The sequence below is a fragment of the Streptomyces sp. NPDC043738 genome (genome assembly GCF_056436545.1).
Genome location: NZ_JBWKCJ010000028.1, coordinates 54579 through 111202, shown reverse-complemented (window position 1 = coordinate 111202; position 56624 = coordinate 54579). Strand labels below are relative to the sequence as shown.

The 56624-nt window shown below is 73.7% G+C and carries 52 protein-coding genes, 1 pseudogene and 1 riboswitch; of the genes and pseudogenes, 24 read left to right on the top strand and 29 right to left on the bottom strand.

Translation table 11 applies throughout. From position 1 onward, the window contains the following. Window positions 1-136: 136 nt before the first annotated feature. Both AC0680_RS29910 and AC0680_RS29905 read right to left on the bottom strand, forming a co-directional pair. Entirely contained in the window at window positions 137-277 is a 141-nt protein-coding gene (locus AC0680_RS29910; RefSeq protein WP_384442357.1) for a hypothetical protein, read from the bottom strand. Window positions 278-424: 147 nt separating this feature from the next. Further along, window positions 425-2263, bottom strand: a complete 1839-nt coding sequence (locus tag AC0680_RS29905; protein WP_478634812.1) for an endonuclease/exonuclease/phosphatase family protein — start codon at window positions 2261-2263, stop codon at window positions 425-427. Window positions 2264-2519: 256 nt separating this feature from the next. Here AC0680_RS29905 and AC0680_RS29900 point away from each other — a divergent pair, with 256 nt between their 5' ends. Continuing rightward, window positions 2520-4019, top strand: a complete 1500-nt coding sequence (locus tag AC0680_RS29900) for a hypothetical protein (protein ID WP_478634810.1) — start codon at window positions 2520-2522, stop codon at window positions 4017-4019. Between the two features lie 196 nt (window positions 4020-4215). After that, window positions 4216-5661, top strand: a complete 1446-nt coding sequence (locus tag AC0680_RS29895) for an alkaline phosphatase PhoX (RefSeq protein WP_478634809.1) — start codon at window positions 4216-4218, stop codon at window positions 5659-5661. 28 nt (window positions 5662-5689) lie between these two features. Here AC0680_RS29895 and AC0680_RS29890 read toward each other — a convergent pair whose 3' ends face one another. Beyond that, window positions 5690-6574, bottom strand: a complete 885-nt coding sequence (locus tag AC0680_RS29890; RefSeq protein ID WP_478634805.1) for a class I SAM-dependent methyltransferase — start codon at window positions 6572-6574, stop codon at window positions 5690-5692. Between the two features lie 71 nt (window positions 6575-6645). Here AC0680_RS29890 and AC0680_RS29885 point away from each other — a divergent pair, with 71 nt between their 5' ends. Beyond that, entirely contained in the window at window positions 6646-7701 is a 1056-nt protein-coding gene (locus AC0680_RS29885) for an MsnO8 family LLM class oxidoreductase (protein WP_478634804.1), read from the top strand. Here the strand turns inward: AC0680_RS29885 and AC0680_RS29880 are convergent. The 3 genes from AC0680_RS29880 to AC0680_RS29870 form a co-directional block, all read right to left on the bottom strand. Continuing rightward, window positions 7676-8890 (bottom strand): TerD family protein, encoded by a 1215-nt coding sequence (locus AC0680_RS29880; RefSeq protein ID WP_478634847.1) that lies wholly within the window; start codon window positions 8888-8890, stop codon window positions 7676-7678. The two genes, AC0680_RS29885 and AC0680_RS29880, sit on opposite strands and share 26 nt — an antisense overlap. Window positions 8891-8969: 79 nt before the next feature. Next, complete coding sequence (locus AC0680_RS29875) at window positions 8970-9239, bottom strand: GlsB/YeaQ/YmgE family stress response membrane protein (protein ID WP_384442342.1); 270 nt, start codon at window positions 9237-9239, stop codon at window positions 8970-8972. Window positions 9240-9371: 132 nt separating this feature from the next. Next, the gene (locus AC0680_RS29870; RefSeq protein WP_478634802.1) at window positions 9372-10190 is read right to left on the bottom strand and encodes an NAD-dependent epimerase/dehydratase family protein; all 819 of its coding nucleotides are present in this window, start codon (window positions 10188-10190) and stop codon (window positions 9372-9374) included. A 306-nt stretch (window positions 10191-10496) separates the two neighbouring features. Here AC0680_RS29870 and AC0680_RS29865 point away from each other — a divergent pair, with 306 nt between their 5' ends. Both AC0680_RS29865 and AC0680_RS29860 read left to right on the top strand, forming a co-directional pair. Beyond that, window positions 10497-11474, top strand: a complete 978-nt coding sequence (locus AC0680_RS29865) for a 5-dehydro-4-deoxyglucarate dehydratase (protein ID WP_478634799.1) — start codon at window positions 10497-10499, stop codon at window positions 11472-11474. Then, window positions 11474-12718, top strand: coding sequence for a hypothetical protein (locus AC0680_RS29860; RefSeq protein WP_478634797.1), 1245 nt, complete (start codon window positions 11474-11476; stop codon window positions 12716-12718). The genes AC0680_RS29865 and AC0680_RS29860 overlap by 1 nt, the downstream gene beginning before the upstream one ends. 12 nt (window positions 12719-12730) lie before the next feature. On the opposite strand, the gene AC0680_RS29855 is transcribed toward AC0680_RS29860, so the two are convergent. After that, a complete protein-coding gene (locus AC0680_RS29855; protein ID WP_478634794.1) occupies window positions 12731-12931 on the bottom strand; it encodes a DUF397 domain-containing protein in 201 nt (66 codons plus the stop codon). Further along, window positions 12928-13764: a helix-turn-helix domain-containing protein gene (locus tag AC0680_RS29850; RefSeq protein ID WP_478634844.1), complete on the bottom strand. Its 837-nt coding sequence runs from the start codon at window positions 13762-13764 to the stop codon at window positions 12928-12930. The genes AC0680_RS29855 and AC0680_RS29850 overlap by 4 nt, the downstream gene beginning before the upstream one ends. A gap of 107 nt (window positions 13765-13871) precedes the next feature. Here AC0680_RS29850 and AC0680_RS29845 point away from each other — a divergent pair, with 107 nt between their 5' ends. Both AC0680_RS29845 and AC0680_RS29840 read left to right on the top strand, forming a co-directional pair. After that, window positions 13872-14057: a hypothetical protein gene (locus AC0680_RS29845; protein ID WP_478634791.1), complete on the top strand. Its 186-nt coding sequence runs from the start codon at window positions 13872-13874 to the stop codon at window positions 14055-14057. 296 nt (window positions 14058-14353) lie between these two features. Next, window positions 14354-15469 (top strand): methyltransferase domain-containing protein, encoded by a 1116-nt coding sequence (locus tag AC0680_RS29840; RefSeq protein WP_478634790.1) that lies wholly within the window; start codon window positions 14354-14356, stop codon window positions 15467-15469. Between the two features lie 67 nt (window positions 15470-15536). Here AC0680_RS29840 and AC0680_RS29835 read toward each other — a convergent pair whose 3' ends face one another. The 3 genes from AC0680_RS29835 to AC0680_RS29825 all read right to left on the bottom strand — a co-directional run bounded on the left by AC0680_RS29835 (window position 15537) and on the right by AC0680_RS29825 (window position 18653). Continuing rightward, window positions 15537-16310 (bottom strand): response regulator transcription factor, encoded by a 774-nt coding sequence (locus AC0680_RS29835; RefSeq protein WP_478634787.1) that lies wholly within the window; start codon window positions 16308-16310, stop codon window positions 15537-15539. 86 nt (window positions 16311-16396) lie between these two features. Continuing rightward, window positions 16397-17611: a sensor histidine kinase gene (locus AC0680_RS29830; protein ID WP_478634842.1), complete on the bottom strand. Its 1215-nt coding sequence runs from the start codon at window positions 17609-17611 to the stop codon at window positions 16397-16399. Between the two features lie 271 nt (window positions 17612-17882). Next, window positions 17883-18653, bottom strand: coding sequence for an IclR family transcriptional regulator (locus tag AC0680_RS29825; protein WP_430979050.1), 771 nt, complete (start codon window positions 18651-18653; stop codon window positions 17883-17885). Window positions 18654-18866: 213 nt separating this feature from the next. On the opposite strand from AC0680_RS29825, the gene AC0680_RS29820 reads away from it, so the two are divergent. Together AC0680_RS29820 and AC0680_RS29815 are read left to right on the top strand one after the other, a co-directional pair. Beyond that, window positions 18867-20417: an aldehyde dehydrogenase (NADP(+)) gene (locus tag AC0680_RS29820; protein ID WP_478634783.1), complete on the top strand. Its 1551-nt coding sequence runs from the start codon at window positions 18867-18869 to the stop codon at window positions 20415-20417. A gap of 11 nt (window positions 20418-20428) precedes the next feature. Next, the gene (locus tag AC0680_RS29815; protein WP_478634780.1) at window positions 20429-20977 is read left to right on the top strand and encodes an N-acetyltransferase family protein; all 549 of its coding nucleotides are present in this window, start codon (window positions 20429-20431) and stop codon (window positions 20975-20977) included. Here AC0680_RS29815 and AC0680_RS29810 read toward each other — a convergent pair. Further along, window positions 20910-21608: a class I SAM-dependent methyltransferase gene (locus AC0680_RS29810; RefSeq protein WP_478634778.1), complete on the bottom strand. Its 699-nt coding sequence runs from the start codon at window positions 21606-21608 to the stop codon at window positions 20910-20912. The genes AC0680_RS29815 and AC0680_RS29810 overlap by 68 nt on opposite strands. A gap of 78 nt (window positions 21609-21686) precedes the next feature. Between AC0680_RS29810 and AC0680_RS29805 the strand changes: the two genes are divergently transcribed. Further along, on the top strand, window positions 21687-22391 hold the full coding sequence (locus AC0680_RS29805; RefSeq protein ID WP_478634775.1) for a DsbA family oxidoreductase: 705 nt from the start codon (window positions 21687-21689) through the stop codon (window positions 22389-22391). Between the two features lie 54 nt (window positions 22392-22445). After that, window positions 22446-23507, top strand: a complete 1062-nt coding sequence (locus AC0680_RS29800) for an aminotransferase class V-fold PLP-dependent enzyme (protein WP_478634773.1) — start codon at window positions 22446-22448, stop codon at window positions 23505-23507. A gap of 92 nt (window positions 23508-23599) precedes the next feature. Here AC0680_RS29800 and thpD read toward each other — a convergent pair whose 3' ends face one another. The 4 genes from thpD to ectA form a co-directional block, all read right to left on the bottom strand. Beyond that, complete coding sequence (gene thpD / locus AC0680_RS29795; RefSeq protein ID WP_468985359.1) at window positions 23600-24499, bottom strand: ectoine hydroxylase; 900 nt, start codon at window positions 24497-24499, stop codon at window positions 23600-23602. Window positions 24500-24593: 94 nt separating this feature from the next. Next, complete coding sequence (locus tag AC0680_RS29790; RefSeq protein ID WP_478634769.1) at window positions 24594-25010, bottom strand: ectoine synthase; 417 nt, start codon at window positions 25008-25010, stop codon at window positions 24594-24596. 46 nt (window positions 25011-25056) lie between these two features. Next, complete coding sequence (ectB, locus tag AC0680_RS29785; protein ID WP_478634767.1) at window positions 25057-26325, bottom strand: diaminobutyrate--2-oxoglutarate transaminase; 1269 nt, start codon at window positions 26323-26325, stop codon at window positions 25057-25059. 133 nt (window positions 26326-26458) lie between these two features. After that, a complete protein-coding gene (gene ectA / locus AC0680_RS29780) occupies window positions 26459-27022 on the bottom strand; it encodes a diaminobutyrate acetyltransferase (protein WP_478634765.1) in 564 nt (187 codons plus the stop codon). A 586-nt stretch (window positions 27023-27608) separates the two neighbouring features. On the opposite strand from ectA, the gene AC0680_RS29775 reads away from it, so the two are divergent. Continuing rightward, window positions 27609-28700 carry an amidohydrolase family protein gene (locus AC0680_RS29775; protein WP_478634839.1) on the top strand — a complete coding sequence of 364 codons (1092 nt, stop codon included), beginning with the start codon at window positions 27609-27611 and terminating at the stop codon, window positions 28698-28700. 396 nt (window positions 28701-29096) lie between these two features. After that, the gene (locus tag AC0680_RS29770) at window positions 29097-30083 is read left to right on the top strand and encodes an SCO1860 family LAETG-anchored protein (RefSeq protein ID WP_478634837.1); all 987 of its coding nucleotides are present in this window, start codon (window positions 29097-29099) and stop codon (window positions 30081-30083) included. Window positions 30084-30212: 129 nt separating this feature from the next. On the opposite strand, the gene AC0680_RS29765 is transcribed toward AC0680_RS29770, so the two are convergent. After that, a complete protein-coding gene (locus AC0680_RS29765; protein WP_478634762.1) occupies window positions 30213-30677 on the bottom strand; it encodes a tautomerase family protein in 465 nt (154 codons plus the stop codon). 69 nt (window positions 30678-30746) lie between these two features. Here AC0680_RS29765 and AC0680_RS29760 point away from each other — a divergent pair, with 69 nt between their 5' ends. Next, a complete protein-coding gene (locus AC0680_RS29760) occupies window positions 30747-31664 on the top strand; it encodes a LysR family transcriptional regulator (RefSeq protein ID WP_478634760.1) in 918 nt (305 codons plus the stop codon). Here AC0680_RS29760 and cobC read toward each other — a convergent pair. The 9 genes and pseudogenes from cobC to AC0680_RS29715 form a co-directional block, all read right to left on the bottom strand. After that, a complete protein-coding gene (gene cobC, locus AC0680_RS29755; RefSeq protein WP_478634757.1) occupies window positions 31661-32758 on the bottom strand; it encodes an Rv2231c family pyridoxal phosphate-dependent protein CobC in 1098 nt (365 codons plus the stop codon). The genes AC0680_RS29760 and cobC overlap by 4 nt on opposite strands. Window positions 32759-32760: 2 nt before the next feature. Continuing rightward, window positions 32761-33606 (bottom strand): sirohydrochlorin chelatase, encoded by an 846-nt coding sequence (locus AC0680_RS29750; protein WP_478634835.1) that lies wholly within the window; start codon window positions 33604-33606, stop codon window positions 32761-32763. A gap of 195 nt (window positions 33607-33801) precedes the next feature. After that, a pseudogene (locus AC0680_RS29745) lies at window positions 33802-34209 on the bottom strand (cobalamin biosynthesis protein); the annotation flags it as partial. Next, entirely contained in the window at window positions 34206-34877 is a 672-nt protein-coding gene (locus AC0680_RS29740) for a VOC family protein (RefSeq protein WP_478634754.1), read from the bottom strand. The pseudogene AC0680_RS29745 and the gene AC0680_RS29740, both read right to left, overlap by 4 nt. Next, window positions 34874-36280, bottom strand: a complete 1407-nt coding sequence (locus AC0680_RS29735; protein ID WP_478634751.1) for a cobyrinate a,c-diamide synthase — start codon at window positions 36278-36280, stop codon at window positions 34874-34876. Before AC0680_RS29735 ends, AC0680_RS29740 begins: the two co-directional genes overlap by 4 nt. 7 nt (window positions 36281-36287) lie before the next feature. Beyond that, window positions 36288-36884: a cob(I)yrinic acid a,c-diamide adenosyltransferase gene (gene cobO / locus AC0680_RS29730; RefSeq protein WP_384442647.1), complete on the bottom strand. Its 597-nt coding sequence runs from the start codon at window positions 36882-36884 to the stop codon at window positions 36288-36290. Beyond that, the gene (locus tag AC0680_RS29725) at window positions 36884-39007 is read right to left on the bottom strand and encodes a putative cobaltochelatase (RefSeq protein WP_478634746.1); all 2124 of its coding nucleotides are present in this window, start codon (window positions 39005-39007) and stop codon (window positions 36884-36886) included. The genes cobO and AC0680_RS29725 overlap by 1 nt, the downstream gene beginning before the upstream one ends. Window positions 39008-39056: 49 nt before the next feature. Continuing rightward, entirely contained in the window at window positions 39057-40619 is a 1563-nt protein-coding gene (locus AC0680_RS29720) for a cobyric acid synthase (RefSeq protein WP_478634744.1), read from the bottom strand. After that, on the bottom strand, window positions 40616-41602 hold the full coding sequence (locus AC0680_RS29715; protein WP_478634741.1) for a cobalamin biosynthesis protein: 987 nt from the start codon (window positions 41600-41602) through the stop codon (window positions 40616-40618). Before AC0680_RS29715 ends, AC0680_RS29720 begins: the two co-directional genes overlap by 4 nt. Window positions 41603-41731: 129 nt before the next feature. Beyond that, window positions 41732-41880, bottom strand: a riboswitch (cobalamin riboswitch). 204 nt (window positions 41881-42084) lie between these two features. Here AC0680_RS29715 and AC0680_RS29710 point away from each other — a divergent pair. The 3 genes from AC0680_RS29710 to AC0680_RS29700 are packed head-to-tail and all read left to right on the top strand — an operon-like array spanning window position 42085 to window position 46543. Then, a complete protein-coding gene (locus AC0680_RS29710; RefSeq protein WP_478634739.1) occupies window positions 42085-42522 on the top strand; it encodes a hypothetical protein in 438 nt (145 codons plus the stop codon). Between the two features lie 5 nt (window positions 42523-42527). Further along, window positions 42528-45179, top strand: a complete 2652-nt coding sequence (locus AC0680_RS29705) for a caspase family protein (protein ID WP_478634736.1) — start codon at window positions 42528-42530, stop codon at window positions 45177-45179. Then, window positions 45176-46543: an extracellular solute-binding protein gene (locus AC0680_RS29700; RefSeq protein WP_478634733.1), complete on the top strand. Its 1368-nt coding sequence runs from the start codon at window positions 45176-45178 to the stop codon at window positions 46541-46543. Before AC0680_RS29705 ends, AC0680_RS29700 begins: the two co-directional genes overlap by 4 nt. A gap of 128 nt (window positions 46544-46671) precedes the next feature. Here the strand turns inward: AC0680_RS29700 and AC0680_RS29695 are convergent, their stop codons facing one another. Next, window positions 46672-46908 (bottom strand): hypothetical protein, encoded by a 237-nt coding sequence (locus AC0680_RS29695; RefSeq protein ID WP_478634731.1) that lies wholly within the window; start codon window positions 46906-46908, stop codon window positions 46672-46674. Window positions 46909-46932: 24 nt separating this feature from the next. Beyond that, window positions 46933-48210 carry an inorganic phosphate transporter gene (locus tag AC0680_RS29690; protein WP_478634728.1) on the bottom strand — a complete coding sequence of 426 codons (1278 nt, stop codon included), beginning with the start codon at window positions 48208-48210 and terminating at the stop codon, window positions 46933-46935. Window positions 48211-48666: 456 nt separating this feature from the next. On the opposite strand from AC0680_RS29690, the gene AC0680_RS29685 reads away from it, so the two are divergent. The 3 genes from AC0680_RS29685 to AC0680_RS29675 all read left to right on the top strand — a co-directional run bounded on the left by AC0680_RS29685 (window position 48667) and on the right by AC0680_RS29675 (window position 52254). Next, window positions 48667-49326 (top strand): class II aldolase/adducin family protein, encoded by a 660-nt coding sequence (locus AC0680_RS29685; RefSeq protein ID WP_478634725.1) that lies wholly within the window; start codon window positions 48667-48669, stop codon window positions 49324-49326. A gap of 135 nt (window positions 49327-49461) precedes the next feature. Next, window positions 49462-50589, top strand: a complete 1128-nt coding sequence (locus AC0680_RS29680) for an alpha/beta hydrolase (protein ID WP_478634723.1) — start codon at window positions 49462-49464, stop codon at window positions 50587-50589. A 162-nt stretch (window positions 50590-50751) separates the two neighbouring features. Continuing rightward, on the top strand, window positions 50752-52254 hold the full coding sequence (locus tag AC0680_RS29675; protein WP_478634720.1) for a hypothetical protein: 1503 nt from the start codon (window positions 50752-50754) through the stop codon (window positions 52252-52254). A 31-nt stretch (window positions 52255-52285) separates the two neighbouring features. On the opposite strand, the gene AC0680_RS29670 is transcribed toward AC0680_RS29675, so the two are convergent. After that, entirely contained in the window at window positions 52286-52702 is a 417-nt protein-coding gene (locus tag AC0680_RS29670) for a VOC family protein (RefSeq protein WP_478634832.1), read from the bottom strand. Window positions 52703-52976: 274 nt separating this feature from the next. Here AC0680_RS29670 and AC0680_RS29665 point away from each other — a divergent pair, with 274 nt between their 5' ends. The 4 genes from AC0680_RS29665 to AC0680_RS29650 all read left to right on the top strand — a co-directional run bounded on the left by AC0680_RS29665 (window position 52977) and on the right by AC0680_RS29650 (window position 56485). After that, window positions 52977-53294 carry a hypothetical protein gene (locus tag AC0680_RS29665; protein ID WP_478634717.1) on the top strand — a complete coding sequence of 106 codons (318 nt, stop codon included), beginning with the start codon at window positions 52977-52979 and terminating at the stop codon, window positions 53292-53294. 102 nt (window positions 53295-53396) lie between these two features. Next, window positions 53397-54995 (top strand): ABC-F family ATP-binding cassette domain-containing protein, encoded by a 1599-nt coding sequence (locus AC0680_RS29660; protein WP_393491772.1) that lies wholly within the window; start codon window positions 53397-53399, stop codon window positions 54993-54995. Between the two features lie 375 nt (window positions 54996-55370). Beyond that, window positions 55371-55592: a helix-turn-helix domain-containing protein gene (locus tag AC0680_RS29655; protein ID WP_384441440.1), complete on the top strand. Its 222-nt coding sequence runs from the start codon at window positions 55371-55373 to the stop codon at window positions 55590-55592. A gap of 113 nt (window positions 55593-55705) precedes the next feature. Continuing rightward, complete coding sequence (locus AC0680_RS29650; protein ID WP_478634712.1) at window positions 55706-56485, top strand: enoyl-CoA hydratase/isomerase family protein; 780 nt, start codon at window positions 55706-55708, stop codon at window positions 56483-56485. Window positions 56486-56624 lie beyond the last annotated feature (139 nt).

Here is a 56624-nt window from a genome sequence, read left to right as displayed (position 1 = left end):
CCCCGGAGGACGCAGAGAAGAAAGGGGGACAGCCGAAACAAGAACCCCAGACGGTGGGGGAAACCCCGGCGAAACAAGATCGACCCCCCCCCCCTTCGGTCCCCCCCCCGCTCGGGCTTCACAGGCCCATCACACGTCAGTCGGCATTCCGCGAACGCCTCAGGTCCTGGGTCCGCTCGGCCGCGGACTCCTCCGACGACTTCGGCTTCCGCTGGTCGGAGCGCCGCTCCGCGGCACGGTCCTTGTTGCTCGACTTACGGTTCTGCGCCTTCGGCATGGTGACTCCCTTTGTCTCGCCGAATGTTGCTTACGCGTCCAGTACCGCACCGTCGGCGACGGTTGGCGCCCGGACGTGGGCCGGTCGAGTGACGGGAGTATCACCTGGGGTGATGCCGGGGCCCGGGATTCCGGCGGGGGCGGGCGCTCACGGCCGGATGCGCAGCACCTGCGGATCGTGGTCGCTGGCCTGGTCGGCGTACTCGGCGTTGAGGTGCACGATGTCGTAGTCGGCCTTGGCCAGATGCCGGCTGGTGAGCATGTGGTCCAGCACCTGCGAGTTGCCGTTGTAGACATAGCCGTAGCGCTCCGCGGCGGGCAGCCTGCCGACCAGGTCGGTGAGCACGCCGCCGTCGGTGAGCTTCTTCAGGGCCGGCGAGAACGGGTAGTCGTTGAGGTCGCCGGCGACCACCACATCGGCCCGGGGGTCCTTGGCCAGCAGGTCCTTGACGAAGGCGTTCACCAGCCCGGCCTGCGCCGTGCGCTGGGTCTCCGAGGGCCGGGCCGGCGGCTGGAAACGGCTGTCCAGGCCCTGGTCGCCGCCCTTGGAGTTGAAGTGGTTGGCGATCACGAACACCCGGCTTCCCGGGCGGCTGTTGAGCGAGAACTGGCCGACCAGCGGCTTGCGGCTGGCCTGCCACGCCGGGTCGGCGGGCGCGATCCGGCCCGGGGAGGCGGACAGCGCGGCCCTGCCGTGGTCGTCGACCACCTTCACCGGCGTGGTGGCGTCGCCGCCCTTGACGTCGGTGAAGGACACCCGCTCGGGGTTGAACAGGAACGCGACCCGGATGTTGCCCCCGGGCTGGCCGCCGTCCTGGTCGTCGACCGGGTCGATCTGCCGCCACTCGTACGCCGGGCCGCCGGCCGCCTTGACCGCTTCGGTCAGCTTCTTGAGGGTGGCCCCGGCGGTGACCACGCCGTCGTTCGTGGGGCCGTTGTCGTCCTGGACCTCTTCGAGGGCGACGACATCGGGTGCCGACAGGTTGCCGACCAGCGCCTTGGCGAGACGGTCGAACTTGGCCTGCGGGGTCTTGGGGGAGAGGTTCTCGACGTTGTACGTGGCCACCGACAGCTCGTCGGGCCGCTGCTTGCGGGTGGTCTCCGGCGCCGGGCCGTGGTCGGCCAGTTCGCCCAGCTCGGTGGCCTGGAGCGTGTAGCCGCCGAAGTTGTCGTAGTCCAGCGGCCCGGCGGTGGTGCCGGTCAGCTCGTCGCCGACGTCGGCCACCGGGAACGGCCGCTCGGCGAAGGGGATCAGGGAGGCCACCTTGACCCGGCCGCCGTTGGGGTCGGCGTACGAGCGGTAGAGGGTGCCGCCGCGCGCCGTGCGGTTGTGGCCCGGCTCGGCGGTCACCCACAGCTCGTGGTGGGAGTTGGTGGCGCCGACGACCCGGGCGCCCTTGACCGCGACGCGCATCCCCTCCAGCGACTCGTAGCGGTCCAGCGCGTACGAGGCGGGGCGCAGCTTGAGGGATTCGATGCTCTTGCCGCCCGCGTCGGGGGCGTAACGATTCGGCACGGAGGCCGGGTTGAGGGTGAAGGCGGCCGGCAGCGGCGCCTTCGCGGAGACGGTCTGCCAGGTCGCGTCGGTGATCTCGGTGACCGACTGCAGCCCGGCGTCCTTGCCGCCGGGGTAGTACTCGCTGACCGTGCCGGAGAAGGTGATCGCCTCGCCGACGGTCACCTTCGGCGTCTCCTTGCCCGTGAAGACGAAGACCGCCTCGCTGGTGGCCGGGTCGCGGTCCGGGTGCGGGTCCTGCACCCAGAAGCCGCGCGCCGAGCCGAACGAGCGGATCGCGGTGACCGTGCCGGGCACATCGCCGACCTGCGTGCCGGCCAGCGGGGATATTCGGGTGCTGCCCTGGATGTCGTGGATGCGGGTGCCCGCCGCGGAGGCGGACTGCGTGGCGGTCAGCAGCCCGCCGGCGAGGGCGGCGGCGGCCACCGCGCTGAGCGCGGCCGGCCTGCGGAGCGGACGACGGGACGGCATGCATGCCTCCGAAGGGAAGTGGGGGGTGAACAAGGGGGGCGCGGCACTGCGCGTGGACCGTGGCACGGTGCGCGCTACGCGCGTCAATCTCCGGTGTGCGCAAGGAAGTTGTCAAGGTACTCGCGGTTACCGACGGCCGGCGCGGGGGTGAACCGTCCGAGATACGGAGAATTCCGTCTACGCTGGGGCGGCGCACTCCCCAGCTACCGCTGGGAGGTACCCCCAGCCGCAGTCCGTACGAGGAGCTGAGCACCTGATGTCCGCAGACCGCCCGACCCTGCCGCCGGTGCGGCTGACCTCCGAAGCGGAGCTGGCCCGGGACGCGCTGAGCGCCCCGCTGATGGCCCGGGCCGCCAGGCTCGCCCGCTGGGCCGAGCGCGGTGTCCCGGTCGGCGCGGGCGGCGAGATCCTCCAGGAGTCGCTGGCGGCCGCCACCGAGCTGCTCGGTCTCGCCGGCGACGAGGACGGCCCCGCCTACACCGCCGAGGCCTGGCAGCTCGCGGTGGACACCGGGCTGGTCGAGATCGAGGAGACCGAAGAGACCGCGGCGGACCAGGACGGCACAGAGGGGCCCGGTGACGCCGCGGTCGGCATCGCCACCCCGGGCGAGGAGCTGAACCTGCTCACCTCGGGCAGCCCGCAGGACGTCCTGGACATCTGGCTCTGCGGCATGGAGACCGTACTCGCCGACGCCGCCGCCCCGGACCTCGCCGACATCGCCGAGCAGATCGCCGAGGGCGGCGAACTGGACCTGGACTCGATCGACTGGAACCCGGAGGAGGAGGCCGAGCTGCTCAACGGCATCCTCGGCAACCTCTACCTCCTCACCGCCGTCGCCGAGGGCGCCGACCAGGACGTTCCGCTGCCCGCACTGGCCGCCTCGATGATCGTCCCGGACGACATGGACGAGCCCACCGACGACATCCTCGAAGAGGTCTCCGAGGCGATGATGCGCCTGGACGACCAGTTCCGGGTGCTGGAGCCGATCGGGCTGGTCGCCTACCGGCCCGTCGACGAGGCCCTCATCGAGGAGCTGGACGAGGCCGGCGAAACCGTAAGCGCCGCCGAGCCGCTCACCGACGAGGACGTCTCCCGCTACGGCCTGGTCCGCCTCACCCCGCTCGGCGTCTACGCCGTACGCGCCCGGCTGCTGGACGCGGGCGCCCACGCGCCCGCGGTCGGCGACCTCACCGGCAAGGGCGCCGAGGTCCTCCTCGACGCGCTGCCCGACTACCCCGAGGCGCTCGCCCAGTCCGAGTCCGAGCTCTGGCTCGCCGCCCGAACCCCGCTGGACGCCGCCCGCGACCTGCTCGCGGCCGCCCGCGGCGACGACGAGCACGCCCCGCACCGCCGGCTCGCCGCCCAGCAGACCCTCTCCCTGGTCTCGCCGGACGCCGAGGAAGCGCTGCGCGAGGTGCTCGACGACCGGCAGCTGGGCGGGCTGGCCCGGGTCTGGCTCGCCGAGCGCGCCCTGCCCGACATCCCCGAGCCGTCCCAGGAGATGATCTTCTGGCTGACGGTGGACACCCTCGCGGCGCAGCTGGGCAGCGTCGGCGAGGGCGCCGAGGCCGAGCTGCGCGAGCTCGTCCAGGGCCTGACCGACCAGCACAGCGGGTTCTTCGACAGCGCCTGGCGGGTCGACCACCCGGCCACCGCCGAGGTCCTGGAGGCCATGGGCCGCCTGCACCCCGACAAGAAGGCCGCCAAGGAGGCCCGCAAGGCCGCTTTCAAGGCGCGCTCGCACCGGCCGGAGTAGCGCGGCGGGCGGCCGGTCCGCCCGCGCCCGCGCCGGGGCCCGCCGGGTGGTGATCCACCGGGCGGGCCCCGACCGCTTCCGGACAGGTAGCAACCGCTTCCTGGATGTCGCACCGCGTTCAGCTGGAGTTCGACGGCACACGAAAGCGTGTGCGCGCAGACACAGGGGAGCAGAACCGGCCATCTGGGAGATGACAATGCCGCTCACGCGCAGAGACTTCGCCAAACGTTCCGCCCTCACCGGCGCCGGGGTCGCGCTGGCCGGCAGCGTCGGCGTGCTGGCCACCGCGCCCGGCGCCATCGGCGAGGAGGCGCCCGACGGCGCACCGGACGGCAACGGCCACCGCGCCGGCTACGGACCGCTGGTCCCGGACCCCGACGGCATCCTCGCGCTGCCCGCCGGCTTCTCGTACCGGATCATCACCCGCTCCGGCGTCACCAAGCTCGACAGCGGTGAGTCCACCCCCTCCAACCACGACGGCACCGGCACCTTCGAGGGCCACCGCGGCACCACCCTCCTGGTCAACAACCACGAGCTGAAGGGCCCGCGCGCCGACTGGCCGCACCCGGTGCCGCTGGCCGAAGGACTCGTCTACGACCCGGCGGCGTCCGGCGGCTGCACGGTCGTCGAGGTCGCCAAGGACGGCACCCCGGTCGGCGAGTGGGTCGGCATCGCCGGTACGTCCACCAACTGCGCGGGCGGCACCACCCCTTGGGGCACCTGGCTCACCGGCGAGGAGACCGAGGACAAGGCCGGCGAGCACGGCATGACCAAGGACCACGGCTACGTCTTCGAGGTCGACCCCCACGACCGCCGGGCCGGCCGCGACCCCAAGCCCCTCAAGGCGCTGGGCCGTTACGCCCACGAGGCCGTCGTCGTCGACCCCAAGCGCGGCCACCTCTACCTGACCGAGGACGCCTCCGGCCCCAACGGCCTGTTCTACCGCTGGACCCCGCCGCACGGATTCCGCCACGGCCGCGGTCAGCTGCGCTCGCTCGCCGCGGACTCCGGTGTGCTGGAGGCCTTCAAGTGCTTCGACTCCGGCGGCCGGTTCGTCGACGACCTCTCGCGTGCCACCAAGACCGGCACGGTCTACGGCGTCGACTGGGTCGAGGTCCCCGACCGCGACGCGCGGACGGTCTCGGTGCGCAAGCAGTTCAAGGACGGCGAGGTCACCCGCGCCCGCAAGCTGGAGGGCCTGTGGTGGGCCGACGGCGGCGCGTACGTCGTGTCCTCCTACGCCCGCGAGGAGAGCCCCGTCCGGCACGACGGGCAGGTCTGGTTCTACGACCCGCGGCGGCGGACCCTGACCCTGAAGGTGCTGCTGGGCGTCAACCCGGATCCCTCCAAGGACGGTGCGCTCGACGGCCCCGACAACATCACCGTCTCGCCCTACGGCGGACTGATCATCGCCGAGGACGGCGAGGGCGTACAGCACCTCTTCGGGGCCACCGACGACGGCCGGACCTACCCGATCGCCCGCAACGACCTCAACATCGGCACCCCCGAGAAGCCGGAGTTCAGCGAGTTCACCGGCCCCGTCTTCTCCCCGGACGGGCAGACGCTGTTCGCCAACATCCAGGACCCCGGCATCATGCTGGCCATCACCGGGCCCTGGAAGCGGCAGCGCCGGCAGCGCTAGCACCGGCTCCCCGACGGCCGGGCCGGGCTCAGCCCGCCCCGGCCGTCAGCACGTAGTAGTCCAGCAGACCGGCCTCGTACGCCGTGAGGTAGCGGCGCGCCCACCGGTCCCGGGGCTTGGGCTGCTGGGCCAGATAGCGGTCGTACGGCTCCCAGACCCCGTCGCCGATCGGCCGCACCCGGACGCCCCGCAGACCCGCCGCGGCCAGTTCCGCCGCGACCTCGTCGACCACGTGCGGGACGTCCAGGCCGTCGGCGTACGGCGGCAGCAGCTCGGGCAGTACCCGGGCGGCCTCCCGGCTGCGGGCGAAGAACGTCGTCAGCGCCAGCCGGCCGCCGGCGCGCAGCACCCGCGCCGCCTCCCGGGCGAACGCGGCCAGATCGCGGAAGTGCTGCGCGGCCTCGACGGAGTACAGCAGGTCGACGGCGTCGTCGGGCAGCGGGATCCGCTCGGCGGCGCCCAGCACGAAGTCCAGCCGGCCGGCGCACCCCGAAGGCCCGCCGAGCAGCGCCGCGTGTGTCTCCCGGGCGCGGGCGATCTGGTCCGGGTGGGCGTCCAGGCCGATGACCGAGCCCAGCGCGAACTCCCGCAGCGCCAGCGCGCAGCCCAGACCGCGCCCGCAGCCGACCTCCAGGGCGGTGCGGCCCTCCGGCCGGTCGAAGGTGCCGAGCACCAGGCGGTAGAGGTCCTGTTCGCTGCGCACCCGGTCGTCCTCGGTCAGCGGCCGGCCGTCGATGTCCGCCAGCCCCGCCCAGTAGCCGAAGTTGATGAAGCCGCCGGCGAAGGCCGGGACGGTGCTCAGGTCCAGCTCCCCGTAGATCTTCGCGACCCGCTCGGGAAGTTCCGGCGGCGGCTCGGGGCCGTCCGGGTGATCCGCGGGTCCGGCCGCGCCGGCCGGCGGCTGCTGGGCCATCGAACACTCCTGGTGCGGGCGGCAGTGGGGGCGGGGAATCTTGCGGGCGCGGGGACGTTGAAGCAGAGGTGGTGAGCTCGACGATACGGACGACACAATTCTCGGTCCTGGACCGTTCCCGCACCAGGGAAGGCCATCCCCAGGCGGCGGCGCTGCGGGACACGGTGGACCTGGCGCGGCGCGCCGAGGAGCTGGGCTACCACCGCTTCTGGGTCTCCGAGCACCACAGCGTGCCCGGGGTGGCCGGCTCCGCGCCCACGGTGCTGGCCGCCGCGGTGGCCTCGGCGACCACCACGATCCGGGTCGGCACCGGCGGCGTGATGCTGCCCAACCACCGGCCGCTGGTGGTGGCCGAGCAGTTCGGGGTGCTGGAGTCGCTCTTCCCCGGCCGGATCGACATGGGCCTGGGCCGCTCGGTGGGCTTCACCGGCGGCATCCGCCGCGCGCTGGGCGCCGACAAGGACGCCACCGACGACTTCGGCGCCCGGCTCGCCGAGCTCCTCGGGTACTTCACGGGCACCCAGACCGCCCACCCGCAGGTCCATGCGCACCCCGCCGAGGGCCTGCCGATCCCGGCCTTCGTCCTGGCCACCGGCGCCGGTGCGCAGATCGCCGCGGCGGCCGGGCTGGGCCTGGTCATCGGCGACTTCCGGGGCCGGCAGCAGATGCTGGACGCCATCGACGCCTACCGGCAGGCCTTTCGCCCCTCGGCCTTCTGGGAGCGGCCGTATGTGGTGATCTCCCAGACGGTGGCCGTGGCCGGCACGACGGAGCAGGCGCGCCGGCTGCTGCTGCCGGAGGCCCGTTCGCTGGCGTACTCCCGCACCCACGGCGTCTTCCCGCCGCTGCGGCCCGCCGAGGACGGACCGGCGGTGGCCGCCCTGCCGGAACGTGAGCGCGGCTTCTACGAGGAGGCCCTGCGCGGCCAGCTGCACGGCACGGAGGAGCAGGTCGCCGATGCCCTCGGCACGCTGATCGAGCGCAGCGCCGCGGACGAGGTGCTGGTGACGACCAGCACCTACGAGCGCGCGGCGCTGCTGGAGTCGTACGAGCGGCTGGCCCGGGTGGCGGGGCTCGGCGCCCGGCCCGCCGGGCCGGTCCTCACAGCGCCTGCCCGGCCGGTTTGACCATGCCGCGCACCGTCCTGGCGTCGACGAACTCGCCCATCGCCGTCATCTCCCACTCGCCGGAGAACTGGCGGATCAGCTTGGCCATCATCACGCCCGTGCGCGGCTCGGAGTGGGTGAGGTCGAAGCGGACCAGCTCCTCGCCGCTCTGCGCGTCCAGCAGGCGGCAGTAGGCCTTGGCGACGTCGGAGAACTTCTGGCCGGAGAAGGAGTTCACGACGAAGACCAGGCCGGTCACCTCCGGCGGGATGCCGCCGAGGTGGACGGTGATGGCCTCGTCGTCGCCGGCGCCCTCGCCGGTGAGGTTGTCGCCGGAGTGCTGGACGGCGCCGCCCAGGATCATCAGCTTGCCGAAGAAGCAGTTGTCGATCTTCTTGCGGTCCGGTCCGTAGGCGATGACGGAGGCGTCCAGGTCGATGTTCTTGCCGCGGAAGGCGGGCTCCCAGCCGAGGCCCATCCGCACCGAGCTGAGCAGCGGCTTGCCGCCCTTGACCAGCGAGACGGTCTGGTTCTTCTGGAGGCTGACCCGCCCCTTGTCGAGGTTGACCTTGCCGGAGCCGGGCGCGGCGGGCGCGGCCGCCGGCGGCGGGGAGACCGGGGCCGGGGCGCCGGCCGGCGGTCCCCACTGCCCGGCGGGGGCCGGGGGAGCGGCGGGCGGCGCGGCCGGGGGAGCCTGCGGGGCGGCCGCGGGCGCGGCCGGCTCCTCCACGCTGACGCCGAAGTCGGTGGCGATACCGGCCAGCCCGTCGGCGTAGCCCTGGCCGACGGCGCGCACCTTCCAGGCGCCGTTGCGGCGGTAGATCTCGACGACCACCAGCGCGGTCTCGGTGCCCAGCCGGGGCGGGGCGAAGGTGGCGATGGTGCTGCCGTCGTCGGCGTCGCGGACCGTGCCGGTCGGCTCCGTGCCGGCGAAGGTGGCGCCGGGGGTGTCCAGGCTCGCGGTGACCACGATCTTCTCGATGCCGTCGGGGACGGCGGCGGTGTCCACCGTGATGGTGTCACCGCCGCCGGCCGCCGCGGAGTGGGTCACGCCCGGTCCGGCGGGCTGGTTGTAGAACACGAAGTCGTCGTCGGAGCGCACCTTGCCGTCGGCGGCGAGCAGCAGGCCCGACACATCCAGCCGCACGGGAGCGGTGACGTCCACCGCCACCCGCGCGGTGGTGAGCGGGAGGTTCGAGCCAGGAGTCATAGCGGTCATGCCGGGACCAACGATCGGCTCGCCTTTGCGGTTCCATTACCCGCGGCCGGACGGCGGCCGGGGCCGGCCGTCATCGCTCGCGGGAGTTGCCGAAGAGCAGCCGGTAGGCGATCAGCAGGACCAGGGCCCCGGCGATCGAGGCGATCCACATGGACGGTTCGCCGAAGTCCTTCGGTATCGGGCGGTGCAGGAACTTCGTGGACAGCCAGCCGCCGATGAAGGAGCCCACGATGCCGATCAGGGTCGTGCCGACCAGTCCGCCAGGGTCCCGCCCCGGCAGCAGGACCTTGGCGATGACGCCCGCGATCAGCCCCAGTACGAGCCAGCTGACGATGCCCATGATGCGTTCCTCGTTCCTGCGCGGAGGGTTGGTACGTACACGAGGACGCCACCAGGGCGGGCGGGGTTCCGTGCCGTGGCACGGGCCACGTGCGGATCCGGCCGCGGCGCGGCGGCCGGATCCCGGCCCCTCTCAGTACGGCCACCGGGGCGGATCGGTGCAGAAGGCGCCGCCGAGGTGGGCGTGTTCGGGGGCGGTGGGATCCAGTTCGCCCTGGGCTGCGACGAGTCGCGCGGCGTACGGCTCGGAGTCGTCCTGCGGCTCGTACCCCAGGGCGCGGGCGGTCGACAGGTCCCACCACAGGCGGGTGTTGGCGGAGGAGCCGTACACGACGCGGTGGCCGACGTCCGGTGCGGTCAGCGCGGCGTGCAGCAGCCGGGCGCAGTCGGCCGGGCTGAGCCAGATCGACAGCATCCGCACCGAGGTCGGTGCGGGGAAGCAGGAGCCGATGCGGATCGAGACGGTCTCGATGCCGTGCAGGTCCCAGTAGAGCGAGGCGAGGTCCTCGCCGAACCCCTTGGACAGGCCGTAGTAGGTGTCGGGGCGGCGCGGGGTGTCGACGGGGATCGCGGCGGACCCGTCGGCGGGGCGCGGGGTGAAGCCGACGGCGTGGTTGGAGGAGGCGAAGACGATCCGTTTCACGCCCGCCTCGCGCGCCGCCTCGTAGAGGTGGTAGGTGCCCTCGATGTTGGCGCGCAGGATCTTCTCGAACGACGCCTCCAGGGAGATTCCGGCGAGGTGGACGACGGCGTCGACGCCGCGTACGGCCTCGCGCAGCGCCTTTTCGTCGGCGAGGTCGGCGGTGATGACGTCCTCGTCGGCGGCCGCGTCGTCGATGGCGCGCCGGTCGAAGAGGCGCAGCCGGTAGCCGTGGGGCGGCAGCAGTGCGCGCATCAGGGTGCCGAGCCCGCCGGCGGCGCCGGTGAGCAGGACGGTGCGGGGTGCGGTCATGGGCGGGAACTCCTCCGGCTGGGTGGCGGGGCGGCCCGGGGCCGCGGGGCGGTGCGAGCCGCGGGACCGCCGTGCTGTGGGCGCTCTTTGCGTGAAAAGGCTATGTCCGCGAACGGGATTCATGTGGGTGGACAAAGCGTGGTGGGCGGGATCGCCGCCGGTCAAGCCGGTTGACGGGTCGGGTAAATCCGCTTGCGGGGCGGCAGTTGTGTGCTCTTGACCCGTACCGACGGGCTGCTCTAGCGTGGCGAGTTCAGAAATATGGACGCAGATCATAGGCATGCACGAGCATGTGAGGGAGAGCCCGTGACCGCACACCCTCCCCCAGCCACCGCTGGGCGGCACCCCCGGCTCGCCGACCGCCTCGACGGACCGCTCTTCTTCCCCGTGACCGCGTACGCGCCCGACGGCACCGTGGACCTGACGGCCTTCCGGGCGCATGTGCGGGCCGGCGTCGACGCGGGCGCGGCCGCCGTCTTCGCCGCCTGCGGCACCGGCGAATTCCACGCGCTCACCCCCGAGGAGTTCGCCGACTGCGTCGCGGCCGCCGTCCAGGAAGCCGCGGGACGCGTCCCGGTCGTCGCCGGCACGGGCTACGGCACCGCGCTCGCCGTCCAGTTCGCCCGCCTCGCCCGCGAAGCCGGCGCCGACGGACTGCTCGCCATGCCGCCCTACCTCGTCGTCGCCGACCAGGAGGGGCTGCTGCGCCACTACACCGAACTCGCCGCCGCCACCGCGCTCCCGGTCATCGTCTACCAGCGGGACAACGCGGTCTTCACGCCCGCCACCGTCGCCGCCCTGGCCGCGACGCCGGGCATCATCGGCCTCAAGGACGGCCTGGGCGACCTCGACCTGATGCAGCGCATCATCAGCACCGTCCGCACCGAGGCCCCCGACGAGGACTTCCTCTACTTCAACGGCCTGCCCACCGCCGAACTCACCGGCCCCGCCTACCTGGGCCTGGGCGTGCGCCTGTACTCCTCCGCCGTCTTCGCCTTCGCCCCCGAGATCGCCCTCGCCTTCCACAGGGCGCTGGCCGTCGGCGACGACGACGCCGTGACCCGGCTGCTGGACGGCTTCTACCGGCCGCTGGTCGAACTGCGCAACCAGGGACGCGGTTACGCCGTATCGCTGGTCAAGGCGGGGGTACGGCTGCGCGGTCTGGACGTCGGAGCGGTCCGGCCCCCGCTCAGCGAGCCGGCCCCCGTGCACCTCGAGGAGCTGGCCGGGCTGATCGACCGCGGTCTGGCCCTGGTCGCCCAGGCGCCGGGAGCCGGCTCCTGATGCGCACCGCCGCCTTCCTCTACCCCTGGGACGTGGTCGGCGACCCGGCCGCCGCCGAACGCCTCGCCGGCCTCGGCGTCCGGCAGGTCACCCTGGCCTCCGCCTACCACTCCACCCGCGCCCTCACCCCGCGCCACCCCCGCCACCGCATCGTCACCGCCCGGCACGCCGCCGTCTACTACCCGCCCGACCCCGCCCGCTGGGCCGGCCGGGAACTGCGGCCCCACACCCAGGACTGGACGGCGGGCCCGGACGCCTTCGGCGCGGCCGCGCGGGAGCTGGCCGCCGCCGGGGTGGAGGTGCACAGCTGGGTCGTTCTGGCCCACAACTCCCGCCTGGGCGCCGAGCACCCGACCGCCGTCGTCCGCAACGCCTACGGCGACCCCTACCCCTGGGCGCCGTGCATCGCCCGGCCCGAAGTGCGCGCCCACCTCGTCGCGCTCGCCGCCGAGGCGGCCGTACGGCCCGGCGCCCGCGGCAGTGAGCTGGAGTCCTGCGGCTGGTACGGACTGGCCCATCCGCACGCCCACGACAAGATCGGCGGGGTGCCGCTCTCCGGCGCCGCCCAGTATCTGATGTCGGTCTGCTTCTGCTCGGTGTGTGCATACGGGTACGGCGAACTCGGCATCCCCGCAGCGGAGTTGAGGGCCGCCGTGGTGCGGGCCCTGGAGCCGCTGTGGACGGCCGCCCCGGGCGGGCCGGAGAGGGACGGCCCACTTGGAGCGGTGCCGGCCGAAGATCCTTGCGGCAGGCGGGCGGAGTGGGCGGTGGTCGAGGCGCTGCTCGGCGCGGAGCCCGCGGGGCTGCTGCGCGTCTGGCGGGACCGGGCCGCCCGTACGCTGCAGCGCGCGGCGGTGCGGGCCGTACGGGACGCCGCGGCGGACGGGTTCCGGGTGCTGCTGCACGCCGACCCCGCCGCGCACCGCTGCGGCGCCAACGCCGGGGTGGACCCGGTGGACGTGCTCGCGCACGCCGACGGCGTGGTGCTGCCGTGCACCGGCGACGCCGCCGTCCGCGCCGCCGTACTGGGACCGTTCACCGCCCGTGCGGGCGCCGCACCCACGGTGGCCGCCAACCTCACCGTGGTCTCCGGCATGGGCGGCAGCCCCCGCACCCTCGCCGCCGACGCCGCGCACGCCGCCTCGCTGGGCGCGACGGAACTGCGTCTTTATCACGCGGGGCTGGCGAGCGACGCGGACCTCGCCGCCGTCGGCGACGCGCTGCGCGAGATCGGGCGCGGGTGAGAGGACGCGCCTCTACGAAGCCGAGAGCTTCCCGGTCTTCACGCCGTCCACGAACGAGGACCAGGACGACGCCGGGAAGACCAGCCTCGGGCCGTACGGGGCCTTGCTGTCACGGACGGGAACGACGCCCGGGATATTGGCGGCGACCTCGACGCAGTTGCCGCCGTTGTCGCTGTAGGAGGACTTGAACCAGCGGGGGGAGTCGGTTGTCACGGGGTGCCCTTTCGTGCCTCGTTGATCATGGCTATCGATGCCGCCTGGGGAAGCGCCTCGGCCTGTAGTTGATGGTAGGCCGTCAACAGAGGCAGTACGGATGTGGTCTCGCGTTCCAGGTGTCCCCGAATCTGGGATTCTGCGTACGCGATCACGGACAGGTCCGGCAGCGTCAGCAAGTTCATCGGGAGGTTGAACGGGCGGCGCTCCCCTATGTCGTACGGGGCGATCTGGAGCACGGCGTTCGGCAGCTCCGCGACCTCGGCCAGACGCGCCAACTGCGCGTCCATGACCTCATGTCCGCCGACACATCTGCGGATGCAACTCTCGTCCATCACCACCAGCATCATGGGACGGCGGGGCCGTTCCAACGCGGCCTGCCGCTCCGCCAGGAACGAGACCCGGTCGTCTGCTTGCTCAGGTGTGATTGCCCCACGCCGTACGGCGCTGTCTGCCAGAACCCGGGCGTACTCCGGCGTCTGTAGAAGTCCGGGGATGATTCCGATCTCGTACAGCCGGATCTCCGCCGCTCGGCCCTCGTGCCCCACATACTCCGGGAATCCCTCCAGAAGGCCACCGAACTTGACGTTGCGCCACTCACGCTCGAACGAATCCTCCGTGCCCTCAAGACCGAATGCGTGGTCAGCGCTACGCGAGAAGCGGGAAGTCGGAAACTTGTTGCCATTTTCCACGCCCGAGATGTGCACGGCCGAGTAGCCCATGCGTCCGGCGAGATCCACTTGAGTCCAGCCACGTTCCTTCCGCAGCCTGCGTAGACGCGCTCCATAGGCCGCTTGTGGCGACGCACCCGGGTTCAACTCGTTCTGATTCATCGACGCCTCCACCAACTTAGCTTCCACAGCTAGGAAGTTGATCCATTCCCAGGACAGCGCCACGCTGAACCTCCCCAGTAGTGGAAGCGCTACGGAGAGGAGTTGCCGTGCCCGGCAAGCTGACCCCACCCGTACAACTCGGCGAACCCCAGCCCAAGCCGAAACCTGCGGCCAACTGTGACGTCTGCCAGGCGCTGGTACATGAGCGGCAGATCGCGCAAGCGCGGGGCGACCTGAGCAAGGTCGTCGACCTGAACATCGAACTTCGAAGCCACCCGGGGCACAGACAGTGACAGAGGCCGCGTTCCCTTGGGGCCCGGCCGAGACCACGATGAAGACCCGCCCTCTCAAGGAGGAGAATCGTGAATATTCGATTGATCACCCAGTTCGCACAAGGTGGCGGCCACGGCAAGGATGAGGGCGATGGGGACGGGCATCCCGGTCAGCCGTGGTCGCCGACCGATGAGCCCCACCCGGACGGTTCGACGCCTCCCGGCGAGGGGGACCACCGGAAGTGACGAGTTCTGGTGAGCAGGCGGGGCGGCCCACTCGTGAGGAGTTGGGCCGTCTTTTCCTGGACGCAGGTGTCGTGTCGCCCGACTGGGCCAAGGCGTACGAAGACGTGCCCCGCTCCCACTTCCTGCCGGAGTTGATCTGGCCGCATGACATGGCTACCGGCCGGAATGTCGCGGTCGACAAGGAGCAGAACCCGCAGGTGTGGCAGAGGTACGCCGACTCGGACGACCCCATCGTCACCCAGTGGGACGACGGCGCGCACGACGGCCATGAGCCGGGCAAGTCGTTCAGCTCGTCGTCGTCCATGCCGAGCCTGGTCTTCTCCATGCTGGCCGACCTTGACGTAAAACCGGGTCAGCGCGTGCTGGAGATCGGCGCCGGCACCGGATGGAACGCCGCCCTTCTCGCGTACCGACTCGGAGCCGCGAACGTCGTCACCATGGAGGTGGACGGCACCGTCGCGTCAGAAGCCCGGCAGGCATTGGACCGCTTCGGGCTCCCGGCGGAAGTGGTGCATGGGGACGGCTTTCTCGGCCATGCGAAAGGGGCACCGTACGACCGCATCATCGCCACGTGCGGTCTACGAAAGGTCCCGTTCGCGTGGGTGGAGCAGTCCAGCCCCGGAGGGGTGATCCTCGTTCCCTGGGGGACGTATTACGGGCCCAGCGAAGCCACCGCCCGCCTGGTGGTCGCCGAAGACGGCCGGAGTGCGTCAGGGCCGTTCTCACGCCCCGTGGCATTCATGCGCATGCGTTCTCAGCGGTTCGTGTGGCCCCGGCATGACGAGTACGTGCCGGCGGGCGCGATGGATGCTGCGGACACGTCGTTCACGACGATGACCGAGGCGGAGTTCTGCGGCACGGGGAGCTTCGACGTGATCGGATTCGCGCTGGGCCTGCGCGTGCCTGCCGTCGCCCACACTGCCGACCGCAAACGTGACGGCAGGCGCGCCGTGTGGTTCTACGGACTCTCGGACACGTCATGGGCGGTCGTCGTCTTCCGCGATGACCGTGAGGAAGCCAAGGTGTATCAGTCGGGTCCCCGACGTCTCTGGGACGAAGTGGAAGCCGCGTACAGATGGTGGGTGGAGAAAGAGCGCCCCGGCTTCAACCGCTTCGGGCTGACCGTGGACGCCGACGGCGAGTGGGCATGGCTGGACTCACCTGGCAATCCTGTGTTGGCCCAGTAGCCGGGCAGCCGACAGGGCGCATGGCTGTGCCCCCCGTGGCCCCGCCACAGCCCCACCCCGCCCCACCTCACCCCGGCCGGACGAACCCGCACTCGTACGCGGCGATCACCGCCTGGGTCCGGTCCCGTACCCCGAGTTTGGCCAGCACCCCCGCCACATGTGTCTTCACGGTGGCCGGTCCCACGCCCAGCCGCTCCGCGATCTCGGCGTTCGTCAGCCCGGCCGTCATCTGCCGCAGCACCGCCCGCTCCCGTTCGGACAACCGGGCGCGCAGCGTCCGTACCGCGTCCTGCGAGGCCCGCTCCCCGGCGTGCCGGGCGGCCAGACTGCGCACCGCCGCCGGGAACAGCAGCGAGTCGCTGCGCGCCACCAGCCGTACGGCCTGCACCAGGTCCTCCGCCCCGGACCGCTTGAGCAGGAACCCGCTGGCCCCGGCCCGCAGCGCGTCGTACACATAGGCGTCGTTCTCGAAGGTCGTCACGACGATGATGCGCGGCGGCTCGGCCATCCCGGCGAGCACCTGCTCGGTCGCGCGGATCCCGTCGATCTCCGGCATCCGCACGTCCATCAGCACGATGTCGGGGCGCAGTTGACGGATCAGCGGCACCGCCTCCGCGCCGGTCGCCGCCTCGCCCACGACCTCCATGTCGTCCTCGGCGCCCAGGATCGCGCGCAGCGCCGTACGCACCATCCGCTCGTCGTCGGCGAGGACGATGCGCAGCGGACGGGGCCGGTCGCGGCCGCTGGCGCCGTTCCCCTTGCCGCAGTTGTCGCAGCAGTCTCCGTTGCCGTCCCCGTCGCCTTCGCCGGCCGTGCGGCCGCCGTCCCATGTCGTGGTCATGTCCCGCGCCCCCTGTCTCCCGGCCGGTCTCCCGGCGGATGTCTCGGTGTCCCTACGGCCTCGGTGTTTCCACGGCCTCGGTGTTCCTACGGCCGTACGCCGCTGCGCGCACCGCGCTCCCTCCCCGCCAGCGGCAGCCGGGCCGTCAGCCGCCATACGCCCTCCCGCGGTCCGGCCGTCGCCTCGCCGCCCAGCAGCCTGGCCCGCTCGGCGATGCCCAGCAGCCCGCGGCCCCCGCCCGTGCGGGGCGCCGGGACCGGCGAGCCGGGCGCCGGGCCGGCCACCGGTCCGCTCACCGGGTTCTCCATCCGCAGTGTCAACTCCCGCTCGGTGCGGTGCACATACAGCTCCACCGGCACCGGCCCGGCGTGCCGCAGCGCATTGCTCAGACCCTCCTGCACGATCCGGTACGCCTCCCGCGAGACCATCGGCGGCAGCCCCTCGCACCGCCCCTCCACCGTCGCCTCGACCCGGACGCCCGCCGCGCGGGTCCGTTCGAGCAGCGCCTCCAGCCCGTCCAGGGTGGGCGCGGGAGCCGCCGGGTCGCTGCCGTCCTCCTCGCGCAACAGGCCCAGTACGGTGTCCAGTTCGGCGACCGCGTCTCGGGTGGTGTCCTCGATGGCGGCCAGTGCCTGCCGGGCGAACTCCGGGTCGGTGTCCAGTACCCGGCGGGCCGCGCTCGCCTGCAGGGTGACCGCGCTCAGCGCATGCCCCACCGAGTCGTGCAGCTCGCGGGCCAGCCGGTTGCGCATCGCCAGGTCGGCGGCCCGGCGCTCGGCGGCGGCCAGTCGGTCGGCGGGCGTGTGCCCCAGCAGGACCGGCGCGAGACGGGCCATGAGCTGCCCGGCTCCCCAGGCCGTGCCGAGCACCAGGGCCAGCAGTGCCAGCCCGGCGAGCGGGCCGAGCACGCCGGGGAAGGCCTCCTGCCACGCCGGGAAGCCGCGCTGGAGTTCCGTCGAGAACGGCAGCACCATCAGGGAGATCGCGGCCGGCGGTGCGGCCAGCGACATCCCGCTGACGATCCCGCCGGCCGCGTTGTGCGCCAGGAACCACAGCGCGGTACGCCGTCGGGCGGTCCACGAGTAGCCCGGCTCGTCGGCCAGCAGCTCTCCGGGCACATCGCAGAACGTCCGTACGGCGCCCGCCGCCATGGACCGCGCCGGAGCGAAGACCAGCCCGGCCAGCCAGGCCAGCGGCAGGGCGAGGCCGAACGCGAGGAACTGGGTCGCGGGGTCGCGGTAGGGGTCGGCGCCGTCCATGACCAGCGACACGACGACCGACGCCACCAGGAAGTACGGCATGAGGATCGCGCCGCCGATCACCAGATGGACCCAGCGCAGGGCGTTTCGCCGCAGTCGGTTCAGTCGCACCGCACGGCCCCGGGGGTCGAGCGGTGCGCGCGCCGGGGCGTCCGGCCGGGCTGAACGGTCATGGTGAGCAGTCTTCCGGCGCCGCCGCCCGCGCGCCTCGGCCGTGCCGACGATTCGCCTCCGCCGTACGGGGGAGGGAGGCCCGGGCAGGGTGGGGCGGGGGAGTGCCGGACGGGGAGGGGTGCCGGACGGTGCCCTCGGGTCACAGTCGCCGGGTGGCGAGCGTCAGCCGGTCGCGGGCGTCGAACAGCATGTCCTTGATCATCTGCTCGTGGTCCGGGGTCAGCCGGGCCACCGGCACCGAGCAGCTGATCGCGTCCCGGGCCGGGGTGCGGTAGGGGATCGCGACGCCGAAGCAGCGCAGGCCCAGGGTGTTCTCCTCGCGGTCGACCGCGTAGCCCTGCTCGCGCACCGCGTGCAGCTCCTCGATCAGCTTCTCGCGGTCGGTGATGGTGTGCTCGGTCAGCTGCGCGAGGGTCGCCGGCAGCAGCGCCCGGACCTGGTCGTCGGTGTACGTCGCGAGCAGCGCCTTGCCCAGCGAGGTGGAGTGCGCGGGCAGCCGCCGGCCGACCCGGGTGAAGGGGCGCAGGTAGTGCTGCGACTGGCGGGTGGCGAGGTAGACGACGTTGGTGCCGTCCAGCCGGGCGAGGTGGATGGTCTCGGTGGTGTCGTCGGAGAGCCGGTCCAGCGTCGGCCGGGCCGCCGCCACCACCTCGTCGCCGTCGATGTACGACGTGCCGACCAGCAGCGCGCGCACGCCGATGCCGTAGCGGGTGCCGGTCGCGTCCGTCTCGACCCAGCCCAGGTCGACGAGGGTGCGCAGCAGCATGTAGAGGCTGGACTTGGGGTAGCCCACGGCTTCCTGGACGGAGGCGAGCGAGTGCATACCGGGGCGGCCCGCGAAGTACTCGAGCAACTCGACCGTCCGCACCGCGGACTTGACCTGCGATCCACCGGTATCGGCAGTTGACATCGCCCTTGACCCCTCTGTTCGGACAGCCATAGAGTCCCAGATGTTCAATATCCGGGATGAAGTTCAGCATATCGAACGATGTCTGGTGTGCCGCAAGGCGCGAAAGCCCCGGGAGCGGCTGGGAGACGCCGAGCGCGTCCCGATACGCGGCGGCCCGGGAACGGCACAACAGCCAGTACGACGCGGCACGGCAGTACTCGGGAGGAATGCACGGTGGCAGCGGCAGCAGCAGCACCAGTCTGGAGTGTCGACCCCCGAACCGGGAAGCAGCGGGAGCAGGTTGCGGTGGAGGCCACAGCCGACGAGGTGGACGCGGCGGTCCGCGCGGCGCACGCCGCCCGGGGCGCGCTCGCCGAGCGTGCGGTGCGCGTGGCCCTGCTGCGCCGCGCCGCCGGGCTGCTCGACGAGGCGGGCGAGGCGGTCATCGAGGCCGCCGACGCCGAGACCGCGCTCGGCCCGGGCCGTCTCACCGGCGAACTCGGCCGCACCACCTACCAGTTGCGGGCCTTCGCCGACCTGGTCGAGGACGGCGCGTTCCTCGACGTACGGATCGACCGCGCCGACCCCGCCCTCACCCCGCCGCGGCCCGACCTGCGCCGCTACAAGATCCCGCTGGGCCCGGTAGCGGTCTACTCCGCGGGCAACTTCCCGCTGGCCTTCTCCGTGCCCGGCGGCGACACCGCCAGCGCCCTCGCGGCCGGGTGCCCGGTCGTGGTCAAGGCGCACCCCGACCACCCCGCCACCTCCGAGCTGTGCGCCGCGCTGCTGCGCCGGGCCGCGGCCGAGGCCGGCCTGCCGGACGGCGTGGTGAACCTGGTGCACGGCTTCCAGGCCGGAATCGACCTGGTCCGCCACCCGCTGATCGCCGCGGCCGGCTTCACCGGCTCGGTACGCGGCGGCCGCGCCCTGTACGACGCGGCCGCGGCCCGCCCGCACCCGATCCCCTTCCACGGCGAACTGGGCAGCCTCAACCCGGTCGTGATCACCGAGGCCGCGGCGGACGAGCGGGCCGAGCAGATCGGCGCGGGGCTGGCCGGCTCGATGACGCTGGGCGTCGGCCAGTTCTGCGTCAAGCCCGGCCTGGTCCTGGCGCCCGGCGGCGAGCGGGGCGAGCGGCTACTGAAGTCGCTGACCGCCGCGGTCAGCGACACCGAGGCCGGTGTGCTGCTCGACCACCGGATGCGCCAGGCGTTCCTCGACGGTGTCACCGCCCGCGCCGGGCTCGCGGACGTCGCGGCGCCGGTGACCCCCGGAGCGGGCGGCGAGCACTCCGTCAGCGCCGGCTTCCTCACCGTCCCCGCCGCCCGCCTCGCCACCGAAGGGCCGCACGACCTCCTCCTGGAGGAGTGCTTCGGCCCGATCACCGTGGTCGCCCGCTACGCGGACGAGGCCGAGATCGGCGCCGTACTCGCCCGGCTCCCCGGCAACCTCACCGCGACGCTGCAGCTCGGCGAGGCGGAAGGAGCCGGCAGCGACGGCGCCGGGCTCGGCGCCCGGCTGCTCGCCGAGGTCACCGCGCTCGCCGGCCGCGTCGTCGTCAACGGCTGGCCGACCGGCGTCGCGGTCGCCCCCGCCCAGCACCACGGCGGCCCCTACCCGGCCACCACCTCCACCTCCACCTCCGTCGGCGGCACCGCCGTCGAACGCTGGCTGCGCCCCGTCGTCTACCAGGACACCCCGCCCGCGCTGCTGCCGCCCGAGCTGCGCGAGGACAATCCGCTCGGCCTGCCGCGCCGGGTGGACGGCCGCCCCGACGGCGGGTAGGCCTGCACACCGTGGACCCCGCCCCCGACGAGACCGCCGTGCAGGTCCGCGCCGCCACCCGCGCGGACCTGGAGGCGATCGCCGCCCTGGACACCGGCGCCCGCGCCGCCCACCACCACGCGCGCTTCCCCGGCACGCCCTTCGACGCCCCGGCCGAGCACACCCGCTGCCACCGCGCCTGGTCCCACGCCCTGCACCGCGAGGACACCCCCGTGCTGTGCGCCGTACGGCACGGCACGGTCCTCGGCGCCGCCTCGTACCGCGGCCGGCCCACCCGGGCCACCGTCAAGCTCGACCAGCTCCACGTCGACCCCGCGCACTGGGGCACCGGCGTCGGCCGGGCCCTGCACACCGCCTGCCTGCACGCCTGGCGCAGCGCCGGTTTCGCCCGCGCCGTCCTCGACGTCCGCTGGCACAACCACCGCGCCCGCGGCTTCTACGCCGGCCTCGGCTGGCGCCCCGACCGCCGGCCCGCCCCCGACGCCACCCACCTCACCCTGAGGCTGGACCTGGCTCCCGGCGCGCCCCCGACACCGGGGAGCCCTCCCGCCGCGCGATGAGCTGCAGCCGCTCGGCCGTCCGCCCGTCCGGCGTCGCCACCGAACCGGTCCGTTCCGCCACCACGCCGAAGCCCGCCGCCCGCACCAGAGCGCGCAGCCGTTGCGGCGGATGGTGGCGGAACACCCCGCCGTCGGGCGTCTCGAACACCCCGTACGTGCCGTAGTGCCCGGCGAAGTGCGCATAGCGCTCCCGGTTGAGCGCGTCGTCCTGCACCGGCACGTCGCTCAGATACAGCACCCCGCCGGGCCGCACCAGCCGCCCCAGCTCCCCGACGATCGCCGACTGGTCCGTGTCCTGAGGAACACAGGTGAGCACCGCGAACAGCAGCGCCGCGTCGAACGAGCCGTCCTCGAACGGCAGCGGAAACCCCGCCCACCGCAGCAGATCCAGCCCCGGGTGCTCCCGCCGCCCCCGCGCGATCAGCGCCGCCGAGACGTCCACCCCGCGCACCCCGCGGTAGCCGAGCCCGGTCAGCTCGGCGGTCAGCCGCCCGTAGCCGCATCCGTAGTCCAGCACCCGGGCGTCGCCCGGCAGGTACGCCCGCAGCAGCTCCGGATCGAGCGGGTGGGTGAAGGTCTTGGCCGACCCGGTCGTCTCCCAGAACCCGAGGAAATCCTGTGGCGAGGTCATGTCCGGACGGTACCCGCGGAATAGTCCGGCGCCCCGCGAGGTTGAGCCGGGACATCCCCCGAGAAGGAAAGTCAGCTCATGCGCGTCGAAATCTGGTCCGACATCGCCTGCCCCTGGTGCTACATCGGCAAGGCCCGCTTCGAGGCCGGGCTCGCCGCGTTCGCGCACCGCGACACCGTCGAGGTGGTGCACCGCTCCTTCGAGCTGGACCCGAAGGCACCGGCCCCCACGGACATCGCGGTCCTCGACATGCTCGCCACGAAGTACGGCGTGAGCCGCGCGCAGGCCGAGGCGATGGAGGCCCGGGTGGCCGAGGCGGCCGCGGCCGAGGGGCTGGACTACCGCTCCGACCGCATCCACGGCAACACCTTCGACCTGCACCGGCTGCTGCACGCCGGCAAGGCGCACGGCGTCCAGGACGCGCTGCTCGACGCCTTCTACCGCGCCAACTTCGCCGAGGCCCGCCCGCTCGGCGAACCCGCCGTCCTCCGCGAGATCGCGGTCGCGGCCGGGCTGCCCGGCCAGGAGGCCGACCGGGTGCTCGCCGACCCCGCCGCGTACGCAACCGACGTGCGCGCCGACGAGCGCGAGGCCGCCGAGCTGGGCGCCACGGGCGTGCCGTTCTTCGTCATCGACCGCCGCTACGGCATCTCCGGCGGCCAGCCCGCCGAGGTCTTCCGGCAGGCCCTGGAGCGGGCGCACGCGGACGCGGCGGTGCGGATCCTGCCGGCCGGCGACGCGGAGGTCTGCGGGGACGCCGGCTGCGCCGTGCCCGGGAACTGAGCGCCACCGGAAAGGACGTGGACGGGACCGGCCCGCGCCGCGCACAGTGGGATCATGCAGCGACGTGAGCCACTCGGCGGGGCCGAATTCGCGCCCGAGACGACCTATCTGAACTCCGCGTCCAGCGGACTCCTCCCCCGGCGCAGCGCAGCGGCCCTGCGCGCGGCCGTGGAGGAGTCCGCCTCCTACGGCACGATGGGCCGCGACTACTTCGCCGCCCCCAACGCCTCCCGCGCCGCCTTCGCCCGGCTGCTGGACGTCCCCGCCGAGCGGGTGGCCGTCGGCAGTTCGGTGGCGGTGCAGTCCGCCCTGATCGCCGCCTCACTCCCGCAGGGCTCCGAAGTCCTCGTCCCCGAAGGCGACTTCAGCTCCCTGGTCAACCCGCTCGGCAGCCACCCCCATGTCAAGCTGCGCACCGTGCCCCTGGAGGCGCTGGCCGACGCGGTGCGCCCCGGTACCGCGCTCGTCGCGTTCAGCGCCGTGCAGTCCCTGGACGGCCGGATCGCCGACCTGGCGTCCGTACGGGAGGCGGCCCGGACCCACGGGGCGCGCACCTTCGTCGACGCCACCCAGGCCGCCGGCTGGCTGCCGCTGCGCGCCGGGGACTTCGACTACCTCGTCAGCGGCGCCTTCAAATGGCTGCTGTGCCCGCGCGGTACGACCTTCCTGGCCTTCGGCGGCGACCCGGCCCAGGACGCCGGCTGGCCGGCCGCGCTGCACGCCGGCTGGGTGGCCGGGGAGGACCTCGACGAGTCCAATTACGGCCTGATCCGGCCGGCCGCCACCGCCCGGCGCTTCGACGAACCGCACGCCCACTTCTCCTACGTCGCCGCCGAGCACTCCCTCGCGCTCGTCGAGGAGCTGGGCGTGCCCGCCGTCCACGCCCACAACACCCAGCTCGCCGCGTACTACCGCGAAGGGCTCGCCGCCCGCGGCCTGGTGCCCCGTCCCGCGCCCGGCTCGGCGATCGTCTCCACGCCCGGACTCGCCGACGCGGAACGCCGCCTGACCGAGGCGGGGGTGCGGATCTCGGTGCGCGGCGGACTGCTCCGCGCCGCCTTCCACCTCTACAACTCGACCGACGACGTGGACCGGCTGCTGTCACTGCTGCCATAGCGACGGCGCGGCCGCCGCACAGACCCTGCTGTGCGGCGGCCGCGCCACCGGTCCCGCCGTGTGCCGTTACCGGATCACTTCACCGGCCGTGCCTACCTCACCGGCGTGAAGTCCCGCGCCCCGATGTACTCCGGGCGCCGGACCGGAGCCGCGAACGGCTCCACCGCCGCGTTCTCCACGCTGTTGAAGACGATGAAGACGTTGCTGCGCGGGTACGGCGTGATGTTGTCGCCCGAGCCGTGCATGGCGTTGCAGTCGAACCAGGTCGCCGAACCGGCCCTGCCGGTGAACAGGCGGATGCTGTGCTTGTCCGCCATCTTCGTGAGGACCTCGTCCGAGGGGATGCCCGCGTCCTGCATCTGAAGGGACCGCTTGTAGTTGTCCTTCGGCGTCTCGCCCTCGCAGCCCACGAAGTGCTGGTGCGAGCCGGGCATGATCATCAGGCCGCCGTTGGTGTCGTAGTTCTCCGTCAGCGCGATCGAGACCGACACGGTGCGCATGTTCGGCAGACCGTCCTCGGCGTGCCAGGTCTCGAAGTCCGAGTGCCAGTAGAAGCCGGAGGCACCGAAGCCGGGCTTCACATTGATCCGCGACTGGTGGACGTAGACGTCCGAACCGAGGATCTGACGGGCACGGCCGACCACACGCGGGTCGGAGACCAGCTTGGCGAACACCTCGCTGATCTTGTGCACCTCGAACACGGACCGTACGCTCTGCGACTTCGGCTCGACGATGGAGCGCGGGTCCGCGCGCATCGTCGGGTCGAGCACCAGCCGGTCCAGTTCGGCGCGGTACACCGCGACTTCCTCCGCCGTCAGCAGTTCCCCGATGGCGAAAAAGCCGTCGCGTTCGAAGTCGCTCAGCTCGGACGGCGCGAACGGGCCGGCCGCTCCGGGCTGCGACCACACCACCGGGTCCTTCCGCGGGGTGATCACCTCAGCGGCCCCACGGGTCGGGTACAGGTCGGCGGTGCGCTCGGGTGCGGTGGTCATGGTGTTGCCTTCCTCTCCTCTCGTACGGAATCTGGCTCTGTGCGCGCGTGGTGCCTTCCTCGGCTCTGCCGGACGGGGCAGGTCGGGTGACGCCTCAGACCGCCTCGGGCTCGGTCTCGGGTTCGGTGAGAAGCGGGTAGACCCCGTTCTCGTCGTGGTCCTCACGGCCGGTGACCGGCGGGTTGAAGACGCACAGGCAGCGGAAGTCCTCCTTGATCCGCATGGTGTGCTTCTCATGCCCGTCGAGGAGGTACATCACGCCGGGCGTGATGGTGTGCTTCTCGCCCGTCTCGTCGTTGGTCAGCTCGGCCTCGCCCTCGACGCAGACGACGGCCTCGATGTGGTTCGCGTACCACATCGACGTCTCCGTACCGGCGTACAGCACGGTCTCGTGCAGCGAGAAGCCGACGCGCTCCTTGGCGAGCACGATGCGCTTGCTCTCCCACGTGCCGGACGCGGCCTTGACGTGGCGGTCGGTGCCTTCGATGTCCTGGAAGGATCGGACGATCACGGTGAGTCGGTGCCTTTCTGTGGAACGGTTAAGGAACTCTGACCGGTCAGGCGCAGTCGCGGACCGCGCGGGCGAGGGTGCGAAGGCCCTCGTCCAGCTCCTCGGGGGTGGTCGTCAGTGCGGGCAGCAGCTTGACGACCTCGCTCTCCGGGCCGGAGGTCTCGATCAGCAGACCCAGCTCGAAGGCGCGCTTGGCGATCTTGCCCGCGAGGCTCTTGTCGATGCACTCCAGGCCCCACACCAGACCGCGACCGCGGTACTCGGCGATGGCCTGCGGGTGCTCCTCGACGATGGCCTTCAGGTGCGCTTCGACGATCTCACCGCGGGCGAGAGTCTGCTTCTCCATCTGGCCGTCGGCCCAGTAGGTGTCCAGCGCCGCGGCGGCGGTCACGAAGGCCGGGTTGTTGCCGCGGAAGGTGCCGTTGTGCTCGCCGGGCTCCCAGATGTCCAGCTCGGGCTTGAACAGGGTCAGCGCAAGCGGCAGGCCGTAGCCGCTGATGGACTTCGAGACGGTGACGATGTCCGGCACGATGCCCGCCTCCTCGAAGGAGAAGAAGGCACCCGTACGGCCGCAGCCCATCTGGATGTCGTCGACGATCAGCAGCATGTCCTGGCGCTCGCACAGCGCGGCGAGCTCGCGCAGCCACTCGGCGCGCGCGACGTTGATGCCGCCCTCGCCCTGCACGGTCTCCACGATCACGGCCGCGGGCTTGTTCAGGCCGGAGCCCTGGTCCTCCAGCAGCCGCTCGAACCACAGGAAGTCGGGGGTCTGCCCGTCCAGGTAGTTGTCGAACGGCATCGGGGTGCCGTGCACCAGCGGGATGCCGGCGCCGGCCCGCTTCATGGAGTTGCCGGTGACCGCGAGCGCGCCCAGCGACATCCCGTGGAAGGCGTTGGTGAAGGACACGATCGACTCGCGGCCCTTGACCTTGCGGGCCAGCTTCAGCGCGGCCTCGACGGAGTTGGCGCCCGTCGGGCCCGGGAACATGACCTTGTAGGGCAGGTCACGCGGCCGCAGGATGATGTTCTGGAACGACTCCAGGAACGCCCGCTTGGCCGTGGTGGACATGTCCAGGCCGTGGGTGATGCCGTCGCGCTCGATGTAGTCGATCAGGGCGCGTTTGAGTACGGGGTTGTTGTGCCCGTAGTTGAGCGAACCGGCGCCGGCGAAGAAGTCGAGGTAGGTGTGCCCGTCCTCGTCGGTCAGTCGGCTGCCCTGGGCACGGTCGAAGACGGTGGGCCAGCCACGGCAGTAGCTGCGCACCTCCGACTCCACGGTCTCGAAGACGCTCAGATCGGGCTGGGTGATGGTCACAGCATGCTCCTGGGAGACGAGTGCGAAGGATGAGGAAGTCTGTGGGTGGGGGGCTGGGCGGTGCCGGCGGTCTCACAGGGTGATGCCGGATCCGTGGGGCCGCTGCGGCGCGGGGGCCGCGCGGCCCGGGGCGCTACTGCCCGGGGGCCGGTGGAGTGAACGGGCCTATGAGGTGCAGCACCTCCGGCTCGTGGCCCTGCTCGGGGAACAGCCCCGCGTCGAAGAGCACCTCGCGCTTCACGGGCACGCGGTGCCGCTCGGCGAAGGACGCGAACAGCCGGTTGGATGCCGCGTTGTCGGGGGTGATGGTGGTCTCGACGAAACGAATGCCCAGCTCGTCCACGGCCCGGGTGGTCAGCCCGTCCAGAAGCGCGGCCGCCAGGCCCTTGCCGCGGTGCGCGTCGTCGACGGCGATCTGCCACACGACAAGGGTCTCCGGGCGCTCGGGGCGGAGGTAGCCGGTGACGAAGGCGGCCGGCTCACCGTGCGCGTCGCGGGCGACGACGGAGGTGGCGGCGAAGTCGCGACACCACAGCAGGTAGCTGTAGGACGAGTTGAGGTCCAGCACCCGCGAGTCGCGGGCGATGCGCCAGATTGCTGCTCCGTCCTCCACCCGTGGGGTGTCGAGCTTGAAGCCCTCCGGAAATTCTCCGATATCGCTGCGGGCACCTGCATGGTCTGCTTGTGCGGCGGTCATGGGAATTAAATTTACCCAGGGAAAAAGGAAATTGCATCGCGGGCAGGGGTTACACAAGCGCCAGGGATGTGTTATCGCGCGGGGGCGCCCGAGCGCGCGATGCCGTCGAAAGTTGTCCCGATTTGACCAGGAGGTTCGGGGTGAAACGGACACCCTGTGTAGTCGGTCACAGCTCCGTAACAGCCTCGAGATGCGTCCGAATTACGGTATCTGACGCTAGCGAAATCTTGGCGTTTGAGCTGCGGAAAAGCGGGCAGAAGAATACGGAAGGCTACGCGTCGAAGAAATTGGGAATTCGCCTTCAGTGGCCCTGCCGGAAGCCCAGGAAACCCGCCCGGCAAGGCCGTGGCAAGACTCATGACAAGGCCTGCAAGAACATGCGGCCGGTTTTGGTGAAACGTCCGGCGAAACGTGGGTGGAATCCGCCGCGGAAGGGGCCGGCCGGGCCTGCCGCCGCGGCCCGGACGACCAGTCGACCGGCCCGTGGCCGCGGCTCGCCGGTCCGCCCGGACAACCGCTCGACCGAGGCTCGACCACCCCGGCCCGACCGCCCGGTCGGGCCGCCTAAAGTGCCTGTATGACGTCCATGAGTGAAGGTGCGGTGCTGCACCTCAAGGGGAGGGTCCTCGTCGGGCCGGACGACGTGCGCGACGAGCTGTGGGTCGTCGGCGGCCGGGTGACGTTCGACCGGCCGGCCCTGGCACGCGATGCCACCACGGTCGAGGGCTGGGCGCTGCCGGGCCTGGTCGACGCCCACTGCCATGTGGGTCTGGACGCGCACGGCCCGGTGGACGCGCCGACCAGCGAGAAGCAGGCGCTCACCGACCGTGACGCCGGCACCCTGCTGATCCGCGACGCCGGGTCGCCCTCCGACACCCGCTGGGTCGACGAGCGCGACGACCTGCCCCGGATCATCCGCGCCGGCCGCCACATCGCCCGTACCAGGCGCTACATCCGCAACTACGCGCATGAGATCGAGCCCGAGGACCTGGTCGCCTACGTCGCCCAGGAGGCCCGCCGCGGCGACGGCTGGGTCAAGCTCGTCGGGGACTGGATCGACCGCTCCACGGGCGATCTCTCCGCGTGCTGGCCCCGCGGCGCGGTCGAGGCGGCCATCGCCGAGGCACACCGGCTCGGCGCCCGGGTGACCGCCCACTGCTTCGCCGAGGAGACCCTCGCGCCGCTGGTCGAGGCCGGCATCGACTGCATCGAGCACGCCACCGGACTCACCGAGGACACCATCCCGCTCTTCGCCGAGCGGGGCGTGGCCATCGTCCCCACCCTCGTCAACATCGCCACCTTCCCGCGGCTCGCGGACGGCGGCGAGGCGAAGTTCCCGCGCTGGGCGGACCACATGCGACGCCTCCACGCACGCCGCTACGACACCGTGCGGGCCGCGTACGACGCCGGTGTGCCCGTGTTCGCCGGCACCGACGCCGGGGGGTCGCTCGCCCACGGCCTGGTGGCCGACGAGGTCGTCGAGCTGACCAGGGCCGGTCTGCCCGCCGTGGCCGCGCTGTCGGCCACCACCTGGGGCGCGCGGGACTGGCTCGGCCGGCCCGGCCTGACCGAGGGCGCTCCGGCGGACCTGGTGGTCTACGAGAGCGACCCGCGCGAGGACGTACGGGTACTGGCGGCGCCCCGCAGGGTGGTGCTGCGGGGGCAGGTCGTCGGCTAGCGGCGCCCGTGTGTGCGGTCCGAGGGGCCGGGGCCGGACGGGTCCGGCCCCTCGCCGTGCGCGGCCGCACGGCGCCGCCCGCGGCGTCGACGCCGTCAACCGTGACGCCTGGCGTGGTGGACGGGGTGGATCGCGCCGGTCAACCCGGATCGCCCGGTCGGTGGGGCGGCTGTGACGCGGGTGATGCACCGTGCCGCGGGAATCGAATGAAGGCGCGAAAACCACCCATTGGGATGAACTAACCTCGCGTGGCTGCCCGTTCACCCTCGGTGCGGACACGATGTGCGGGTCGAGGTCGCCGGCCCGCGTGATGTCCCCCATTGGCGCGGTCGGCGGCTCCATCTCTCTCGTGGGGGTTCCACACACGTGTCCACCAGTCCCACCTACTTCTCCGGCATGCCCAGGCGCCTCGCCGCGACCGTCGTCGCCACCGCACTGACGGCCGGCCCCGCCGTGCTGCTCGGTGCCGCCCCCGCGCACGCCACCGGAGACCACGGCTCGACCCGCGGCACGGCCGGCGCGGTCGTGCTGCGCACCGGGCTGAGCGTCGGCCTGCTCGACAAGGCGGCCGACGTCCCGCTGAACGCCGCCCTGAACGAGGTGCGCGCGCCGGCCTCCGCCGAGAAGACCGCGCTCAGCGTCGACCTTGACGGCGTCGACAAGGGCAGGCCGTTCAGTGTGCTGCGCGCCGACGTCGCCACCGCACGGGCCACCGCCGACCGCCGCAGGTCCGAGGGCTACGCCAACCTGGTGCACGCCAAGGTCCGGTTGCCCGGTCTGCCGCTGCTGTCCCTGATCGAGGTCCAGCAGGTCACCGCCAAGGCGGTGTGCGAGGCGGGCGAGCGGCCCCGCGCCGAGTCCAATGTGCTGGGCGACGTCCGCGTCCTGGGCAAGAAGGTCACGCTCACGGCGGGCGGCACGACCGAGGTCAAGGTGCCGGGCGTCGGCGAGGTGCGGCTCGACCTGTCCAAGAAGAGCGTCGCGGAGCGGAGCGCCGCGGCCACCGCGCTCGAACTGAACGTCTCGGTCAATCCGTTGAAGCTGAACGTCGCCGACGTGCGCGGCAAGGTCACCCTCGCCCGGGCCACCTGCACCGCCCCGCACGGCAAGCCGCCCGAGCAGGGCGGCTCCGGCGGCAGCGGCGGCCCGACGCAGCCGGACGGCGGCAGCAAGCCGGCCGGTGGCAGCAAGCCGGCCGGTGGCGGCACCGAGGTGACCGGGACCGGCTCCGGGGCCGACTCCCACAACCTCGCGGAGACCGGCGGCAGTTCGGCCACCCCGTACCTGGCCGGCGGCGCGGCCCTGCTGCTCGCCGCGGGCGCCGGATCGACCGTCTACGCACGCCGCCGCCGCGCCGCCGCACCGCAGGGCGGCCGCGGCTGACAGCCCCGTACCCCGTGCCGGTGCTGTGGGGGCGCCGTGTGCGGGGTACGGCCCGGGGTGCGCCGTCATGTGCCGGAGGCGGTGCGTGACGGCCCACCCCGCCTGCCGTGCGGCCCGGCCGCCGGCGGCTCAGCGGGCGGCCGGGGCGGCCGGTGCGTCCCCGGCCCGGCGGTAGTGGTCGAACTGGGTCACCCCCTGATAGCCGTAGCTCTCGGGGTGCAGTTCGTGCAGGGCGACCCCGCACCGGGCGAGCGGGCCGAGGAGCTCCGACAGCAGCGCACCGGCCCGGGCGATGAAGGCGGCCTTCTGGGCGGCGCTGTTCGTGCCGAGGGTGAGGCTCGCCTCCACGTGCGCGTCGCGGCCGCCGGTCAGGGGCCTGCCGGCGACGAAGTAGCTGCCGGCCGGCACCGTGTCGACGTGGACGATGGTGCGCGCGGCGGACTTGCCCAGGACCGAGACCGCCAGCTCGGTCAGCCCCTCGGCGACGGCGCGCCGGACGTCGGTGGGCAGGTCGGGGTCGGTGACGGTCACCCGGAAGTACGGCATGTCTCTCCTCGGCAGATGCTGGTCCGCGTCCGCCCGGTCGGGCGGCACGGAGCAAGCCTCGCCAACCTGGCACCATAGATCCAACGCATGGATGTCATAGGTATATGAGGCCGCCGCATGACCGTGAACCTCGCCCAGCTGAGGGCCTTCCTCGCCGTCGTCGACGCGGGCGGCTTCAGCGCGGCCGCCGCCGAGCTGGGCCTGAGCCAGTCCGCGGTGTCGCACGCCGTCGCCTCCCTCGAACGCGAGCTGACCGCCCCGCTGCTGGTCCGCGCCTCCCCGGTGCGGACCACGGCGCTCGGCGAACGGGTGCTGCCGCACGCCCGTATCGCGCTGTCGGCGGCCCGGTCCGTGGAGCAGATCGCGGCCGACGCCGGCGAGACCATGACCGGCACGGTGCGGCTGGCCTCCACACCGACGGTCTGCCAGGGGCTGGTCCCCGGCCTGCTGCGGCACTGGCGCGAGGACCAGCCGCGGATCACGGTGCGGGTCTTCGAGGGGGACAGCGCCGAAGTGGCGACCTGGCTGGAGGAGGGGACCGCCGACGCCGCCGTGCTGATCGACCCTCCGCCCGGCCCCGGCATCCAGCTCGCCATGGACGGCTACCGTGCCCTGCTGCCGCGCGACCACCCCCTGGCGGACGAGCCGGCCGTCGACATCCGCGACCTGGAGGACGACCAGTTCCTGATCTCGCCCAACGGCTGTGAGGCCCGCATCCGCACGATCCACAGCCTGGCCGGGCTGCGCTTCACCCCCGCGCACCGGGTACGGGACCTGGCGACCCTGATCAGCATGGTGCAGGCCGGTATCGGCGTGACCGTGCTGTCCGAGGTCTCCCGCTCGCTGATCCCCCCGGATCTGGTGCTGCTCCCGCTGGAGCCGCAGACCTCGCGCCGGCTGGTGCTGACCGGACCGCAGTCCCGTCCCTGGCACCCGGCGGTGCGCACCCTGGCGGAGTCGGCCGCCGGACATCTGGCCCGGATCACCTCCGTGCCGCCGGGGCCGGCGCAGGAGCCGGCACGGCAAGCGCCTTAGAGCCGCCCGAGGACCTCCGCCAGCGCCGCGGCGAAGCGGTCCGTCGTCGCGCGGTCCCGTACCGCCAGCCGCAGCCAGTCCGGGCCCAGCCCGGGGAAGGTGTCGCCCCGGCGCACCGCGAAGCCGCGTTCGCGCAGCCCGGTCCGTACCTCCGCCGCCCCCGGCAGCCGGATCAGCAGGAACGGGCCCGCCGCCGGACCGGCCACCCGGATCTGCCCGAACTCGCCCAGCCGGGCCAGCAGATGGGCCCGGTCCGCGGCGATCTCCTCGGCCGCCGCGGCGGCCTCCGCCAGCGCCCCGGGCGCGCAGCACGCCTCGGCGGCGGCCAGCGCCGGGCTGGAGACCGGCCACAGCGGCTGCGCCCGCTCCAGGACGGCGACGGTGTCCGGGGCGGCCAGCACATAGCCGATCCGCAGCCCCGCCAGCCCCCAGGTCTTGGTGAGACTGCGCAGCACCACCAGCCCGGGCAGATCCGTGCGCGCGGCCAGCGACTCCCGCTCGCCGGGCACCGCGTCCATGAACGCCTCGTCCACCACCAGCGTCCGGCCCGGCCGCGCCAGCCGCGCCAGCACCGCCGCGGGGTGCAGTACGGACGTCGGATTGGTGGGGTTGCCGACGACGACCAGATCCGCGTCCCGCGGCACCGCCTCCGGATCCAGCCGGAAGCCGTCCCGCTCGTCGAGCAGCACCCGCCCGACGTCGTGCCCGGCGTCCCGCAGCGCCGCCTCCGGCTCGGTGAACTGCGGATGCACCACCACCGGCCGACGGGCCGGCAGGGCCCGCGCGATCAGGACGAACGCCTCCGCGGCGCCCGAGGTCAGCAGCACCCGCTCGGCGGGCAGCCCGTGCCGTGCGGCGACCGCGCGGCGGGCCGGCCGCCCGTCCGGGTACGCGGCGAGACCGTCCAGGGACGCGGCGATGCGGTCCTTCAGCCAGGCCGGGGGAGTACCGGTGCGGACGTTGACCGCCAGATCCGTCAGCCCGGCGTCCGCGCCCCGCACCTCGGCGTCGCCGTGATGGCGCAGATCGGGCTCGGGGGACGGGACGTCGGTGCCGGGCCCCCGCAGCCGTACCGACTCGGTGGAAGCGGGCATGCTCACCGTTCCCCGGCGCGCGCCGCCACCGCGGCGGACGGCCACGCCGCACCGCCCGCCACCGTCTCGCGGTAGCGCTCCATGACCACCTCGGCCACCTCGGCGCCGGTGCCGATCGCCTGCGCGCCGTACACCTCGGTGTTGGGGTGCGCCGCGGCCCAGCCCTCGGTCTGCATGCACAGCCGCTCGAACAGGCCGCCGGGGAAGAAGAAGTACGGCAGGACCACGATCCGGTTCGGGCCGTCCGCTGCAGGGGCGGCCGCGGCCAGCGCCCGGCACCGGTCCAGACCCATCGGCACATCGGGCGCCGCCTGCGTGACGAACGCGGTCTCCACGCCCGCGAAGCCGCGCCCCTCCCACAGCAGCCGCGCGGCCCGTGCGACCTCGGCGTTGGCGTAGGGATCGCTCGCCCCGCGCCCCACCAGGAGCACCGTCGTACGGGCCCGGTCCTGGGGCCGGCGGGCGCCGCTGCCCAACGCGTCGTCCAGCCGCTGCTCCAGCGCCTGCAGCAGCCGGGGGTGCGGGCCCGGCTCGGCGCTGCAGGCGAAGCCGAGTCCCGGGTGGCGCAGGGCCGCCCGCTCCAGTGCCTCGGGCAGCGTCGGACCGCCCGGCCCGGTCGGGGTCAGCAGCAGCGGTACGGCGGCGACGCGGGCCGCGCCCCGCTCGGCCAGCTCGTCGACGGCGTCGTCCAGCGGCATCGGCGCACCCGGCAGACCGAAGAACCCGCCGGCGACGAGCACGTCGGGGTGGCGCGCGGCGAGCTGGTGCACCAGGGCGCGGAGGGCCTCGGCCCCGTCCTCGTCACGGGTGCCGTGACCGGCGATGAGCAGTGCGGGAGGGGTGGTCACTGAGTCTCCTTGGTGCCGGTGTTGCGCCGTGGGTGCTTCGTCGCCGATGACCCCCGTCCGCCGGCCCGGGCCACGGCGGGGCGGGTTGAGGGAGGTCATGACGATATCGGCACCCGTGATCGGAGCGGTGGCCGCTCCCTCCCTACCAGCGGTAAGCACACCGTTCTCCGTTACTGCCGGCGCCGCGAGCGCGCAGGTGGCACGGGCCGGCCGGCCGGGCGGCGCCGACTTCCGCTTGCCCGCCACCAGTTCGGCGCCCGGCCCCGCGGCCAGCAGCGCGGCCGCCTCGGCCACGCTCGGCGTGCCGACGGCGGCGGCCGCGGCCGGCGACGGATCCGGTACCCGTACGGCCGCCAGCGCCGCCGCCGGGAACGACAGCAGCGGCACGCCGAGGCGGCGCGCGGCCCCGGCCAGCCCCGGCTCGGCGGCCTTGGCGGCCACCGTCGCCAGCGCCGCGACCGGCCGGTCCGCCAGTCCCGCCGCCGCCCGTGCGGCCGTGATCAGGTCCAGCACCTCGCCGACCGGGACGCCGCGGCTCGCGCCCACACCGGCGATCAGGGGCGCACCGGGCCCGCCGGCGCGGTCGGCCGCCCGGCGGCTCATGGCGCGCCGGCCCCCCGGCCGAAGGCCACCAGCCCGTGCGGGCCCTCCAGGACCGCGGTGAGCTGCGCGGCGGGGCCGGCCGCGATCGGCTCACCCGGCCACCGGACGCCGAGCGCCGCCAGCGCGTTCCGGGCCGCCCCGGGGTCGGGGTGCGTGGCGCGCAGCGAGACCAGCGGGACCCGCGGCAGTCCGCTGCCGGACGGATGCGGGGCCTCGCCCCAGTCGAGCAGGAAGGGCGACAGGCCCCGGGCCCGCTCCGGAGGCGTCAGCTGCCAGGCGATCCGGCCGCCTTCGGGGGTCCGCCGGGCCATCGCCGCCGGATCGCCCGGGTCCGCACCGCGGGCCCGGGCCTCGGCGACCCGGTCGGCGATCCCGGTGACCCGCACCGCCCAGGTGACCAGCCGCGGTCCGGTCAGCGCGTCGATGCCGAACCATCGCGGCCCGGCCGGCGCCGGCTGCTCCGGGTCGGGCCCGACGATCTCGAAGTACGCCCCGCCCCCCAGGTCCAGCAGATGGTTGCGGGTGCCCCGGCCCGGATGGCTGCCGCCGCGCACCGGACGCACACCGGTCAGCTCCGCGACCTCGGCGACGGTGCCCTCCAGGTCGGGCGTGGCGTAGACGAGGTGGTCGAGGACGGCGGGCGCACCGGCCGCGGCGGCGCCCCTCACCGCACGGCCCCGTACGCCGCCGCGCCCCGCGCCGCGCTCGTCGCCAGCCGTCCGGCCAGCGACGGCTCCGCCGCCCAGTGCACATGCAGATACGACGCATGCACCCCACCGGTCACAAAGCCCTCCACGCGCCGCTCGGGGTGGGTCAGCCCCCACGCCGGCTCCGCACCCGCGCCCGGCTCCAGGACCGTACGGTGGAACTCATGGCCGCGCACCCGCGTCCCGGCCGCGGCCAGCGCGTTGTCCCGCAGCGCCACCGCCTCCCGGTAGCCGAGGGTGAGCCGCTCGGTCATCCGGGCCTCGGCGGGCAGCACCCCGCACATCGGCTTCCCGTCGATCGCGCGGGAGAGGTACAGCAGCCCGGCGCACTCGGCGGACACCGGCGCCCCGGAGGCGGCCAGTTCGGCCACCGCGGCGCGCAGCGGGGCGTTCGCCGACAGATCCGGCGCATACACCTCGGGGAAGCCGCCGCCGATCACCAACCCGTCGGTGCCGGGCGGCAGTTGCTCGTCCCGCAGCGGGTCGAAGGGAGCCACCTCGGCGCCCGCGGCGGCCAGCAGCTCGGCGTGCTCGGCGTACGAGAAGGTGAACGCGGCGCCGCCGGCGACGGCGATCAGCGGCGTCTTCGCGGCGCCGCCCGCCGTCCCGGTGCCCGTCGCCGCCACCTCCGCCGCCGGATCCCACGGCGCGTCCGGCAGCTCCGGCACCGTACGGGCCAGCGCCAGCAGCGCATCGAGGTCGCAGCCCGCGCGCACCCGTGCGGCCAGTTCGCGCACCGACTGAAGTGCCTCGGCCCGCCGTTCGGCGACCGGCACCAGCCCCAGATGGCGCGACGGCGTACCGGCCCGCCCGTCGCGGCGCAGCGCGCCCAGCACCGGCACCCCGGAGGAGTCCATCGCCTCGCGCAGCAGCTCCTCGTGGCGGTCCGAGCCGACCTTGTTGAGGATCACCCCGGCCAGCCGCACCTCCGGGTCCCACGACGCGAAGCCGTGCACCAGCGCGGCCACCGACCTCGACTGCGAGGACGCGTCCACCACCAGCACCACCGGCGCCCGCAGCAGCTTGGCGACCTGCGCCGTGGACGACAGCTCGCCCATCCCCGACGCCCCGTCGAACAGCCCCATCACGCCCTCGACGAGCGCGAGATCGGCGCCCGCCGCGCCGTGCAGGAACAGCGGCGCGATCCGGTCCGGGCCGCACAGGTAGGCGTCCAGATTGCGGCCGGGGCGGCCGGTCGCCAGGGAGTGGTAGCCGGGGTCGATGTAGTCGGGACCCACCTTGTGCGGCGACACCGTGAGCCCGGCCTCGGCGAACGCCGCCATCAGGCCGGTGGCCACCGTCGTCTTGCCCGCGCCCGACGACGGCGCGGCGATTACCAGCCGCGGAATCGACCCGTTGCTCATGCCCGGCTCACCATTCGATGCCCCGCTGGCCCTTCTGCCCCGCGTCCATGGGGTGCTTGACCTTCGTCATGTCCGTCACCAGGTCGGCGAAGTCCAGCAGGGGCTGGGGGGCGCCGCGCCCGGTGATGACGACATGCTGCGTACCGGGGCGGTCGCGCAGCACCGACACCACCTCCTCGGTGTCGATCCAGCCCCACTTCAGCGGGTAGGCGAACTCGTCGAGCACCAGCAGCTTGTAGGTCTCCGCGGCGAGGTCCCGCTTGACCTGCTCCCAGCCCTCGCGCGCCGCGTCCTCACTGGAGGCGATGTCGCGCTGCACCCAGGACCAGCCCTCGCCCATCTTGTGCCAGGCGACGGTGCCGCCCTCGCCGGAGTCGCCGAGCACCTTCAGCGCCCGCTCCTCGCCGACCTTCCACTTCGCCGACTTCACGAACTGGAACACCCCGACCGGCCAGCCCTGGTTCCAGGCGCGCAGCGCCAGCCCGAAGGCGGCGGTGGACTTGCCCTTGCCCTGGCCGGTGTGGACGAAGACCAGCGGGCGGTTGCGGCGCTGGCGGGTGGTGAGCCCGTCGTTCGGTACGACGGACGGCTGTCCCTGCGGCATTACGCGGCCTTCCTGTTGGCGTGATCGGTCCTGTTGCCCCGCACGGTCCGTACGAGCGCGGAGACGCTGTCCGCGCGCAGCTCGTCGAGGGTGACGGCCGTGCCCTGCAGCTCCCGGGCCAGTTCGCCCGCGAGCCCCAGCCGCACCGGGCCCGCCTCGCAGTCCACGACCACCGAGGCGGTGCCCTCGGCGGCCAGCAGCCGGGCGGCACGAGCGGCCCGCGCGACCGGCTCGGGGCCGCCGGTCGCCCGCCCGTCGGTGACGACCACCAGCAGGGGGCGGCGCGAGGCGTCCCGCATCCGCTCCACCCGCAGTACCTCGTGGGCCCGCAGCAGACCCTCCGACAGCGGCGTCCGGCCGCCCGTCGGCAGCTGCTCCAGGCGCGCGGCGCCCGCCTCGACCGACGACGTCGGGGGCAGCGCCAGCTCGGCGCCGGCGCCCCGGAAGGTGATCATGCCGATCTTGTCGCGCCGCTGGTAGGCGTCCAGCAGCAGCGAGAGCACCGCGCCCTTGACCGCGCTCATCCGCTTGCGCGCCGCCATCGAACCGGACGCGTCCACGACGAACAGCACGAGATTGCCCTCGCGGCCCTCGCGCACCGCCTCGCGCAGATCGTCCCTGCGCACGACCAGGCCGCTGCCCCGCCGCCCGCGCGCGTGCTGATGCGGCGCCGCGGCCTGCACGGTCGCGGCCAGGTGCAGCTTGCCCAGGGCGCCCCGGGGGCGGCGGGCCCCGGTCGTCCGGCCGTGCGCGGTACGGGCACGGGAGCGGCGGCCGTCGGCGCCCTCGCCCAGGCCCGGTACGTCCAGCCGGCGCGTCCGGAACGGCTCGGCGGCCCTGACGGCCGGCTTCTCACCGGCCGCGCCCGCCTGAGGCCGGGGCTCGGGCTCTGATGTCTCGGGCGCCTGAGGGGACTCGGGGGCCTGCGGGGCCTGGCGCTCCTGCTGGTGCGGCAGTTCGGCCTCCGGCTGCTGCGCCGACTCCTGCGGCCCGCCCTCCTGAGGCGGCGGCGCACCGCCCGGACCGCCCCCGTCGGGGCCGCCGTCCGGACCGTCCGGCTCCGGGTCGTCCTCGCCGTCGGCGCCCTCGTCCGCCCCGCCGAACTCCTCCAGCGTCCGGTCGAGCTTGTCCTCGTCCAGGCCGGGGGCGTCGAACGGATTGCGGCGCCGGCGGTGCGGCAGCGCCAGCAGCGCCGCCTGCCGGACGTCCTCCTCCTGGACGTCCGTGCGCCCCGCCCAGGCGGCCAGGGCCGTGGCGGTGCGCGCCATCACGATGTCCGCGCGCATCCCGTCCACCTCGAAGGCGGCACAGGTCGCCGCGATCTGGCGGAGCGCCGCGTCCCCCAGCACCACGTGCGCCAGCAGCTCCCGGGCGGCGGCGATGCGCGCGCGCAACCCGTCCTCCTCGGCCGCCCAGCGCGCCGCGAAGCCGGCCGGGTCCGCGTCGTACGCCAGCCGCCGGCGGACCACCTCCACCCGCTGCTCCGGCTCGCGCGAGGCCGCGACCTCGACCGTGAGCCCGAACCGGTCCAGCAACTGCGGCCGCAGCTCGCCCTCTTCGGGGTTCATGGTGCCCACGAGCAGGAAGCGGGCCGCGTGCCGTACCGAGACGCCCTCACGCTCGACGTAGGAGGCGCCCATGGCGGCGGCGTCCAGCAGCAGGTCCACCAGGTGGTCGTGGAGGAGGTTGACCTCGTCGACGTACAGGATGCCGCGGTGCGCGTCCGCCAGCAGTCCCGGCTCGAAGGCCTTCACACCCTCCGACAGGGCCCGTTCGATGTCCAGCGCGCCGACCAGCCGGTCCTCGGAGGCGCCGACGGGCAGCTCGACCATGCGCGTCGGGCGCTGCTCGACGGCGCCCGGCTCGTGCGGCCCGTCAGGGCAGCCGGGGTCGGGTGCGGTGGGCGCGCAGGCGAAGCGGCAGCCGCCGACCACGTCGACGGCCGGCATCAGGGCCGACAGCGCGCGCACCGCGGTGGACTTGGCGGTGCCCTTCTCGCCGCGCACCAGCACCCCGCCGACCGCGGGGCTCACCGCGTTGAGCAGCAGCGCCAGCCGCAGATCGTCCATCCCGACGACCGCGGTGAAGGGGTACTGCGGGGTCGTGTTGTGCACCGTTGTCATGCCTTGTCATCCTCCACGTCGCCGGCCCGATCCGTCCCATGCGTACCCCTCATGGCGCCCCCGGAGGCACGAACGGCAGCCCCTCCGGCACCCCTTCCTCGATCAGCCGCCACAGCGCGTCCGTGTCCGCGTGCTCCTCGATCAGATCGCCCAGCCGGTCCAGCTGCTCCTCGCGCAGCGCGGCGAAGCGGGTGTCGGGGGCCGGCACGAAGGCCCGCCCCGCGTCGGCCGCCACCCGCCGCAGGAACGCCCGGCGGAAGCCGTCGCTCTCCAGCGAGCCGTGCCAGTGCGTGCCCCACACGGAGCCGACCCGGCAGCCGTCCAGGCCGTGCCCTTCGTCATCGGAGAAGAACGCCTCGCCGCCGGTCACTTCGGCGACGCCGTGGTGGATCTCGTACCCCTCCACCGGCTCGCCCAGCGCCCGCCCGGCCGGCCGCGCGAGGGTCTTCTCCGCCGCGAACCGCACCCGTACGGGCAGCAGCCCCAGCCCCTCGACCGTGCCCGCCTTCGACTCGACCTCGTCCTCGATGCGCTCGCCCAGCATCTGGAAGCCGCCACAGACGCCCAGCACCGGGCGGCCCTCGGCGGCCCGGCGGGCGATCGCGTCCGCCAGGCCGCGCTCGCGCAGCCACGCAAGCGCCCGCACCGTGCCCCGGGTCCCCGGCAGCACCACCAGATCCGCGTCGGCCAGCTCCTCGGCCCGGTCCACGAACCGCACCACCACGCCCGGTTCGGCGGCCAGCGCGTCCACGTCCGTGAAGTTCGACATCAGCGGTACGGCGGCGACCGCGACCCGCAGCACATCGGCGCCGTGCGGCGGCGCCACCACGCTTTCGCGCACCGTGCCGCGCAGAGACACCCGCAGGCCGTCCTCCTCGTCGATGCCCAGCCCGTGCGCGAAGGGCAGCACGCCCAGCGTCGGCCGCCCGCTCAGGCGCCGCATCATCTCCAGGCCGGGCTCCAACAGCGTCACATCGCCCCGGAACTTGTTGACGAGGTACCCCGCCACCAGCGCCTGGTCCTCCTTCGACAGCAGCGCGGTGGTGCCGAAGAAGGACGCGAACACCCCGCCGCGGTCGATGTCGCCGACCACGACGACCGGTATCCGGGCGGCCCGGGCGATGCCCATGTTGACGATGTCGGTGCGCCGCAGGTTGATCTCGGCGGGGCTGCCGGCGCCCTCGCAGATCACCGCGTCATGGGTACGCCGCAGCTCGGCCAGGCAGTCGGTCACCGTGCCGAGCAACTGCTCCTGCCGGCCCGCGTGGTAGCCACGGGCACTGAGCTCACCGACCGGCTTGCCCAGCAGCACCACCTGGCTGCTGCGGTCGCCGCCCGGCTTGAGCAGCACGGGGTTCATCAGCGCGGTCGGCTCCACCCGCGCCGCGGCGGCCTGCATCGCCTGGGCCCGGCCGATCTCCGCGCCCTCGCGCGTGACGAACGAGTTCAGCGACATGTTCTGCGCCTTGAAGGGCGCCACGCGCACGCCCTGCCGTACCAGCCAGCGGCAGATTCCCGCCGTCACCACGCTCTTGCCGGCGTCCGACGTCGTACCGGCCACCAACAGGCCCCCGCCGACGGTCCCGCCGGACGCCTTGCTCCGCCCGTTCACCGGCTCTTCCTCCCGCTCCCGCGGCGCGCCGCCGCGCTCCTGTGCCGCACCGCGCCCGCCACCAGCCGTCCTGCCACCGTCGTCGCCAGCGCCAGCGCGCTCACCTTCCGCGACAGCCGTACCGCCCGCTCGATGTCGCCGGCCGCGACCGGCCGCGCCCCGCCGTTGAGCACCGGGCGGTGCTCGACCCGCCCGCCGTACGCCAGCGTGCCGCCCAGCCGTACGCCCAGCGCACCCGCGAACGACGCCTCCACCGGGCCCGCGTTGGGGCTCGGGTGCGCCCCGCCGTCGGCCCGCCAGGCCCGCAGCGCGCCGCGCCGGTCGGGGCCGGCGAGCACGGCCAGGGTGGCGGTCAGCCGGGAGCCGGGCCAGCCGGCGAGGTCGTCGAGCCGGGCCGAGGCCCAGCCGAAGCGGCGGTAGCGCGGCGACTTGTGACCCACCATCGCGTCCAGCGTGTTCACCGCACGGAACGCCACCAGGCCGGGCACCCCGCCGAGCGCGCCCCACACCAGGGCACCCACCACCGCGTCCGAGGTGTTCTCGGCGACCGACTCCACCACCGCGCGGGCCAACTGAGGCCCGTCCAGCGCCTGCGGATCACGCCCGCACAGATGCGGCAGCCGCTCCCGGGCCACGTCCAGGTCGCCCGCCGTGAGCGCCCCGCCGACGGCCCGTGCCTCCCGGCCCAGCGAGGTGCCGCCCAGCACGGCCCAGACCGTCGCCGCGGTCAGCGCGACGCGGGCCCCGCGGGAGCGTCCCGCGGCGCGCCGCAGCAGGGCGGCCCCGGCGGCCGCACCGCCCGCGCACAGCACGGCATGTGCCGCGCCGTACCCGCGGTGGTCGCGCCACAGCCGGCGCTCCACGGCGCCCGCGGCCCGGCCGAACGCGGCCACCGGATGGCCGCGCCGCGGATCCGCCGCGATCAGGTCGGCGAGAAAGCCCAGGGCCGCGCCGCACGCGTATCCCGCGTGTTCGCCGCGCATCGGGTCAGGCCGCCGTCAGGCCTCGAAGGGGCCCTGCGGGGCCGTGCAGTGGTGCTCTCGAAGGGCGGCCGGGCATGGCGGTATGTCCTCACTCAGGGTCCGCGCCCTGGCTCGACGTGACGGCGACAGGAGTCTCCTGGCTCCCGGATCGGCGTGGCCCCCGGCCTTCCAGTCCTGGTACGCCGTCAGGCGTACGCGAGGCGGACCGTGGCCTTCGCTGGAGGAACGCTCCCCGGTGACAGTGGCGGGACCGCGCCGGATTCTCACCGGACTTCCTCATCTGTCGCCGATTGGCTCCGGCAGTCCACCACGCCCTGCGAAGGCCCGTCAACTCACCCTTGACCTGCGACGCTGCCCCGTGGCACGCGCTGTGGCACACGCCACAGGGTGGCGGCCGCGTCACAGACGGTTGCCTGTGCCCCTGATCCCACGTCACTATCAGTTGCACGGTGGCGAAGGGGCCGCCGGAAGGGGGCTGGGGGATGCCGGAGAGCGCCGGTCATCACGAGATCCGCATCAGGATCACGGGGACGAACAATCCGCAGCAGGACATCGACGACCTCCAGGTGTGGCTGGAGCGCGAACCGTGGCTGAGCCGCCGGGAACACGCCTGGGAGCAGCGGCCGCGCCCCGCCCACGAAGCGGCCGGCACCGGCGGTGCCGACCCGGCCGGACCGGGCGACATGGCCGTGGGAGTGGACGACCTGATCCTGGTGATCGTCGGCGCGGTCGCCGCCGAGGTCACCAAGGGGCTGGGCATCGCCCTGCGCGAGTGGCTGCGGCGCCGCAAGGAGGAGCGGGCCGAGGGCGAGGCGCCCGCCGTCGACGCCGGCACGGGCGGTGAGCTGCAGGCGGTCGGCGACACCGAACGCCCCGATCCGGGCGGACCGACGCGCGGGGGCGGCACCGGCGAGGGCTGACCCGGATGTCCGAATACGACGCGCGGGGAAAGATCAACCGGGCGCTGCTGGTCTGTGTCCACGACTACACCACGCTGACCGGCCTGCCCGCGGTGGAGGACAACGCCCCCGAGTTGCGGCGGGCACTGACCGCCACCGACCTGTTCACCGCCGACGAGGTCACGGTCTGCCGCCCCACGGAGCCCTGGGAGCTGGGACAGGCCCTCAAGACCGCCGCCGACGAGGCGCGCGGTCTGCTGCTGGTGCACTTCTCCGGCCACGGCCGGGTCCGCAGCGACGGCGGCGATCTGCAGCTGATGGTCGGCGCCTCCGTGCCCCGGCAGAGCCACACCACCGTCTCCTGGCAGGACATGGTGCTCTCCTGCCTCGACAACGCACGGGCCGAGCGCATCGTGATCGTCCTGGAGTGCTGCTACGCCGGCAACGCCGACGGAGCCTTCCACTCCCTGCGCAAGCCCATGTCGCTGCTGATGGCCGCCCAGCCCAACCGCCGGATCTTCAGCGGCGACGAACCGGCCGGCGGCAGCCTCTTCACCCGGGCCATGGTGGAGGTCCTCGAACACGGCATCCCCGGGCGGCGCTTCGTCGCCTTCGAGGACCTCGTACGGGAGCTGCGCACCCGGCTCGCCGACGAGCGGACCCCGATGGGCGACGTCTGGGAGCCGCGCTCCGCGAAGCAGAACACCCTCGACGACGTCGTCCTGTCCTTCGCCACCCCAGAGGTCCGGCTCCCGACGCCGCCGCGGGTCCGCTTACGCCGCTGGTTCAACCAGCACCTCCGGCGCCGGCTGCGGCTCCTGCTCTCGCTGGGCACCGTCCTCGCGCTCACCGCCGCCACACTGCTCACCCTGCACGCGCTGCGCCCGCCGCCGGACTGCCCGCCCGCCCTCGAACTGCGGCTGCTCACCGCCCCGGAGGCCGAACCCACCCTGCGCCAGGCCGCCTTCGGCTACGAGATGTCCGAGCTCAACACCCGCCCGCTGCACGGCGAGGACGATCTGCCCGCGGGCTGCCGGCGCGCCCAGATCACCGTCTACTCCGCCGCCAAGGACCAGGTCGACCAGGGCTTCGCCGCCGCCGACCGCTGGCAGGGCCAGGCCCAGGGCACCGGCAAGGACCTCCAGGACGCCAAGGGCACCGACCCGCTCCACCGGCCGGGACCCCAACCCGACCTGTGGGTCCCCGAATCCACCGCCGACTACGAGGAGGCCCGTCGCGGTATGCCGCCCACCGGATCCCCCGCGACCCTGCACAACACCGGCCCGGTCGCCTACAGCCCGCTGGTCGTCGGCATCCCGGCCACCGAACGCCTCGCCGACGTCGAACCCGTCGGCGCCTCCTGGCAGGAACTGCTCACCGGCACCGACAGCGCACACCGCGACCTGCGGCTGCTGCGCCCCAGCCCGGTGCTCTCCGGCACCGGACTGCTGCACACCATCGGCCTCTACCTCGCCAACGACGGCTCGCACATCGACTCGTCCGGCGCCCCCGACCCCACCCTCGCCGAGAGCGCCGAGCAGCGGCTCTCCGCCCCGGGCAGCCAGTACGCCGGCAGCACCGAGCTGCTGTGCTCGCTGCGCCCCGACGCCGCCGGGGGCACCCCCGGCACCGGCCGCGGCGCCCGCGCGGCGCCGCTGGTGTCCGAGAAGTCCCTCGCCGACTTCAACCTCGGCCACGCCATCGGCAGCTGCCCCGCCCTGGGCTCCGCGCCGCCCCCCGGCGACCGCTACGCCGCCTACTACCCCAAGAACGTCCCGGCCCTGGACCACCCGCTGATCCGGGTCGACTGGCACGGCGCCGGGGACGCCGCCCCCCGGCAGGCCGCGGCCGACCGCTTCGCCGACTGGCTGCGCGCCCCGGACGGCGGACAGCGCGTCCTCACCGAGCACGGCTACCGCGCGGTGCCCGGCAAGGACGGCACGGTGCCCGCGCCCGCCGCCGACTCCCCGTTGCGCAGCAGCCGCGCCAACACCGACCTCGGCGCCCCCGTCGTCCCCTTCACGGCCGGCGCCGACCAGGTCGCCCGGGTACTGGACGACTACGACCGGGCACAGAAGTCCAGCCGGCTGCTGATCCTGATGGACGCCTCCACCTCGATGGCCGACGGCGGCAGGCTCCCCGTCGCCCTCGGCGCCGCGGGCCGGGTCCTGGAGATGGTCGGCGACCGCCACACCTACGGCCTGTGGACCTTCCCGGACCGCGCGCATCCGGGTGATCCGGCGGCGGTGCGCCGGGCCGTCCCGCTCGGCACCGCCGACCCGGCGCCCGGAAAGGCCGCACTGGACCGGATCGCGAAGGGGGGAGCGGACGCCCTGGTCGACCACGGCGCCGCGATGGAGGAGGCGCTGACCGCCGCCGTACGGGAGATGAAGAGGTCGGCCGTCGGCCATCAGGCCATCGTGCTGATCCTGGACGAGGACGACGGCGGACCCGGGCGTGCGGCGGGCGTGGAGCGCACCCTGACCGCGCTGCTGAAGCAGAAGCCCGCGGTGCCGGTCCTGACGCTGGTGATGGGCCGGTCCGGCTGCGACACCTTCGTCCTCCAGGGGCTGGCCGGCGCCTCGAAGGGGCAGTGCGTGCCCGGCGGCCCGCAGGCCCCCGATCTGCTGGCCGGACTGGTCGCCTCCATCGGCACCGCGGGCAGGGAGGGCCGGTGAGGACGCCGCGCGCCGCGCTGCCCGCCGCCCTGCTCTGCCTGACGCTGACGGCGGCGGTCGGCGGCTGTACGTCGGGCCCGCAGCCCGGCCCCGAGAAGGGGCCGATCGTCTTCGCCACCGGCAGCGACCTCAGCAGTACGGGCGTCCGCCAGGACCTCATCGAGGCCTTCGAGCGGCGCACCGGCCGCTCGGTGCGGATCGTCAAGCTCCCCGACACCGCCGACGGCCAGCGCAGCCAGCTGCTGGCCGCGGGCCAGTCCGGCAACAGCGACTACGACGTGCTCAACCTCGATGTGGCCTGGACCGCGGAGTTCGCCGAGGCGGGGGTCATCCGCCCCTGGGGCACGGCCCTGGACGGCGACTTCCTCCACAGCGTGGTCAAGACCGTCGACCACGACGGCAAGATCTGGGGCGTCCCCTTCAACAGCGACGCCGGGCTGCTGTACTACCGCAAGGACCTCCTCCACGCATACGGCTATGACCAACCGCCCTCCAACTGGGGCGAGCTGAAGAACGTGGCCGGCCAGGTGGCCGATGCCTACAACCGCCGGCTCGCCCGCGAAGGCAAGGGCGCCAAGGCCCCCAAGATGTACGGCATGGTGGCCCAGCTGCGGCCCTACGAGGGGCTGACCGTCAACACCCTGGAGTCCGCCTGGGCCAACGGCGGCGACCCGGACGCCCCGAGCTTCACCAAGGGCGAGCAGGTCGGCGCGCTCCAGCAGGGCGTCGCCGACGTCAAGGACCGGCTCGACTCGATCATGCCGCACGAGGCCACGGCGATGGACGAGACGGAGAGCCGCCGCTGGTTCGCCGACGGCCGCGCCCTGTTCATGCGCAACTGGCCGGTGGAGTACGCCTCGGTCGCCGAGAAGCTCACCCCCGGAAAGCAGTTCGCGGTCGCCGAGCTGCCGGCCCGCCCCACCGACGGCAGGCGGATGTCCGTCCTGGGCGGGCAGAATCTGGCGATCTCCGCGGGCAGCCGCCGGCCGGCCGGGGCGCGGGCCCTGATCGAGGCGCTGACCAGCCCGGGCAGCGAACGCTGTCTGCTGGAGCGGGGCTTCGCCGCGACCCGTGACTCGTCGTACCGGGAGGCGGCCAAGGCGCCCGCCTGCCCGCTGCCGCCCGAGCGCGGTGAGCACGGCACGGGGCAGCGGGCGCCGTGGCCCGGCCAGGAGCCGCCGTACACCCGGACGCTGTACGCGGCGCTGCGGGCGGCCCAGCCCCGTCCGCGCAGCGCGCACTACCAGACCTTCAGCAAGGTCGTGCAGATCCGGGTGTCCGAGTACCTCAACAGCCGTGGCGGTACCGCGATCGCCGACGCGCTGGCCCGTGAGGCCGACGAGGCGCTCAGCGGGCGGGGGTGATCCCCGCGCCCGGCTTGTCGGACCGGCACAGCACGAGGCGCCCGGTGGAAGGCGGCTGCTGCCGCGTTCCACCGGACGCCTCGGGTGTCGTCCGTGTCGCCGTGCGTCCGCCGCCGTGGGCGGACGCGTCAGCCGGCGACGATCAGATAGATGCCGTACGCCACGGCCGCCGCGCACAGGGCGAAGGCGGCCACCGCACCGGCTCGCGCGCCCGCACCGGGGGCGGTGGCCACCGTGGCCTCGCCCTCCTGGCCCGTCTTGCCGGCGGTGCCGACGATGCCGACGGTGAACAGGCCCACGATCCCGACCGTCACCACGAGGCTGACGCCGAAGACCTGGCCGAGAGCTGCCCAGTCGATGCTCATGCAGTGTTCCTTAGGTGAGAGCCGCTAGCGGGTGACCGTCGCGGCCTGGGCGCGCGGGGCGGGAGGGGTGGGGGCGTCGGCGTCGGCCGCCGGCGCCTCGGAGTCCTGGGAGGCGTCGGCCTGCGGGGCCGGCTGGCCGGCCGGGGGAGGGCTGACGGTGCGCAGCGCGGCGGTCACCACGCCCACCGGCTCCGCGGCCGGACCCTCGTTGACGTTGGTGTGGTCGATGGGCTTGCGCCGGGAGGCCGCCCAGATCGCGCCGCAGATGCCGAGCGCGAGGACCGCCACCGCGGCCACGCCCCAGTCGCCCTGCTTGGCCAGGAACGCGGCGCCCGCCGCGACCGCACCGGCTGCCGGCAGCGTCAGGGCCCAGGCGGCGACCATCCGGCCGGCCGTGGACCAGCGCACCACACCGCCCTTGCGGCCCAGACCCGAACCCATCACGGAACCGGAGCAGACCTGGGTGGTGGAGAGCGCGAAGCCGAGGTGGGAGGAGGCCAGGATGGTGGCCGCGGCGCCGGTCTGGGCGGCGAAGCCCTGCGGCGGCTGGATGTCGGTGATGCCCTTGCCCATCGTGCGGATGATCCGCCAGCCGCCCAGGTACGTGCCGAGCGCGATGGCCAGACCGGCCGAGGCGATGACCCACATCGGCGGGTCGGCGTGCGGGGCGACCACGCCGCCGGTGATCAGCGCGAGGGTGATCACACCCATGGTCTTCTGGGCGTCGTTGGTGCCGTGGGCGAGCGAGACCAGGGCGGCCGAGGCGATCTGCCCGGCGCGGTAGCCCTTGGCGGTGTCGGCCTCGGCGCGGCCCTTGGCCAGCCGGTAGGTGAGCCGGGTGGCGGCCATGGAGGCCAGACCGGCGACGATCGGGGCGGCCACCGCCGGGATCAGGACCTTCATGACCACGGCCCCGCCGTGCACACCGTTCGTACCGACGGAGACCAGCGTCGCGCCGATCAGACCGCCGAAGAGCGCGTGGGAGGAGCTGGAGGGGAGACCCGCGAGCCAGGTCAGCAGGTTCCAGATGATGGCGCCGACCAGGCCGGCGAAGATCACTTCAGGTCTGATGCCCGCACTCTCGTCGATGATCCCGCCGGAGATGGTCTTGGCGACCTCCACCGACAAAAACGCACCGACGAGGTTCAGTGCCGCTGACATCGCCACCGCGGTCTTGGGTCGCAAGGCGCCGGTGGAAATGGTGGTGGCCATCGCGTTGGCCGTGTCGTGGAAGCCGTTCGTAAAGTCGAACACCAAGGCCGTGACGATCACGATCCCGATGAGAAGCGTGATGTGTTCCATTCACCCAGGCAATCAGTTCGAAGGTCAGTGTCGCTCGGGACCGTACGGAGAGTGGGTGAACGGAAAGTGAACTGGGACGGGCGCGGTGATGACGCGCCCGCAGTGTTCACGCGGAGGTGTATCTCACGTCACTTCCGCATCACCCGTCGGCGAACTTCTTGAGATATGCCAGCTGGAGCCGGACCCGTCGCACGGACCCGGGTCGTCCCGGTGGTCGCCGCGGAGCCGAGAAGGCGCGCGGAGGGCTCCGCCGTGGAGCCGGGCGCAGGGCAATCCGTTTCGACGTTAACGGATGATCGCCGCAAGACGGTTTAAATCCGGCCAATCACCCGCAGTGTCACAGTTATCCCCAAATGGCGGATAGCGGACCGGTGGGCCCTCGGCGTACCCTTCCCCGGCCCGCTCGTACGGTGACGCGGACCGCATCCGCATTCGCCGCACCGCGCCGGAGGACCCATGAAGGACCACCCCGACCAGCTCGCCGCCGCCTGGAGCGAACTGGTCGCCACCGCCCGCAGAACCGTCGCCGACGGGCTGGTCGTCGGCACCTCGGGCAATGTCTCCCGCCGGCTGAAGGACCTGGTCCTGGTCACTCCCAGCGGCGTCCCCTACGACCGGCTCGGGCCCGGCGACACCACCGCCGTGGACCTCGAAGGGCGCCAGATCATCGGCGCGCTCCGGCCGACCAGCGAACTCCCCATGCACCTGGCGGTCTACCGCAGCACCACGGCCACCGCCGTCGTCCACACCCACGCCCCGCACGCCACCGCCGTCTCCACCCTCGTCACCGAACTCCCGCCGATCCACTACATGGCCGCGGCGCTCGGCGGTCCGGTACGAGTCGCCCCCTACGCCCTCTACGGCAGCGACGAGCTCGCCGCCCACCTGCTCGAAGCGCTCCGCGACCGCACCGGCGCGCTGCTGCAGAACCACGGCACCCTCACCTACGGCGACAGCCTCGACCAGGCACTGGACCGCACCGCCCAACTGGAGTGGATGTGCCGGGTCTGGCTCACCGCGCAGTCCGTGCCGGGGCACGCCCCCAGCCTGCTGTCGGCCGGCGAGCTGGCGGCGGCCGGCGAGCGGCTGCGCGGCTACGGCCAGCGCCGGGACTGAAGCCGCCGCGGGCGCCGTCCCGCCGGGCCCGGCGCCCGCCCTCCCGCCGGGCCCGGCGGGACGCCCTCCCGCCGGGCCCGCCGTCCGCCGGCCCGCCGAGTGGCCGCACCCGGGCCCGCTGCGCACACTGGTGTGGTGCGTCTGGGTACTGCGGCGGCCGTGGCCGCCGCCACCGTGATCGGTGCCGGGGCGGCCGCCGTGGCGGTCGGCCGGTACGCCGGCGACATCGCCCTGAAACCCTCGCCCGACCACCCCCTCCCCGGCGACTCCCGCCTCACGGTGCACTCCGCCACCGACGAGCGCATCGCCCTCACCCGCAGCCTGGTCTCCCTGCGGCCCGGCACCTACGGCCTCACCGGCGCGGGCTGCCACGCCGTGGTCGGCTCCGTCGTCCACGGCGCCCCGCACCCCGTCGACGCCGTCGTACGCCGCCTGGAGCGGGTCACCCACGGCAGCCTCAAACCGGGCGGACGGATGCGGCTCACCCCGCAGGTGCACATCGGCAACCCCCGCGACGCCCTCGGCCTCGACTGCGCCGATGTCGACATCCCCGGCGAACTGGGCCCCCTCCCGGCGTGGTTCGTCCCCGCCGTGCGCGACACCTGGGTCATCACCGCGCACGGCCTGGGCACCACCCGCGAGCACCCCATGGTCGTGATGCCGTTCCTGCACCGCCACCGGCTGCCCGTACTGGACCTGGCCTACCGCAACGACCTCGGCGCCCCGCGCACCGCCGACGGCATCAACCACCTCGGCCACACCGAATGGCGCGATCTGGACGCCGCGATCCGCTACGCGGTCCGCTACGGCGCCCGGGACATCGTGCTCTACGGCTGGTCCGTCGGTGCGACCATGGCGCTGCGCGCCGCCGCCCACTCCGCGCTGCGCGACCGGATCAGCGGACTGATCCTGGACTCACCCGTCCTCGACCGGCACGCCACGGTCCGCGCGCTGGCCGCCGCCCGGGGAGCCCCGCGGGCCCTGCTGCCGCTGGTCGTACGGGCCGCCGAGGGCGCCACCGGGATGCCCGTGGACCGGCCGGCGGACGCCGCCGATCCGGCCGAGCTGAACGTCCCCACGCTGCTCTTCCACGGCCCCGACGACCTGATCGCCCCCTGGGCGGCCTCCCGCTCCTTCGCCGCCCGCCGTCCGGAGCTGGTCACCCTTCAGGCGGTGCCGCACGCCCCGCACGCCGCGATGTGGAACGCCGACCCCGCCGGGTACGAGGAGGCGCTGCGCCGCTTCCTCACGCCCCTGATGTAGCGCCGCCCGCCCCGTCCCGGGCGGCGCGGCCTTGGTGACGCCCGGGCGTACGGGGGGACAACTCCCCACATCCAGGATGGGTCGGCGCGATGGCGCCGCTCCACTAGATCGCAAGCCGGGTTCCGATTGGGCTTTCGGGCCGTCAGCGGCAAGACTGCTCCTGTGACGTCCCGTACTCCGCGCGACTCCCGGCTCCGACTCGTCCCCCGTCAATCGGTTGCGGCCGCCCGCCGGGCGGTGACAACCCGGGCCAAGCGCCCGGCACCCCGCCCGCCCGAGGGCACTCCGTCGCCCGCGGAGCTGGCCCGGCAGGCCCGCGCCGTGCTGGCCGGTGCGGCCCGGCTCGCCCGCTGGGCCGACAGCGTCGGGGGCGCCGACGGCAGTCTGCGGGCCGGCCCGGACGGGGCGCTGCCGACGGCCGCCGTCGAACGCGCCGCCGAAGCCCTCGGCCTGACGCCGCAGCAGGTCCGCGTCGACTGGGACCGGGCCCGGCTCGCCGGACTCGTCGAACTCCACGACGGCCTCGCCCGGCCCGGCTGGCGGCTGCGGGCCTGGGACCGCGACGACACGGCCGTGCTGCGCGGCTGGGTCGCGCTCTTCGACGCCTGGTCGCTGGCCTGCCCCACTCCGGCCGGCGCCGGTCCCACCATCGTCGCCGAAGTCGTCGAGGCGCTGCCGCAGCTGCTGTCCCTGCTGCATCTGTCGGCCGGGCCCGTCCGGCTGCCGGTGCTGCTCGACATGCTCGACCAGCGCGTCAGCGAACTGCGCACGGAGCGCTGCGAGGTCCCCTACGGGCAGGAACCCGGCACCTGCGAGGGCACCGGCGCCGCCGGGGCGGCGGGACCGGCCGACGACGCCGCGGGGGCGTCGCTGGCCGAACTGCTGGGCTGGGCGCTGGACGCACTGCTGACCGTCGGCGCGCTGGTGCCGCCGCACGGCGCGCGGGGCCGCTCCCGCGAGGGTGGGTCCTTCGACGGCGGATACGGCGACGCCTACCAGGGAGCCCACGACGCGTCCGAGGCGCAGCTGACGCCGCTCGGCAACTGGTCGGTGTGGGTCAAGCTGGAGCAGATCTGCGTAGCCGCGCAGAGCCCGGCCGGCCATATCGAGCAGTCCGCGGAGGCGATGCTGCGCGGCTGCGCCCGGCTGACCCCGGGACCGGCCCGTGCCGAATACCGTGCCTGGCTCGCCGCCCGCTCCGTCGGCTCGGCCGTCGAGGAGCTGCTGACCGTGGCCCGCGGCGAGGACGCGCTGCTGCGCGGCTTGGCCTTCGAGGCGCTGCGCGCGGTCGGCGCACCGGCCGAGCCCGCCGTGCGCGCCGCCGCCGACGAGCCGGGCCTTCGCCCCTACGCCCTGCTGTGGCTGGTCGAGCACGAGGGCGGCGACCCGGAGACCGCGCCCGACGTGCTCACTCGCGAGGAGTCGACCTGGCTGTGGGTGGACACCGCGGCTGCGGTCGCCGACCACGGTGAGACCCAACTGCTGGTGCGCCACCTCGACTCGGCGGTCCAGGGCTCCGTGCCGCGCCTCCTGGCGGAGGTGCGCGCCGTCGGACACCCCCGCACCGTTCAGGTGCTGGTCGCACTTGCCGCCGCCCACCCCGATCCGGCACTGGCCAAGGCCGTCCGCCGGGCGGCGTTCCAGGTCCACACCGGCGGCGCCTGACCCGGGACGGCGTGCGGGGCCGGGCCGCGGCTCAGGCCCCGCCGCCGCCCGGGGCGTAGGTGCCGAAGCTCCAGATGTTGCCCTCGGCGTCCCTGGCCATGTAGTCCCGGGAGCCGTAGTCCTGGTCGGTGGGCGGCATAAGGATCTCCACACCGGCCCGCTCGGCCCGCTTGAAGTGCGCGTCGACGTCCTCCACCACGACGTAGACACCGGCCGGCCCGGCGTCGCCCATCGCCGCGTCGAAGATGCCGCCGCGGCCCTTCGAACCGAGCATCACCACGCCGTTGCCGTAGGAGAGTTCGGCGTGCAGCACCATGCCGTCCTCGCCCTCGTACTTGGCGCCGACGGTGAAGCCGAAGGCCTCCGTCAGCTGCTCGATGGCGGCCTGGGCGTCCCTGTAGAGCACCGTCGGACACATCGTCGGTGCGCCCGTCGTCGCGCCTGCCATGGTGATCACCGAACCCTTCCTCAGCGTCGGGTGGTTACGGATCGAACGGGTCTGAGTGACCCGACTCACAGTCTCGCACCGGGGTCTGACAACGCCCGGCCACGCCGCCCGCCGCACCGCCGGCGCCGCGCCGCCCGGCTCCCCGGCCGAACGGGGGACGCGCCGCCGGCCGCCCGCCGTGTCGCCCCGGAGCGCTCCCCGGGCCCGTTCGCCCGTCGCTACGCTCGTCGCTCGACCGGCAGATATCCGACGATCTCCGACGAAGGGGACCCGGGTGTCCACACCTCCCACCGCGCCCGGCCGGCGCGTCGGGCGCGGCCTGTGCCCCGTGGCCGTCCCCCTCGTCGCCGCCCTCCTCACGCTGCCGTCGGCCACCGGCGCCCGCGTTCCCGCCCCGCACGACGACCGCCGCACCGTGGCGCCCGACGCCCTGCCCGGTGGCGGCGAGGAGCGCCGGGAACCGCCGGTCCCCGTGGCCGAGCGGGGCCGGCCGGTCGCCGTTGACGCCTCCGGGCAGGTCACCGCGGGGCGCACCCCGCCGGGCGGCGCCTCCGGCGGCGGTCCGGAAAAACTACTTGCACCGGCCCGTTAGACTGCCTCCCATGGCAGTTCTCCTTTGGGTTCATTAGACGGCGCAGCCCGCTCTCGGACCGTCCCGTCCAATCCGCCGTCTTCCTGCCCTGGAGCTTTTCCCGTGATCACCGCCTCCGGCCTCGAGCTGCGCGCCGGCGCCCGCGTCCTCATCGAGTCCGCTTCCTTCCGCATCGCCAAGGGCGACCGCATCGGCCTCGTCGGCCGTAACGGCGCCGGCAAGACCACTCTCACCAAGGTGCTGGCCGGCGAGGGCATCCCCGCCGCGGGCACGGTCACCCGCGGCGGCCAGGTCGGCTATCTGCCGCAGGACCCGCGCACCGGCGACATGGACGTGCTCGCCCGCGACCGCATCCTGTCCGCCCGCGATCTGGACACCGTGCTGCGCAAGATGCGCGAGAACGAGGACCGGATGGCCAACGGCAAGGGCGCCACCCGCGAAAAGGCGATGAAGAAGTACGAGCGCCTGGAGACCGAGTTCCTGACCAAGGGCGGGTACGCCGCCGAGGCCGAGGCCGCGACCATCGCCGCCAGCCTGGGCCTGCCCGACCGCATCCTCGGTCAGCCGCTGCACACCCTCTCCGGTGGCCAGCGCCGCCGCGTCGAGCTGGCCCGGATCCTCTTCTCGGACTCCGACGTGCTGCTGCTCGACGAGCCGACCAACCACCTCGACGCCGACTCCATCGTCTGGCTGCGCGACTACCTCAAGACCTACCGCGGCGGCTTCATCGTCATCTCGCATGACGTCGACCTGGTCGAGACCGTCGTCAACAAGGTCTTCTACCTCGACGCCAACCGGTCGCAGATCGACGTCTACAACATGGGCTGGAAGCTCTACCAGCAGCAGCGCGAGGCCGACGAGAAGCGCCGCAAGCGCGAGCGGGCGAACGCCGAGAAGAAGGCCGCGGCGCTCAACTCCCAGGCCGACAAGATGCGGGCCAAGGCCACCAAGACCGTGGCCGCGCAGAACATGGCCAAGCGCGCCGACAAGCTGCTCGCCGGCCTGGAGGCGGTGCGCGCCGCCGACAAGGTGGCCAAGCTGCGCTTCCCGGACCCGGCGCCGTGCGGCAAGACCCCGCTGACCGCCGAGGGCCTGTCGAAGTCCTACGGCTCCCTGGAGATCTTCACCGACGTCGACCTGGCCATCGACAAGGGCTCCCGGGTCGTCATCCTGGGCCTGAACGGTGCGGGCAAGACCACCCTGCTGCGCCTGCTGGCCGGCGTCGAGCAGCCGGACACCGGCGAGGTCCGCCCCGGCCACGGCCTCAAGCTCGGCTACTACGCCCAGGAGCACGAGACCCTGGACCCGGACCGTACGGTCCTGGAGAACATGCGCTCGGCCGCTCCGGACATGGACCTGGTCGCCATCCGCAAGACGCTCGGCTCGTTCCTGTTCTCCGGGGACGACGTCGACAAGCCCGCAGGGGTGCTCTCCGGCGGCGAGAAGACCCGGCTCGCCCTGGCGACGCTGGTGGTCTCCTCCGCCAACGTCCTGCTGCTCGACGAGCCCACCAACAACCTCGACCCGGCCAGCCGCGAGGAGATCCTCGGCGCGCTGCACACCTTCACCGGTGCGGTGGTCCTGGTGACGCACGACGAGGGGGCGGTGGACGCGCTGCAGCCCGAGCGCATCATCCTGCTGCCGGACGGCGTCGAGGACCTGTGGGGCCAGGACTACGCGGACCTGGTCGCGCTGGCCTGACCGGCGCGGCGGCCCGGCGTAGGGGTCACGCGGTGCGGTCGGGGCGGTGGGATCAAGCCCGCATGGATCATTCGGCCGACGTGTGATCCATCATCTGAGTGAGAACGGCTCGTACATCGGCGAGTCTGCGGCATCCGGCCGGGTCCTTGGGGCCCGGCCGACGCTTTTTCGGCCATATGCCGTCTGACCTGCGACTTCTCACGGTGTGCCGCGGCCGAGTGACTCTCGGAAAGACCGGAATGCGAGGTTCCACCCCCGACGGCCGGGTGTCCGCCGGCAAAGGATGTCGCAGCGAACCTTGCGGAATGGGTGGCCAGGAAGCCGGGGAGGGGTGATCATGAGAGTCCAGAGCGCACTTCCCACGAGGAGGCACGGGTGGCCGAGACTCTGAAGAAGGGCAGCCGGGTGACCGGCGCCGCGCGCGAGAAGCTCGCGGCAGACCTGAAGAAGAAGTACGACTCCGGTGCGAGCATCCGGGCGCTGGCCGAGGAAACCGGCCGCTCCTATGGATTCGTGCATCGGATGCTCAGCGAATCCGGCGTGAACCTGCGCGGTCGCGGTGGAGCCACAAGGGGCAAGAAGGCTGCCTCGGCCTGACGGCCGCGCCTTTGGGTACCGCGGTGTCCCCCCGGTCGGCCGAGCCGTCGACCGGGAGGTTACCGTTCAGTCACTTACGCACGCAGGTGCGGCTGGCTGACTCGGAGGCGCTCATGACTCTGCTCGACAAGGACGGCGTGCGGCTCGACGTGGACGGTGACATCGCCACGGTGACCCTCGCCAACGCGGCCAAGCGCAATGCGCAGTCGCCTGCCATGTGGCGGGCGCTGGCCGAGGCGGGCTCGCTGCTGCCGGGAAACGTCCGGGTCGCGGTGCTGCGCGGTGAGGGCAGGTCCTTCTCCGCCGGCCTCGACCGGCAGGCGTTCACGCCCGAAGGCTTCGACGGCGAGCCGTCGTTCATCGATCTGGCGCGTGGCACGGACAGCGCACTGGACGCCACGATCGCCGAGTACCAGGAAGCGTTCACCTGGTGGCGGCGGAACGATCTGGTGTCCATCGCCGCCGTACAGGGGCACGCCATCGGCGCGGGCTTCCAGCTCGCCCTCGCCTGCGATCTGCGGGTGGTCGCGCAGGACGTGCAGTTCGCCATGCGCGAGACCAGCCTGGGGATCGTACCGGACCTGACCGGCACCCACCCCCTGGTCGGGCTGGTGGGCTACGCCCGGGCGCTGGAGATCTGCGCCACGGGGCGCTTCGTGCACGCCGAGGAGGCCGAGCGGATCGGCCTCGCCAACCTCGTCGTGCCCGGGGACGAGCTCGACGCCGCGGTGGCCGACCTGGCGGCCGCGCTCACCGCCCCGCCCCGGGACGCCGTCATCGAGACCAAGGCCCTGCTGGCCGGCGCCGCCGGCCGTACGTACGAGGAGCAGCGCATCGCCGAGCGGGCCGCCCAGGCGCGCCGGCTGCGCGATCTCGCGGGCGTGGGGGAGTAGCACCGGAACAGTGCCGGCGTGGGGGGGGGGGGGGGGGGGGGGGGGGGGGGGGGGGGGGGGGGGGGGGGGGGGGGGGGGGGGGGGTGGGGGGGGGGGGTGGGGGGGTGGGGGTGGGGGGGGGGGGGGGGGCGGGAGGTGC

What these genes read in the sequence shown, in the direction of transcription:
- AC0680_RS29875 (WP_384442342.1), bottom strand. Translation starts at nt 9,239, where the DNA reads ATGGGCATCGTCAGCTGGCTCGTACTGGGGCTGATCGCGGGCGTCATC.
- AC0680_RS29800 (WP_478634773.1), top strand. Translation starts at nt 22,446, where the DNA reads ATGCAGCGACGTGAGCCACTCGGCGGGGCCGAATTCGCGCCCGAGACG.
- AC0680_RS29830 (WP_478634842.1), bottom strand. Translation starts at nt 17,611, where the DNA reads ATGCCGTACTTCCTGGTGGCGTCGGTCGTCGTGTCGCTGGTCATGGAC.
- AC0680_RS29735 (WP_478634751.1), bottom strand. Translation starts at nt 36,280, where the DNA reads ATGAGCAACGGGTCGATTCCGCGGCTGGTAATCGCCGCGCCGTCGTCG.
- AC0680_RS29715 (WP_478634741.1), bottom strand. Translation starts at nt 41,602, where the DNA reads ATGCGCGGCGAACACGCGGGATACGCGTGCGGCGCGGCCCTGGGCTTT.
- AC0680_RS29860 (WP_478634797.1), top strand. Translation starts at nt 11,474, where the DNA reads ATGCGCACCGCCGCCTTCCTCTACCCCTGGGACGTGGTCGGCGACCCG.
- cobO (WP_384442647.1), bottom strand. Translation starts at nt 36,884, where the DNA reads ATGCCGCAGGGACAGCCGTCCGTCGTACCGAACGACGGGCTCACCACC.
- AC0680_RS29650 (WP_478634712.1), top strand. Translation starts at nt 55,706, where the DNA reads ATGACTCTGCTCGACAAGGACGGCGTGCGGCTCGACGTGGACGGTGAC.
- AC0680_RS29710 (WP_478634739.1), top strand. Translation starts at nt 42,085, where the DNA reads ATGCCGGAGAGCGCCGGTCATCACGAGATCCGCATCAGGATCACGGGG.
- AC0680_RS29890 (WP_478634805.1), bottom strand. Translation starts at nt 6,574, where the DNA reads ATGGCCCAGCAGCCGCCGGCCGGCGCGGCCGGACCCGCGGATCACCCG.
- AC0680_RS29670 (WP_478634832.1), bottom strand. Translation starts at nt 52,702, where the DNA reads ATGGCAGGCGCGACGACGGGCGCACCGACGATGTGTCCGACGGTGCTC.
- AC0680_RS29695 (WP_478634731.1), bottom strand. Translation starts at nt 46,908, where the DNA reads ATGAGCATCGACTGGGCAGCTCTCGGCCAGGTCTTCGGCGTCAGCCTC.
- AC0680_RS29910 (WP_384442357.1), bottom strand. Translation starts at nt 277, where the DNA reads ATGCCGAAGGCGCAGAACCGTAAGTCGAGCAACAAGGACCGTGCCGCG.
- ectA (WP_478634765.1), bottom strand. Translation starts at nt 27,022, where the DNA reads ATGACCGCCGCACAAGCAGACCATGCAGGTGCCCGCAGCGATATCGGA.
- AC0680_RS29805 (WP_478634775.1), top strand. Translation starts at nt 21,687, where the DNA reads ATGCGCGTCGAAATCTGGTCCGACATCGCCTGCCCCTGGTGCTACATC.
- AC0680_RS29685 (WP_478634725.1), top strand. Translation starts at nt 48,667, where the DNA reads ATGAAGGACCACCCCGACCAGCTCGCCGCCGCCTGGAGCGAACTGGTC.
- AC0680_RS29810 (WP_478634778.1), bottom strand. Translation starts at nt 21,608, where the DNA reads ATGACCTCGCCACAGGATTTCCTCGGGTTCTGGGAGACGACCGGGTCG.
- AC0680_RS29770 (WP_478634837.1), top strand. Translation starts at nt 29,097, where the DNA reads ATGCCCAGGCGCCTCGCCGCGACCGTCGTCGCCACCGCACTGACGGCC.
- AC0680_RS29690 (WP_478634728.1), bottom strand. Translation starts at nt 48,210, where the DNA reads ATGGAACACATCACGCTTCTCATCGGGATCGTGATCGTCACGGCCTTG.
- AC0680_RS29895 (WP_478634809.1), top strand. Translation starts at nt 4,216, where the DNA reads ATGCCGCTCACGCGCAGAGACTTCGCCAAACGTTCCGCCCTCACCGGC.
- AC0680_RS29835 (WP_478634787.1), bottom strand. Translation starts at nt 16,310, where the DNA reads ATGACCACGACATGGGACGGCGGCCGCACGGCCGGCGAAGGCGACGGG.
- AC0680_RS29775 (WP_478634839.1), top strand. Translation starts at nt 27,609, where the DNA reads ATGAGTGAAGGTGCGGTGCTGCACCTCAAGGGGAGGGTCCTCGTCGGG.
- AC0680_RS29880 (WP_478634847.1), bottom strand. Translation starts at nt 8,890, where the DNA reads ATGACTCCTGGCTCGAACCTCCCGCTCACCACCGCGCGGGTGGCGGTG.
- cobC (WP_478634757.1), bottom strand. Translation starts at nt 32,758, where the DNA reads ATGCCCGCTTCCACCGAGTCGGTACGGCTGCGGGGGCCCGGCACCGAC.
- AC0680_RS29850 (WP_478634844.1), bottom strand. Translation starts at nt 13,764, where the DNA reads ATGAATCAGAACGAGTTGAACCCGGGTGCGTCGCCACAAGCGGCCTAT.
- AC0680_RS29870 (WP_478634802.1), bottom strand. Translation starts at nt 10,190, where the DNA reads ATGACCGCACCCCGCACCGTCCTGCTCACCGGCGCCGCCGGCGGGCTC.
- thpD (WP_468985359.1), bottom strand. Translation starts at nt 24,499, where the DNA reads ATGACCACCGCACCCGAGCGCACCGCCGACCTGTACCCGACCCGTGGG.
- AC0680_RS29705 (WP_478634736.1), top strand. Translation starts at nt 42,528, where the DNA reads ATGTCCGAATACGACGCGCGGGGAAAGATCAACCGGGCGCTGCTGGTC.
- AC0680_RS29825 (WP_430979050.1), bottom strand. Translation starts at nt 18,653, where the DNA reads ATGTCAACTGCCGATACCGGTGGATCGCAGGTCAAGTCCGCGGTGCGG.
- AC0680_RS29725 (WP_478634746.1), bottom strand. Translation starts at nt 39,007, where the DNA reads ATGACAACGGTGCACAACACGACCCCGCAGTACCCCTTCACCGCGGTC.
- AC0680_RS29760 (WP_478634760.1), top strand. Translation starts at nt 30,747, where the DNA reads ATGACCGTGAACCTCGCCCAGCTGAGGGCCTTCCTCGCCGTCGTCGAC.
- AC0680_RS29900 (WP_478634810.1), top strand. Translation starts at nt 2,520, where the DNA reads ATGTCCGCAGACCGCCCGACCCTGCCGCCGGTGCGGCTGACCTCCGAA.
- AC0680_RS29905 (WP_478634812.1), bottom strand. Translation starts at nt 2,263, where the DNA reads ATGCCGTCCCGTCGTCCGCTCCGCAGGCCGGCCGCGCTCAGCGCGGTG.